This window comes from Bianquea renquensis (genome assembly GCF_014384895.1).
Classification (GTDB): domain Bacteria; phylum Bacillota; class Clostridia; order Lachnospirales; family Bianqueaceae; genus Bianquea; species Bianquea renquensis.
Window position 1 is genome coordinate 1 of the sequence record NZ_JACRSQ010000012.1, and the last position, 57,671, is coordinate 57,671.

Below are 57,671 nucleotides of genomic sequence, written 5' to 3' on the forward strand. Positions count from 1 at the left end.
CCCATTCAGATATCCTTCTACAATATTTAATTTTTCTTCTGATGTATATTTCCGATACATAAAATACCCCCAAGTAGATTTTGGTTATTTACCTTGTCTACTTAAGGGGTATCATATCAGATTCATCTATTTTGCAACGGCCCCTTTTTGTATGGCGCGGATGGGAGACAGGCGCGAAAAGTTAGAGCACGGTCGAAGAAGGAGAGGCGGAAGGGAGGAAATGCGCCAAGCAGCCACTAAAAAAAGCGAAGTGCAAGGAGGCAAAAGAAGAGAGGTACGGAAGACAGGCGCGAAAATCATAGCATGGATAAAAATGAGAGGAGGAAGGGAAGAAATGCGCCAAGCAGCCGCTAAAAAAAGCGAAGTGCAAGGAGGAAAAAGAAAAGAAGTACGGGAGACAGGCGCGAAAAGTTAGAGCACGGTCGAAGAAGGAGAGGCGGAAGGGAGGAAACGCGCCAAAAAAGCGAAGAACAAGGAGGCAAAAGATAAGAGGTACGGGAGACAGGCGCGAAAAAAGAGAGCACGGTCGAAGAAGGAGAGGCGGAAGGGGAGAAACGCGCCAAGCAGCCGCTAAAAAAGCGAAGTGCAAGGAGGCAAAAGAAAAGAGGTACGGAAGACAGGCGCGAAAATCATAGCATGGATAAAAATGAGAGGCGGAAGGGAAGAAATGCGCCAAACAGCCGCTAAAAAAAGCGAAGTGCAAGGAGGAAAAAAAAGAGGTACGGGAGACAGGCGCGAAAAGTTAGAGCACGGTCGAAGAATGAGAGGCGGAAGGGAGGAAACGTGCCAAACAGCCGCTAAAAAAAGCGAAGTGCAAGGAGGCAAAAGAAAAGAAGTACGGGAGACAGGAGCGAAAAGTTAGAGCACGGTAGAAGAATGAGAGGCGGAAGGGAGGAAACGCGCCAAGCAGCCGCTAAAAAAAGCGAAGTGCAAGGAGGCAAAAGAAAAGAGGTACGGAAGACAGGCGCGAAAAGTTAGAGCACGGTCGAAGAATGAGAGGCGGAAGGGAGGAAATGCGCCAAGCAGCCGCTAAAAAAAGCGAAGTGCAAGGAGGCAAAAGAAAAGGGGTACGGGAGACAGGAGCGAAAATCATAGCATGGATAAAAAATGAGAGGCGGAAGGGAGGAAACGCGCCAAACAGCCGCTAAAAAAAGCGAAGAACAAGGAGGCAAAAGAAAAGAGGTACGGGAGACAGGCGCGAAAAGTTAGAGCACGGTCGAAGAAGGAGAGGCGGAAGGAAGGAAATGCACCAAACAGCCGCTAAAAAAAGCGAAGTGCAAGGAGGCAAAAGAAAAGAGGTACGGGAGACAGGAGCGAAAAGTTAGAGCACGGTCGAAGAAGGAGAGGCGGAAGGGAGGAAACGTGCCAAACAGCCGCTAAAAAAGCGAAGAACAAGGCGGCAAAAGAAAAGAGGTACGGGAGACAGGCGCGAAAAGTTAGAGCGCGGTCGAAGAAGGAGAGGCGGAAGGGGAGAAACGCGCCAAACAGCCGCTAAAAAAGCGAAGAACAAGGAGGCAAAAGAAAAGAGGTACGGGAGACAGGAGCGAAAAGTTAGAGCACGGTCGAAGAAGGAGAGGCGGAAGGGGAGAAACGCGCCAAACAGCCGCTAAAAAAAGCGAAGTGCAAGGAGGCAAAAGAAAAGAGGTACGGAAGACAGGAGCGAAAAAAGAGAGCACGGTCGAAGAAGGAGAGGCGGAAGGGAGGAAATGCACCAAACAGCCGCTAAAAAAAGCGAAGAACAAGGAGGCAAAAGAAAAGAGGTACGGGAGACAGGAGCGAAAAAAGAGAGCACGGTCGAAGAAGGAGAGGCGGAAGGGGAGAAACGTGCCAAACAGCCGCTAAAAAAGCGAAGTGCAAGGAGGCAAAAGAAAAGAGGTACGGAAGACAGCCGCGAAAAGTTAGAGCACGGTCGAAGAATGAGAGGCGGAAGGGAGGAAATGCACCAAACAGCCGCTAAAAAAAGCGAAGTGCAAGGCGGCAAAAGAAAAGAAGTACGGGAGACAGCCGCGAAAAGTTAGAGCACGGTCGAAGAAGGAGAGGCGGAAGGGGAGAAACGCGCCAAACAGCCGCTAAAACAAGAACCCACTCCATCCTAAAACCATAAAAATCTATCGCCATACAGTTTTTAGCGTTAGTCTTCTATCTCCACCGCGTTTTCTTGCGCTAAAGTGATAGCGGTTGCAGGAAAGCAGAGAATGTGATAAAATGGAGCAAAAGTGGTTATAACAATGAAGGAGGAGACAATGTCCCTATTGATTAAAAATGGCATCGTCCTGGACCCAAGTGCGGACCAGGCAATCCGCCGAGACGTATATATTGACGGGGGAGTCATTCAAGACCAAATACCGGACAGCGAGCAGTCGAATTCCATTCAAGTTTTGGACGCGGCTGGATGTTGGGTCATGCCAGGTTTTATCGATTTGCATGTGCACTTGCGGGAGCCTGGATTAACACACAAAGAAACCATTGCGACTGGCAGCGCAGCGGCGGCGGCAGGCGGGTTTACCACAATCTGCGCCATGCCGAACACAGTGCCGGTAACGGATTCGGCCGAGATCGTCCGTTATATTTTGGGACAAGCTGCAAAAGCGCCGTACACCCATGTCCTGCCTGTTGGCTCCATTACCTTAGGACAGGAAGGACGGGAACTGTCCCATATGGATGAAATGGCGGCAGCGGGAGTCTGTGCTTTCAGCGAAGACGGCAAATCGGTCATGAATGCCGCACTCATGAAGCAGGCGATGGAAAAAGCGAAAGCGCTAGGGCTCCCCATTCTAGATCACTGTGAGGATATAAGCCTAGCCGGCGGCTGTGTAAATGAGGGGGAGAATGCGCAAAGGGCAGGGTTGCCGGGGATATCTCGTGACGCTGAGGAACTCATGACGGCACGAGATATCATGCTAGCGGCCAGTACAGGAGTCAAGCTCCATATCTGCCATGTCAGCACAGCAGGCAGCGTTGAGATCATTCGCGAGGCGAAGAAGCGAGGGATCCCCATCACCGCCGAGGCATGTCCCCATCATTTTACCCTCAGTGACGAGTCGATTTTGACACAAGATCCGAATTTTAAAATGAGCCCACCTCTGAGGACAAAGGGGGATGTGCAGGCGATCCTAGACGGATTGGCCGATGGAACGCTGGACTGTATTGCGACGGACCACGCCCCCCATCACGCAGAGGACAAAAATACCGACATGCAAAGCGCCGCGAACGGGATCGTCGGGTTGGAGACGGCGTTATCGCTGAGCGTTACCCGGCTCACAAGTCCTGGCATACTGACGCCCCTTGCCCTGGCGAAATGTTTGAGTTACAATCCGGCAAAAATCATTGGACTTGACCGGGGGGAGATTCGGCCGCACAAGCCAGCGGACGTGGTGATTGTCAACCCAGCGAAGCAATACGTAGTGGATAAAAATTCGTTTTATACGAAGGGACGAAATACGCCTTTTCACGGCATGACCCTGCAAGGAAAAGTGGAGGCTACGATTCTGGACGGCCGAATCGTGTATCAGAATGGGAAAGTATACAAATAAGAGAGGGATTAGGCAATGATTGATTTACTAGTAGATAAAATCCAGGCACTACAAAATCCAACGGTGGTTGGGCTCGACCCGAGGCTTTCCATGATTCCGGAACACATCCGCCAGCAGGCCTTTGAGACCTATGGACAGACGCTAAAGGGAGCGTCGGAGGCATTTTGGCTATTTAATAAAGAGATCATTGACGCAGTTTATGATCTTGTCCCCGCGGTTAAACCACAAGTTGCAATGTATGAAATGTACGGTGCGGACGGCGTAGACGTCTTCATTCGGACGATTCAATACGCCAAAGAGAAAGGGCTTGTCGTAATCGGGGATATTAAGCGGAGCGACATCGCGTCAACGGCGCAGGCATACGCAGATGGCCATATCGGAGAGGTTACAGTGGGTGAGACGGCATACGCGCCGTATCAAGAGGACTTTATCACCCTAAATCCGTATTTGGGTGTTGAATCCATTGAACCGTATTTTCCGCATTTGACAAAATATGATAAAGGATTATTTATTTTAGTCAAAACCTCCAATCCAGGCAGCGGCGAGATCCAGGATTTGCCTGCTGGGGAAGCGGGCAAACCTCTGTATGAAGTCGTAGGGGGGTTGGTGGAGAAATGGGGAGAACCTTTTCGGGGGCGATATGGATATTCTGATATCGGAGCGGTTGTCGGTGCAACGCACCCCGAGCAGGGGAGCCGGCTCCGAGAGATTTTACCGCACACCTTTTTTCTGGTACCAGGCTATGGAGCGCAGGGCGCCACAGCGCAGGATCTGGCCGGATGCTTTGACCAGAATGGCCTAGGCGCCATTGTAAATTCTTCACGGGGAATTATGGCGGCATGGCAGAAGGACAGCTATGCGAAAATGTTCACGCCGGAGGAATTTGCGCAGGCATCCAGGGCAGCGGTTCTCGATATGAAAGAAGATTTACACAAAGCGATGGAGTGATAATAGATGGAGGATGACCATGTGGAATGATGGGGTAGCCATAAAGGAACAAGTAGAGCTGGCACCAGGCATTTATCGAATGGAATTGTTCGCGCCGGAGCTGGTGGCGCAAGCAAAGCCTGGGCAGTTTGTCAATCTGTATTGCCGGGATAAAAGCCGGCTCTTGCCCCGGCCAATCAGCATCTGCGATGCGATTGTAGAGACAGGGCGGTTGGTTTTAATTTATGCTGTCGTCGGGAAGGGAACCGAAGAGCTGTCGGCCATGGGAGAGGGCGATACCATACGGGTTATGGGCCCTTTAGGCAATGGATTCCCATTAGAGGCCGCGACAGAGGCAAAGGAGATCTTTCTAGTGGGCGGGGGTTTGGGAATGCCCCCCATGCTATTTTTGGCGAAAGCCCTGTCCGATAAGCCGCTGAAAATCTTTTTAGGATTTCGCAGTCAACCCTGGATGGGGCAAGAATTTGAACCCTGGGGAGAGGTGATGGGATCCAGCGACGATGGAACCTATGGCTGTAAAGGTACGGTCATCGACGCCATGAACTTGTATTTGCAGCACGCTGATTTGGCAGCGCGCCGTGTGCTCTATGCCTGCGGTCCCATCCCGATGATGCGGGCTATACAACAATGGCAGCAGGGCCAGAATCTGGAGACCTGGTTTTCTCTGGAAGAGCGGATGGGGTGTGGGTTTGGCGCATGTGCCGGATGCCCAGCTAAGCTCCGGATGCCCGATGGCAGCGTCATACAAAAGGGAGTCTGCAAGCTGGGCCCTGTATTCCCCGGAGAGGATGTGATCTTTTCATGAGTAAAACCATGGCTGTATCGTTCTGCGGAATGGAAATGAAAAATCCAATCACCACAGCGTCCGGAACCTTCAACCCACAAGCCCACAGCCAGTTTTTTGACCTGAACCGGTTAGGAGCGGTAACGGTAAAGGGAGTGGCCAAAGAGCCATGGCCTGGCAATCCGACTCCCCGCATTGCGGAAACCTATGGCGGTATGCTGAACTCGGTGGGTTTAATGAATCCGGGAATTGACGCCTTTATAAAAGACGATCTAGAGTTTTTAAAACAGTTTGATACCAAGGTGATTGTCAACACGGCGGGGCGGACGCTGGAGGACTATGTGGAGGTATCACGGCGTCTGGCGGAAACGGAGGTGGATTTGGTTGAGCTCAATATATCCTGCCCCAATGTCAAAGAGGGCGGCGTAACCTTCGGAACGGACGCGCACATGGTGGAGAAGGTGGTGAGGGCCGTGAAGAAAAACACGCGGCAACCTCTTATAGTGAAACTCAGCCCCAACGTTACGGATATTGTGGAGATCGCCCGCGCAGCGGAATCTGCTGGCGCAGATGCGCTGTCCCTTATCAATACCCTATTAGGAATGCGGATTGATGTATATAAAAGAAAACCGGTTCTGGCACAGAAAGTCGGAGGATTTTCTGGCCCGGCGGTCAAACCAGTAGCGGTGCGGATGGTATACCAGGTCCACAAGGCTTGCTCGATTCCGATTCTGGCTATGGGCGGGATTTATACTGGGGAGGACGCGGCGGAGTTTATTATGGCGGGTGCCACCATGGTCGCCACCGGAACGGCAAATCTGATTGAACCCGATGCGCCGGTCCGCGTTCTGGATGAGTTGGAAGCGTTTATGGAAAAAACCGGCGTTCAGGATATCAACGAGATCCGTGGCATTATCGAGTGAAGTAGGGGCAATGAATCGCTTGATTTCTGGGGCGAATACTGTAAGATAGGAATGCGAAGGAGGTAGCGTATGCTGCAAGAAGGAATGAAAGCGCCTGATTTTGCTTTGCCGGATCAGGATGGAAATCAAGTCACTTTATCTCAATTCCGGGGGAAAAAGGTCGTGGTGTATTTTTATCCAAAGGATAATACGCCAGGCTGTACGCGCCAGGCATGTGCCTTTCGCGATGCGTTTGCGCAATTTCAGGCCATGGATGTAATCGTCATCGGGATTAGCAAGGATACAGAAGCGTCCCATCAGCGTTTTATCCAGAAGTTTGAACTGCCATTTCTTCTGTTGTCCGACCCCGATTTGACGGCTATCAAGGCATATGAGGTCTGGCGGGAAAAGAAAATGTATGGGAAAACGGCCTTTGGGACAGCCAGAACCACGTTTGTCATCGATGAACAAGGGATGATTGTGAAAGTCTTCGAAAAGGCAAAGCCAGATACAAACGCGGCGGAAATTTTGGAGTCTTTGAAAACGATGTAGATCAACAAGGTGCTATCGTGCCAGCGCGCAGGATAGCCCTTTCTATTTTAGAACGTAAACGGTGACCCTTTTTAGATGAGGTCTGCTGCATTTTATCTATGAAACAGCTCGAATATATTAGCGTGATTTAATTGATTCAAAAGTTGGTTCATATTTTTACACGAAAATTTTTTTAGGATTCTGGAGGCCATGACGCGGATCGTACCTTCTTCTACAAAACGCAGCCTTGCAATTTCCCGGTAGCTGTTCCCTTCGGATATTAGCTTTAATACTTCAAATTCTCCGGTAGAAAGTTTCGAGACAATCTCGACCAGGTAAAGGAGCGATTTTTGCGCCTTGCTGATATCTGCGGCCTTTCTGGTCAGCGATCTGGATATATTGAGATTCAAACTTGCGCGACCCCAATACACATCTCTGATCATATCAAATATCATATTGGATGGAGTATCTTTACATATATAGTTATCAACTTCAGATGCAAAAGCAGTAAAAATGTAGTCATCGTTAAGATGGCTGGTTAAAATGATGATTTTTATATCGGGATTTATAGATTTAATAATGGGAATAACTTCAAGACCGTCTGTTTCCGTTTCCATTTGAATATCCAGCAGTAAAACGTCAAAAATCTGAGTTTTTACCAATTGGATACACTCTGCGGGATTATGTGCTTCTCCGGCGAAGCACAGATCGGTTTCATATTCAATTTCCGCTTTAAAACTTTCACATAAAAAGATAGCGTCGTCGCAGATGGCAACAGTAATTGGTTTCATATGCTTCCTACCTTTCATGATGCGATATATGGCATTGTTCTTTTGTTAATGAATGATATACAAAGGCAGAGCAACTTTAAATTTGGAAAAGCTACCTGGCTGAGACTCCACTCTTATTTCCCCCTGCATTTGCGTGATAACTTTTTTTGCATAGTATAAACCTATTCCGGAACTATGCGGCTCAAAATTAGCAGAATAGAAAATGGAGAATATATTTTTTATTTTATCCTGGCTGATGCCAACGCCATTGTCTGTAATTTCTATAATTCCATAGTCTGTTTCATAAGTTCCTTTGAACGTGATAGACGGATCCGAATGCCCCTTTTTATGAAGCGCACTTACAGCATTTGCAATAATATTTTTGAAAACCTCTGTCAAATGATATTCATCGGCATTGACATAAGGTTCATTTTGCGGAAAAGCATAAAATGTTTGTATATTGTCTGGCATAGGAGTTGTTTCAACAGCATGCCTGATACATTCGCTGATTTTTACAGGACCTGGCGATAGGTTTGCATCAGAGAGAAAGAATACGGTTTTATTGACCATTTCCAAATGGGCCTCTGCAATGCTTTGGCACAACTGAATGTGGCCTTCTGTTTTTTTATAATCGGAATCCGCCAGACTGCGTTGCATTAATGCGGTCTGACGCTTAATTCCTAAAAAGGCATTTTTATACACATGAAAGATCATATTGCAGTTTTTTTCCAGGGTGCGTGAATTTAAAAAAATGTCATGGCGCTTCATTAGGACGTAAGAGCTTTTGCGGTTCAGCAGCAGTATTATACCTGCAAAAAGGAACAGAAACAGATATATAATTTGTGTGATCCATGTGAAGGAAGTGGAAACAATCCTTTCTTTGGGCAATAGAGCCTCATTGGTATTATAAAATAAAATTTTGCTGAACATGCCGTTTATAAAGGTAGCGAAAAAGAACAGATTAATAACGCCTATACAGATTCCGTAAAGTTTAAGCTTATTCTTTTTCAAAATTACGGATGTATGCCTGTAATTCAGGATTAGAGAGATAAAAGGAATGAGCAAATACACATACAGTATGGCATGCATCAGAAAGCTGTCCAGAAAATTTACGATTGCTGCTGACAGACGATTAGCGGGATTTGCAGTTTGATGGTAAATGAATATTTTCCAGACAATTTCCGGATGATTCCGAATTACCAGCAGTAACAGTGGGATAAGGAGAATACAGAAATAATACCATTTTGTACATTTCCACAAGCAGACATAGCTGGCTGATATAAAGAGAAACGCTGCAATGGCAATATTGCGCAGTTTTACGATTGTATTTAACGGAAGACGGGCTTGCTGAAGCCATAAGTAAAGGTCATAATCCATATTAAAAAAAATCTGATAGGTAGCGGCTTTCGAGAAATATAAAATGGATAATACCATAAGGAACGACATGATGATCAGGTGTGCCGACAAAATATAAGAAAAGCGGTCCTTATAGTTGATAAGAGGGAATATAACGGCAATTGCGATAATAAAAAGTGAAATAAATATCATGAAATTACCCCCTTCTCCATAACAACAATGTTTTTCTAAATTATAATGTACGAAAATCCCATAGTCAATAATCCGCAGAAAATTTATGGAAAGCATACAAAAAAGTAACTTCCTTACGGGAGGTTTTTTTGGTAAGATTGGAATCACAGAAAATTTAATTATTTTAAAGGAGGAGCGATTCATCATGAAACTTAAAAAGAGGATTTTAGCTATGGTACTTTTCTTATCAGTATTCCTGTCAATACCGGGCTGCGGACAGGGGAATTCTGCAGATTCCAACAGTACGGATCCGGCAGAAACGAAAGATGTGATAACCGTATGGACGTCGGAAGCGCACAGTAAAACCGTCATTGAAAAAATGATTCAGGAGTTTAACAGCGGCGCGGGTGCGAAAAAAGGGATTGAAATTCAGTATGAAGTGAAAACGGATATTTCAAAGCTGGTGGAGTTGGGGGCTGCAACAGGAGATCTGCCGGATATTTTTTCCGGCGGCAATATGAGTCAGCTGGCGGAAGATGGAATAATCATTGCCCTTGAAGATATTGAAGGCGGAGAAAAGCTTGTCGATACATATCGCGATTATTTACTGGTCAATACTCATACGTATAAGGGAAAAACCTATAAGCTTCCGTTCAGCGCAACACTTCATGGATTACTGTATAACAAGGATATGTTCAAGGCTGCCGGACTTGTAGATGAAAACGGTGAGCCAACGCCTCCGAAAACATTTGCAGAATTAAGGGAGTACGCCAATATTTTAACGGACGAATCCAAACAGGAATATGGTCTGGTCGTTCCCATTGGCTGGGGCGTCAACAGCTTCCTTGACAGCGTTGTTCCAATGGCGCGCGTGTCCACCGGATTACAGAACGGATACAATCCGAAAACGGGAGAATATGACTTCACGTCCATGAATGCGGCTGTCCAGACATTGCTGGATATCAAACATGACGGGAGCGTTGTTCCGGGCGCTGACGGTATGGACAATGACACTGCAAGAGCGCGATTTGCGGCAGGAGGAATTGGCATGAAGTTTGGATATTCCTTTGACGTCGGTGTGTTAACGGATCAGTTCCCGGCGGAAATTGATTGGGGTGTTGCGCCAATCCCGTCTGAAAATGAGAATGATGTATATAAGCAGCCGTATAACCTTGGCTTCTTTGCAGCGATTAACAGCAAGGCTGTTGAACGCGTGGGAGCGGAAAAGATATTGACGGTATATGAATTCCTGCACAGCGATGAGTTTTTAAAGGAACTGTATGAGGAAGGAATGTATATCCCCTACAAAGCAGAGATTGCCGAAAATGCAACATATACGGGGGATAAAAAGGGATGGGCGGAATTTACAGAAATGTTAAGCATATCCGATAAGAATCTGCCCACAATGCCGTATCAGACTTCACCGGATCTGAAGCTGCCGGCGGAATGCTGGGTTGAAGATATTTGGAGCGAAAAGGTTTCTTATGATCAATTTGCGGAAGAGGTTACCCAAAGGGTGAATGAAAGCGTTGCGGAGTATCAGGCCGCGTATCCGGATGAAGATTATAGTGTTTATATTACTTCTGATTACGATTCGAAGAGATAACAGGAAGCCTGATTTTGAAGGGGCTACCGCACTGACATGCGGCAGCCCCCAATGAAATAACAGAAACCTTATTCATGGCTGGAGGGCATGTAAGTTAATAAGGGGAGAGACGATATGCATGGAAAAAGAAAAAATGTTACAAAGGAATTCGGAAACTTAAATTTTTCGGAAGAAATGGCTTGTTATCTCATCCTGATCGTTCCAATTGTGGGATTTTTAGTATTCATTTTATACCCCTATTTATGGGCGGGAAAGTGGTCGTTTTTTAATTATACAGGAGTGGCTTCCCAAACCAGATTTGTTGGTTGGGAAAATTTTATAAATATTTTTACAAAAGATAAATCTTATTGGCATGCATGGCTGGTAACGCTAAAATTTACTATGTTAAAATTGCCCATTGAGATTCCGTTAGCGCTGCTATTAGCCACAATTTTACAAAAAGATTCTCTGCGTGGCAAGGGGATTTTCCGCTCTGTTTATTATTTGCCCAGTATTATCAGCGTGGCCATTGTGGGAGCTATCTTTTCCAATTTATTTGATTTCAGAGGGGTTATAAATTCTTGCCTGATGAGATTCAATATAATTCAACGTCCCATTGATTGGTTTGCTGATTATTCTACTTCTATGGCTGTGCTTCTCACAGCATCCATTTGGCTGTCATTTGGCGTAAATGTTCTATACTTTATGGCGGCTTTATCGAATGTTCCGGTAGAACTTTATGAAGCGGCAAGTGTGGAAGGCGCAGGCAGGATTCGTAAGTTTTTTTCTATTACACTGCCTATGATTGCGCCGGTTTTTCAGACCATTTTATTATTGGCAATTAATGGGACCCTGCAAACGGGTGAATTTATTATCGTACTTTCAAATGGAGCCCCTGGTGGGACGACTTTTACCGTAGGCGCGTATTTGATCAATGCGTTTGTTCCTGGATTTGCGACAGGAAGTCCCAATATAGGGTATGGCAGCGCGCTTTCCCTGGTAACCTCAGTGTTCTATTGTTTGATTGCTGTTGCCTATATGAAGGTGAGTACGCGTCTGGCCAACAACAGCTAAGGAGGATAATTGTGGAGAGAAGGAATAGAATAGTGAATTTGATTTGTTATTTGTTTCTGCTTATCATCCTGCTTGCAACATTATTTCCTCTTATATATACGATCCTTTCTTCATTTAAGACAAACATGGAGCTTTTAAGTGATCCTGGGAGAATTTTTCCGGAGCGCTTTACTGTCGATAATTATATTCGCGCCTGGAATTCAGACAGCTTACAGATTGGAAGAATGTTTATAAACAGCGTACTCTATACGCTTGGATGCGTCATGATTATGCTGATAGAAGCATCCTTATATGGCTATGTGTTTGCTCGGGGCAAATTCAGGGGTAAACGTATTTTGTTTCTGGTTTTTTCTTCCTTAATGTTTATTAATTTGGGCTCTATCACTATTTATCCATTATTGGAGGTTTTGGCTTCTGTTAAGCTAAAAAGTTCGCTTTGGGCCTTATTGGTATATAAAATTTTTGCAATCCCGATTGTGAATATTTATCTTGTGAAAAGTTATATTCAGTCGCTGCCGATTGCCCTTGATGAGGCCGCGAAGATTGATGGATGCGGGTTTGTGGGAATATTTTTCCGTATTATCCGGCCGATGCTAAAGCCGATTATGGCTACAATAGGGATGCTTTCCTTTAATAGTTCCTGGAATGAATATTTGTTTCCGGCGGTTTTTACAATGGCAAAGCCGGAGCAGCAAACCTTGATCGTGGGGATTATAGCTTTGAAAAACTCTTCTGAATCGGCGGTGAGCTGGGATTTGATGTTTGCAGGAACAACGATTTCGCTTATCCCTGTTTTGCTTGCCTTTGCATTTGCAAACCGATATTTTGTCAAGGGGATTGCTATGGGAGCATTAAAAGGATAACTCATTTGATGAAGGGGTTGATTACGATGAGAAAAAGAGTCGTATCATTAGTAGTGCTTTTGGTATTGATGTTGATCTTTGCGCTTGAGTCTTCTGTTTTCGCAATAGAGTTTTCCAGAGGAAGTGATGAAAATTCAGAAATAAAACAAAGCGCCGCCTATTTCAGAGAGGATTTTGGGAACGGCTTAGGTGATTGGTCTGTAAACTATCAGATGGCAGTGAATGCAGCTGGACAATTAGCGACTACCGTTAGCAATGGAGTATGTAAGGTTGTCAGTCCTCTGGATTTTGCGGTGAAGGATATGATATTGGAATACGATATGCAGATTTCCAGTAATGCGGCAGATAACTTTATGTTTGTTACGGATTTACGGTGCGAGGATAAAGTAGATGCTGTGCGTATTATACTGTATAAAAATGCGATAACAGTGATTTCCTCCACGGCATCTGGAACAGCCCGGCAGGTTTACAGTAAGAGTGTTGTAGATTTTGATGAGATGTACCGTGTAAGAGTGAAGTTAATCGGTAATAGTCTTTCTTATGAAATAAAAAATGCCGCTCAAGATGAGTTTGAGAAAATTTTTAAAGTGGATGGGATGACTCTTGACCAAAAGGGACAGTTTTCTTTTCTGGTATCGAATACGGACGCCTTGATTGACAATATTTTTGTAACCAATCTTGATGTTGTAACAGAACAGAATACTTACTATTCAGAAGATTTCAAAAACGGACTGGATGACTGGTCTGTAAAATATCAGATGGAAGTAAACGTAGAGGGACAATTAGCTACCACCGTGAATGAAGGTGTATGTAAGGTTGTCAGTCCGTCGGATTTTGCGGTTGAAAATATGATTTTAGAATACGATATGCAAATTTCCGCTAATGCGGCAAATAATTTTATGTTCGTGACAGATTTGCGGTGCGAGGATAAAGTAGATGCCGTCCGTATTATTCTATATAAAGATGCGATGACAGTAATTGCCTCTACTATGTCTGGACCAGCTCGCCAGGTCTGCAATGAGAGTGTTATAAATTTTGACACAGTGTATCGTGTTAGAATTAAGTTAGTGGATGATACGCTTATTTATGAGATAAGGAGTGTCGATGAAGAGGAATTTGTCACAATTTTTGAAATGAGTGGGATAATGCTAAGTCAAAAAGGGCAGTTCTCTTTTTTGGTATCCAATGCGGAGGCATTGATTGATAATGTTTCTTTAGTGAATCTTGATGACGATGAGATTCAATTTGAAAAAGCTTATTATTATATTAATACAGGAACCACCGCATCGCTGGATTTTTGGAATCGAGGGAATCATAATGTGGTATTTTCTTCCAGCAATCATAGCGTCGCAACAGTTGACAACGAAGGCAATGTTACGGCAATCGCGAAAGGAGAGGCATATATCACGGTTGCGACTATAAACGGAGATGAAAGTTCTATGTGTAAAGTAATCTCCACAAAACCGGTTACCAATGTTGTTCTGCATAAGAATACCATGCAATTAGAAGTTGGGGAATCAGAGGAATTATTGGGCTATATTGTTCCAAATGATGCTACTAATACCCTGATTTATTGGGAGGTAGAGGATCCTGAAATTATCAGTCTTACAGGAATACGCAGCAGCGCCCGCGGTGTTACGGCCCTTAAACCCGGTCAGACGAAAATAAAGGTAACCTCTGATGAGGGCGGATATGTCAGTATATGCAATGTTACTGTAACTGAAAAAACAATACCAGATTCTAAAAATGCCACGTTATATTTTGATGGATATAAGCGGGAGATTCCAGAATATATTTATGGAAATATTGAAACCACAACGCTTTATCAGGCAAGTGCAGGTATGCTGAATCAAAATCGTAATATTGAGACAGAAAAAGCAAATGAACTCTATAAAATGCAATTGAATAAGGAAACAGGTTTTCAATTCCTGCGTTCATATGTTCATTGGTATGACTGGCAGACCGGTTACCCTACCAACGTTTCAGATGAACAGCGTGGCAATCTGATTGCATATCCATTACAATACTATTTTGAAAATGCTGACGCAGTGAATATGCCTATTTGTATTGGTATTAATGTAAATCAGGATGTTGAAACGGCTTTTGAGGGAATCAAAAAAATTAAGGAGTTGTCTGATGGAAGACCATTTTGGATTGAATATGGTAATGAGCTGTATGCAATCAGTGCAGAAGAAATTGTTGCAAATGTGGACGTGTATGTAAGGAAACTACGAGAACTAAATAATTTAGTGAAAGCATACGATCCAAACATTAAAATAGGCGTACCGTTATTGGCCTTGAGCGCTGATCGTGCTATTAAAAATGATCCTAACAACTGGGTGCGCAGCGAAGACGATTGGGAATATACGCAAGGGGCGCGCGCTTTAGAGTGGAACAAGGCTTTAGCACAGAATCCTGATTGTTATGACGCTATCGTGGTACATTATTATTCCGGTATTCATAATTTTACAGATATTAAACCTAAGGATTTACTCCGAATCCATCTAAAAGATGTGTTGCTGCAAGGTTTTTCTACAGAAGCGATGTTAAAACGACAATATCCGGGAAAAGAACTCTGGGTTACCGAATATGGAGTGCTGTCCTATAATGTTCAGGTGGGAGCAGATGAAGCAGAGCGCGGGCGGCGCCAGTATTGTAAGAGTCTTGGCAATGCCATTACCTATCTTGTAACTTTTTTGGAGCAATTGAAGAATGGCGCCACCTTAACCTCAGCAGCCAGTATTATTGGCGGCAATGGTTTTGAATGCTATCAGGTTGTCGGAAACAATGCGTTGTTTTCAGAAAATGAGTTGGTAAAGCTGCCAAACGGATACTTGTATGAAAAATTTTCTCCGATCATAAATTCATCGACACATTATTATGATCTCATGCAGAAAGAAGGGACTGTTTATACCTCACAAATAGATTTAAACGGTGAACGTATTGATGTCCTGTCGCCGGATATTCTGGCATATGGTTTCGGTGATGATAGTAAGGCCAATTATATTTTGCTTATTAATCAGTATGAAAATCCAACTACAGTGACAATTGAGGGCACTGATGTAACGCCGCTTTGGGTCTATGAAGGTACTTATGGAGCATATCCTTATTGGACCAATAATCCCAACAGCAGGATGTCAGACGTCCCACAGCATATAGATGTTCCTGTGGATCTAGAGGGGATACCGCAAGAAAATATTGAGTTGCCGCCATTTTCGATTACCTGCGTAGGAGTTTCCAAAGGCATCAACGATGGGATTTCGGCGCAACTGCGTGAAAAGCTGTCGGATACAATCGTACTGAAAAGCTCTGCGAGCCAGGCACTTGGTATAAATGGAGAAATCTTCTATGTAGATAGTTTTGATTCTACGGTACAAACCGTAATGGTAGATGGTCAATTGTTTGTTCCGGCACGTGCGTTGCTTACTAACGATAACATTTTGGTGTCGTATGACAGCGTAGAACAACAAATGTCAGCTGTCAGGATCGCAGAAGACGGAAATTCATATTCCAGTGTGTTTGATATCCGGGAAAATGAAATTATGATAGACAGGTTGGAAATCTTTCCGGAGGGAGGAGGCGGCGTTATTTATGAAGGTGGAAGAACGATATCTCTGGAAACCCAACTGCCGGGTTCCGTTGAAGAGTTGTACTTACCGCTTGAAATTATTGCCCAGATTACCGGAAGATGTGTGATTAATTGCGGTGAAGGCGTCTATTTACTGAGTAAAAGCGCCATTGTGCTGAATAGTGAGGAAATACAGATATTGAGTATGGCTTTACGCAATCCAACCGGAGAGGAAGCGGGGGAAGAGACGGACTCCGGCTTGTCGGCCGGTGAAATGCCAATTGAGGACATGTCTTCCGACGATTCCTCTTCCGACAGCGCGGAAGAGGAATCGCCGCGGCCAAAGGCTGACGGAACCGTGACGGATTTTGAGGGGTATGTCAAGGAGGAAAGCGGGGTGACTTTGCCGAAGACCGGAGACAACGACAATCCAGCTCTGTGGGCGGTTGTGACCGTATCTTCCCTTATGCTGATTCTCCTGGTACTTATCCGGCGTTGAAGGAAGGACAGGAATCTGAAGTTTATGAAAAAGAAGGGGAGGGAAAGGACTGTATGGAAATAGACTGCAATTGGTGGCATAAACCATATTTGCCTGTTTATAACGAAGAGAAAAGAAATGCGCCTTATATATGCAGGCTGGCGCCCAATGAAACAGGATTTGAAGCGGAATGGTTCGATCTAGGCTCAGAGGAACAGCATATGCTGTATTGGCAGCATATTAGCTGGACGGACTGGAAAGGAATGCCTGTTTCATCTAATTTAGTGAAAGTTGGCGGGCTAAAGAAGAATGAAGACTATAGATTCTTTATTGAATCAAAAGAGGGAAGAAAGAGTCATGTACGTCTGGTGCGCACGGGCATGGTTCCCGGGGTCGTAGTGAATTATATTCATCCGCGTGAAACCCAGTATATTTATTCTGGCGCACATACCTGTTCGCCTTCGCTGCTTAAGCTTCCGAACGGCGTCCTGTTAGCATCTCATGATGTGTATCAAAAGGACGGAGGACAAAACCTTACCATCCTATATCGTTCTTATGACGGAGGCGCTCATTGGCATTTTGTGACAGAATTGTTCCCATGCTGTTGGGGAAGCCTGTTCTGGCATGATGGAAAAGTGTACTGTTTCGGCGTTTCTACGGAATATGGAGACTTGCTATTGGGATGCTCTCATGACGAGGGCGAGACCTGGACCGGCCCAATTGTCCTGGGATATGGCGCGTGCTGCGGCAGCCAGAATGGGTTCCAGAAAGCGCCGTTCCCCGTGATAACTTATGGGGAACGGTTGTGGACCATGGTGGAATTTGGTTCCTGGAGTACAGGAGAGTTTTGTTATCTGATTTTTAGCGCGGCGATAGATTCAAATTTGATGTGCCCGAAAAGCTGGATTGCCACAGAGCCATTGAAAATGAACTATAGAGAATGGGGATGTAACGAGATTTCCGACAAGCTGTCGCTTGGATATGACCCCTTGCCGATTGAAGGAAATCTGGTTGTTACTCCGGAAGGAAGCATGAAGGCGATTCTCCGCTTTACAAACAATTATGCAGTACTTTTGGGCATGGATTTCCAGGAGCCTGAACGGGCTCTCTGGTTTGAAAACCTGATTTCTTTTCCTATGGCGCATTCAAAATTTGAAATACGAAAAAATGAAGAAGGGCGCTATATTGCGCTGGGGAACTCGCTGCCGCGTCGAAATATTCTTTCTATGTATAGCTCAGATGACCTGAGACATTGGGAGTGGGAAAAAAATATACTGGATTTTTCAGGGGAAGACTATGATGGGGTATATACAGGTGTTCAATATCCATCCTTTTTTATGGAACGCAACGAGGTTTCGATATTAATACGTGCAGCGCTGAACCGTGCGGATAATTTTCATGACGCTAATTACCTGTTGTTTTGCAGGACAAAGCGGGGGAGGTCGGAGGATGAGCGACCATAAAATAAAGTGGCTTTGTGCTCCGGATCAGATTTTGTTAAAGGAACAAGACAAAAAATATGGGAATACATGCAAAGGGGAATGGATATGGCCCTGCGCTTATGTGCGCGGCTATCTGTATAAGGGATTCACGGTTCATGGGGCGCTGAAAGCAGCGTATGTGTATTATGAGTGTGACAATGCGTTCGATTTGTTTATCAATAAACGCGCAGTTGGAGTTTCTGATGCAGAGAGCAGTATCACGGATTTAGTACAGGAAGGTTATAATACTGTTCATATCCGTGTTTATCAGACCAATCGCCCGGAACAGTTCACTTCGGCAATCCGCGGAGAAATACATTTGCTATATACGGATCAAAGGGAAGAAGTGCTATATACGGATCATTCCTGGGAAGCGCTCCGTGTCGGAAATTTTTACGAACCGGATGAGCCTGAAGACTGGCTGAGCCGGGAGGATTATCCGCGGATTGAGATGGTTTGCGATAAGATCCATCCTTTTTTTCTGCGGCATTCCTTTTATTTTAAGAAGAGGTTGATAGTAAAAAAAACAGTATCATCAGCGGTCTTATATGCCAGCGCCAAAGGCTTGTATAAGGCGTTTGTCAACGGTAATTCTGTTTCGGACAATAAATTTGTACCTGGCGCAATGGAAGAGATTTACGAATATCAGGAGTACGACATCCGTCGTTTTTTGGACTATGGAGAGAATACCATCGGATTTATTACCGGAAACGGCTGGTATAACTGTAGATCCTGGGGGGAGCTCACGGCAAAAAAGAATATGATATGGTTTCGTGTAAAGCTGGCCTATACAGATGGAACTTCCGAGACTGTTTCTTCCGATGACAGCTGTTTCATTGCTTTTTCGCCTCTGGCAGATAATGATCTTCAGTTTGGGGAACGGTATGATGCTCGAAAAGAAATTCCCAATTGGTGTAAAAAAGGAAAAACAAAGGGCAGATGGTATCCGGTACAGGTATTGGAAGAAACAAATGAGAGGCTGTGCAGGCAGAATTACCCGCCTGTAAAACCGGTAGAATACTTGCATGCAGTGAAAAAAACACAGGTTTCAGAGCAGTGCTTCCTATTTGATTTTGGAGTCAATGTTTCTGGCAGAGTGCAGATAAAGATTCGAAATGGACAGAGTGGAGACCGTATTATCATCCGGTATTATGAACGCTTTTATCCCACGGAGGTATTATGCGATGGACCCTATCTGCCGGTATATTTTCCGGAGGATGCAAAAGGTGGAAAAGCCAACTGGTCCGTTCGGAATCTGGATGTTTATATCTGCAAAGACGCCAGTATACAGAAATATGAAAGCGAATTTACTTATACAGGGTTTCGTTATATTGCGGTAGAGGGCCTGAAAGAGGTTGCGGATGATACGGTACAAGCGGTAGTCATGCACCAGGACCTGGAAGAAAACGGGATTGTGATAACCTCTTATAAACCTATTATGCAACTGTGGGAGATGGCGAAACGCAGTTATCGTGGGAATATTGTGGGCGGACCCACCGATTGTCCGACACGGGAAAAAAATTTTTGGAATGGAGATATTCAGACCTATGCCCCGGCGGCTTGCTGGTATATGAATAATCATGAGTTCCTTGGAAGATGGAGCGAGCACGGAAGAAAAATTGAATATGGCGTGTATGGCTGGGAAGATGAAGAATATATTCTCCCATGGACGTTGTTTTGGTTTTATGGAGACCGCACAATATTGGAAAAAAAATATAGGAGCATTCTGCAATTGGCGGACCGCAGAAAAAAAGACGAAAGGAACGATCTCACAAGGCATGCCCATGCCCCTTATTGCGATCATTTATCACTGGTAAATGTTCCGGCCGATTTTTTCGCAGATTGCTATTACTGTTTGATGCTTCAACGAATTTCGCAAATTGCAGAAATTTTGGGAGATCAGCGTACAGCCGATGCGTATAGACAAAAAAGGATTTTATCTGCGCAGGCGTTTCATAAGAAATATTATCTGGAAGAAGGATTTGATTATTCACCTCGATGTCAGAGCGCCATAGTGCTTGCCCTTGCCTTCGGCCTGACGCCTAAGGAATGTAGAAGCAAGACTGCCAGCCAATTAAATGAATATGTAATAAAGAATGGCTATCATATTACCACCGGATATATGGCGACGCCGTTTTTGCTAGGTATTTTATGCGATTATGGATACCGCGATACGGCATGGAGGCTCATTCATCAAACGGAGTATCCTTCATGGCGGTATTTGATTCAGACTGGCGCGACCACTATGACGGAAAACTGGGAGGGGTGCGCGACAAATGATTTGTATGCCAGTATGAACCATTATGGATTTGGTTCCATTAGCAGTTGGTTTTTTGAATCACTGGGAGGGATACGCGTTTTTGACGGAACTCCAGGATTTCGTAAAATTGTGCTCAGACCTGTCATTATTCCGCAAATTGGCGCATTTGAGGCGAAGTATAAAACACAAACCGGCATTGTGCGCGTGGCATGGATTGTGCAAGGCGATTTTGTGGATATAAAGATTGAAATTCCAGAAGGAAGCAGCGCTGCTGTAACGCTGCCAAATGGAGAGACGAAGGCGTTATCAAGCGGCCGGTTTGAATTTCATAAAATGCGATATTAGGATTCATGGAAAAATCAAGGGAGGCTTACAGATGACATTAAAAGAAAAGGTAATAAATCGAAGTTACATGACGGGAACACATGTTCATTTGCTGGATGCAAGCGTTACAGAAATGCTTTCCTATCTTGGGTATGACTTTATTTGGCTGGATATGGAGCATACGCAGCTTTCCTGTGAAGACGCCTATCACCATCTTATGGCAGCAAAAGCAGGTGGAACGCCGGTTGTTGTGCGTGTGCCTGCAGATGACCTTACGATTACAAAAAAGATTTTGGAGATAGGTGTTGGCGGGATCGTATTTCCGATGGTGCGGGACTATGAACATGCAAAGGAATTGATCTCGTGGACACTTTATCCGCCATATGGAAAGCGAGGCTGTGGACCAAAAGGGGCAGTCCGGTATGGCCTGGATACCGAATCTGAGTTTTATGGCAAAGGTCATTTGGAAGTATGCAGATTTATCCAGATCGAGCAAAAGAGCGCCGTTTTAGAGGCAGAGCGGATAGCGCAGATTCCCTATCTGGATGGCTGTATACTGGGAATGCACGATCTGTCCGGTTCTATCCATCGGCTGGGAGACGTTTTTTCAGAAGAAAATTTGAAGCTGGCCAGGTCCGCGATTACAGCATTTAAGAGCCAAAACAAATCTGTTGGAGTTTCTACTACCGCCACAGACAAAAAAACACTATCCTTATATCATGGGATGGGAATCAATATGATTGCAGCAGGGGCGGATTATAGCTATATCATTGAAGCGGCAAAAGGAACATTGCGGACAATCAAAGATATACAGGGGGAAGGCAAAATCCCCCCTACCTGGAAAGGTCATAGGTAGGGGGATTCAACTATCCTATAGGGAGGTCCGCCTTGGGCGGACCTAATTTTATGGCGCGGGGAGTCGCACCGAATCCAATTTATTTTTTCTGAACGGTGGGGATCGGGCGAACTGGAGATGAAGGGAGCTTGCCCACAATACCGGTGACAATCCGCAAAACCGAGTACAGCAGCAGGATCTCCACAGGCAGCAGCGCGATGTTTTTGATGACACGGCTCGGCACAAGGGCCCAGAACCCCTTCCCCATCATGATGGATAGCCAGAAGGTATTCAGCAGAATGTTAAGAAGGAGATTTGTCAGCGTTTTGGCGACGATTGCCCGGACAAGGGTTACACGGCTGTGATAGAAGACCATGCCGTACAAGACACCGCCCAATATGGCAGTGATGGTAAAGCCTGGAAAGAAGGCACCGCTGGGCTTGATGAGATATTTGACAATATCTCCGACTCCAGCGGCGATGCCGGCAGTCACAGGTCCGAATAGCATGCCCATAGTGGCGGTGATGAGGTATCCCAGTCCCAAGCGAAGAGACTCTGAGACCTGGATGGTAAAAAAGCTGAGCACGACGCTGACGGCCAACAGCATTGCAATCAGGGTGATGGTTCTCAGCTTGCTCATCTCCCGGAAAGAATCCGGGAATTTGCGCAAAAATGTACTTCCTTTGTTCATAGCAGCGACCTCCTCATTTATACAAGATTTCCCGCGGCTGGGGCCGCTCTGGATGCGGTTGCACAAATCGACAGAGGTACTGCCTCTTCAATCCGTGTAACAGCGGGATGCGATGGTCAGACCGCAAGCGCGAACGCTTTTCGTTCCGGCAGCAACTCCCCGTCTGCCGGACACTTAACGCCTGTCCACCTACTCTGCTTTAACGAACGGATCTAGTATAGCATAGGTGGGACCACATTGCAATGGCCGGAATTTCTAAAATGGGAGGGGTGGAAGGGGGAGAAGGTGATTGTTTTTTTAAGAGAGCAGCGATAATTGAAAATTCGATTGAAACCATCCAACCGTCTGCTTCCATTACACAATGTGTTCTTATCACAACCCATTCTGTCAGTATAAGTTAACAAATTTGTAAAACAAAGATTAAAAATTCAAATTATATAGTATTAAAATAATAAAAATACTTGAAAAAAATGTAGATAATGGTAAAATATAGTTAAAAAAAGTAGAAGGCGCATAAACATGGGACACAGGACAGAATTTCCAGCTCATATACGATTGTTACCACACGAGGAGTGGCAAAGCGTCGGCGAGCACCTGGATGAGGTGGAGGCCATCGCCCGGGAGGCGGGCGGCAAAATCGGACTGCAAAATACCGCGTCCTTGGCCGCGTATCTCCATGATGCGGGGAAATATACGAAAGCCTTCAAGGATTACCTGGTCGACAGTGTTTTTGGCCGCCGTCAGGGAAAGGGGCCGATTCATTCCACCATCGGCGCAAAATATCTGTATGAGACGCGATATCAAAGCTCACGCGATCCCACGGAGAAACTGACGGCACAGCTTATTTCTCTGGTGATCTGCCAGCACCACGGTCTCTGCGACTGCCTCTCTGTGGATGGGGAGGACAAGTATACCCAGAAGATGGAGACGGACAAGGAACTCTTTTATGGTGAGGCGATGGGCCATTATACAGCGATATATCGATCGGAAGAAGAGTTAGAGCGATTGTTCCAGGCCGCCTATGGGGAAGTGGAGGCCCTCTGTCAGAAGATGCAGGACCGTGGTCTGGATGGTTATTTTACCATCGCCATGGTACAGCGCTTTCTTTTATCCGCCATTATTGACGGCGACTATTCGAGCACCTATCACTTTATGTCAAACACGGCTCCTACGCCGCCGGTGGATCCCAAAAGCTTCTGGAGACAGGGCGTGGAGCGGTTAGAGGATGTATTGCAGGAGTACGGGAAACGAGCAGATCAGAATCCCATCAACCGCTACCGGCAGAAAATTTCTGAGGAATGCAGGGCCTTCGCCAAGAGAGGAACGGGAGTCTACCAGCTGACAGTTCCCACAGGTGGCGGCAAGACAGAGAGCTCCATCCGGTTTGCCCTGGAACATGCAAAGGAGCACGGGAAAGATAAGATCATCTATGTCATCCCCTATCTGTCGATTTTGGAACAGAACGCAGATCGAATTCGCAAAATTCTGTTGTCACCGGAATGTTCGGAGCCGGAGCACTATATTTTGGAGCACCATTCCAATATAATCTGGGAAAGGGATGAGGAGGCCGACGAGGATCAGACCGAGCGTGAAAAGGCTTACCGGGCCTTGACGGAGCGATATTCCTCACCCGTGGTGTTCACCACCATGGTACAGTTCCTGGAAACTTTTTTTGGTCAGAAAAAGCAGAGCATTCGCCGGATGCAGAGTTATGCCAACGCGGTGGTGATCTTCGATGAGGTTCAATCCATACCCGTTAACAGTATTTCTTTATTCAATGGCGCTGTCAACTTTCTCAGTGAAGTTGCCAATACGACAGTTGTTCTCTGTACGGCGACACAGCCAGAACTCAGCAGAACCAGACGGCCGATTTTGCTGGCCGCCCATCCGAATATGGTGGAGAATGTGACCGACACATTCCAGCAGTTTAAACGGGTGCAAATTAAAAATTGCTGTACAGATGCGGGATACAGTGTGGAAGCGGCGGCGGACTTTATTTTGGAGGCTTCGGAACAGAAGGATTCCCTATTGGCAATTTTGAATACAAGAAAAGAGGCGGGGGATGTCTATCGCTGTATTGAAAAAAGGCTAAAGCAGCGGGGGGAGGATGCCTACGAGCTCTACCACTTGAGTAACGCCATGTGTCCAAATCATCGCCGGGAGAGGCTTCGCATGATAAAAGAACGCCTGGCGGAGAAACGACAACAACCGGATGGTAAGAAGCTGATCTGCGTCAGCACCCAGCTCATCGAAGCGGGAGTGGATATCTCATTTCAGTGTGTCGTCCGCGCCTTAGCAGGTTTGGACCGGATCGCGCAGGCAGCGGGGAGGTGTAACCGGGAGGGGGAGATCGATTGCCAGGATGTTTACGTGATCAAGTTGGCGGAGGAAAATCTATCCAATCTAAAAGATATCGCCTATGGAAAGGAGGCGACGGCTCGAATCTTCGATGAGTTTAAGCGGAATCCTGCTATGTTCGGCTATGATTTGCTATCGCCCCAGGCCATGGCGGTATTCTATCAATATTATTATCAGGGACGGGAGAAGGAGATGGATTTTGCTGTGCCCCAAAGGGGATCGCAAGCGGGATTTACAGTATACGACATTCTATCTCAAAATCAAGTAGGCCGGTCGGCCTACGAGGAATGGGAGGACTGCGATTCTGAGCTCATTCTGAGTCAGGCTTTTCAGACAGCAGCCAGAGAGTTCTATGTAATCAGACAAGATGCAATCTCCGTTATTGTCCCCTACGGGGATCAGGGGAAAGCGGTGATTGCAAATCTCAATGGAGACTGTACGCTGGAGGAGGCCAAGGGATTTTTGGCCAAAGCACAGCCCTATACAGTGGATCTATATTCCCACAGCGTCGCGACCTTACAGAGGGGAGACGCTATATACCCACTTCTCGACGGCAGTGTGTGGGTTCTGAAAGAACGATACTATGATGACCAGTTGGGGGTTGTGAGTGAAGCCGGCAAAATGGACATGTGGAGTGTGTAGAGGAGGAGAGTCATGGAATATAAAAATCAAATCGAGTTTACGGTATATGGAAAACGGGCTTTATTTAGTGATCCCATCACCCGAATCGGAGGCGAAAAGTGTTCCTATCAGATTCCGACCTATCAGGCCCTGAAGGGAATCCTGGAGAGCTGCTATTGGAAGCCAACCTTCCTCTGGTATATCGACGAGCTGCGCGTCATGCGATCCATTCAAACCCAATCCCAAGGCGTCCGTCCTGTGGAGTATACAGGTGGAAATACGCTGTCCATCTATACCTATCTGACCAACGTGGAATACCAGGTGCGAGCGCATTTCCAGTGGAATGAAAACCGACCGGAGCTAGCCCAAGATCGGAACGAAAACAAGCATTATTATATTGCAAAGCGGATGCTGGAGCGGGGCGGACGCCGGGATATTTTCTTAGGAACCCGGGAATGCCAGGGATACATTGAGCCTTGTGAATTTGGTTCAGGAAAGGGAGATTACGATACATACGGGGAGCTTGCCTTTGGCTTGATGTTCCACGGATTCGACTATCCCGATGAGACGGGAAAGCAAAAGCTAGGCGTCCGGTTCTGGAACCCTGTCATGAGGAATGGGTATATTAGTTTGATTCCTCCGGAAGCCTGCACCATACGCCGGGAGATTGCCGGCCAGAAGCCAAAGGTTTTCGGAGAAGGGAATTTCAGCGGATGGAAAGAGTTTGAGGAGGGGGGAGTTTTTTGAGCTGGATTGATAAGTTGTATGAAACCTACGAGAACTGCCAGGAGTATGTGGGCAAGGATCGGGAGGACATGCTTCTGCCCATCGCCCACACAACTAACAACGCGCAGATTCAGGTTACGCTGAATCAGGATGCGGAGATCGTCATGGCGGAGAAGGTGCCCAAGGAAAATGCGGTGACCATCATTCCCTGTACGGAAGACTCAGCGAGTCGAGGAGTTGGAATATTTCCCCATGCGTTATTTGACAAGCTGATCTACATTGCCGGCGATTACGCCGACTCGATCAGCGAGAAGGGGAGGCCATACCATGAGGCCTATGAGACGCTGTTAGATCGGTGGTGTGCGTCAGAGGACTGTCACCCGCAGGTTCAAATTATTGCACGGTATCTCAAGAAGAATTGTCTCATCCAGGACCTGGTTCGGTTTGGCTGTCTTGTGGAAAAGGAGGGGGCTATCGACCCATCTGTCAAAATTGGCGATGTGGCGCAGACGGACGCTTTCGTGCGCTTCTGTGTCAACCGAATGGGGGTCCAGGAAAACCCGAGAGTGTGGGAAAATCCCGAAGTCTGGCAGTCCTATATTCGATTTTATGAGGGCCAGCAGGAGAACAGGAGGCTCTGCTATGTGACAGGCCAGGTGATCCCCTGTACAGACAAGCATCCTAGCAAAATCCGCAATTCAGCGGACAAAGCCAAGCTGATTTCAGCCAATGATAAAAGCGGATTTACCTTTCGGGGACGGTTCGCAGATAAGCAGCAGGCGCTCAGCGTAGGATATGAGATATCGCAAAAGGCTCACAACGCGTTAAAGTGGTTGATTGCGAAGCAGGGCTATAAAAACGGGGATCAGGTGATCCTCACCTGGGAAACAAAACGTTTGAAGGCGGCCAATCCAGTGTTAGGCAGCCAACAGCTGATGACCCAATATACAGAACCTGCGGCTGAACCCAAAACCATGCAGGCCTATGCGCGGAAACTCAATGAGGCCATCGCTGGCTATAAAAATAATCTAGATCGGGCAGCGAAGGTGGTCGTCATGGGCTTAGACTCAGCCATCCCTGACAACCGGGGCCGTCTGGCTATCACCTACTACCGGGAACTGCCCGGGTCCGAATTCTATGACCGGATTCAGCGCTGGTATCGGGATTGTTGCTGGGAGCTATGGAGTTGGAAGGATGAGCAATTCATTTCCTATATGGGAAGTCCGTCCCCACATAGCATCGCGGTTGCAGCGTACGGCAAGAATGCAGACAAAAAGTTACTAACCGAGACAGTGGAACGGCTGCTCCCCTGTATTGTAGACCAGGCAAAATTGCCCTTCGATCTGGTCCAATCCGTCTACAATCGGGTTCGGACCTTGGCTTCCAGCGCAAGCAGCTCGGAGTGGATTCATCTGTTGTCAATCTGCTGCGCCTTAGGGCGCTGCTATGGAAAAGAACGGGATAAGGAGGAATGGACAGTGGAAGGAAATAGCATGGAACTCGACAAAAGCTATCTGTGCGGACGCCTGTTGGCGGTCATGGACGGCATGGAAAAATGGGCGCTAGCCAAGATGGGAGAGGACCGGCAGACCAACGCCATGCGGTATTTGGATCCGTACACAAAGAATGCGGGGAAAATCATACCGATTTTGCAGCGCAGATTGCTCCCTTACATGGAGCGAATCGGGGATAAGCATAATTGGCTGCTGGAGACCATGGGGGAGATCTGTGAGAAACTTAGCCAATACGACGGAGAGTTAAAGGCGCTGGATTATCGGTTTACTCTGGGATTCTACACACAGCAGAAACAGATCCGGGACGAGACAAAGCGCAGAAAAGCAGAGGCGGAGAAATGAAATCAAAAGGCTAACAGCGAAGGAAAAGGAGAGGATGTACAATGAGTATTCTAACCAACAAAATTGATTTTGCCGTGATTGTATCCGTAAAGAATGCCAACCCAAATGGGGACCCGCTCAACGGGAACCAGCCCCGGGAGGATTATAATTCGTATGGAGAAATATCCGACGTCTGTATAAAGCGGAAGCTGCGCAATCGGCTGCAAGACATGGGGCAGGCGATCTTTGTTCAATCCGATGACCGGCGGGACGATGGGTGCCGGAGCTTAAAAGATCGGGCGGACGCCTGCGAGGAGCTTAAAAAAGCCATCAAGGATAAGGAACAGTATGCCAAAATCGCCTGTGCCAAATGGATAGATGTGCGGAGCTTTGGGCAGGTCTTTGCCTTCAAAAAAAAGAATAGCGACAAAAAAAAGGACGGCGACAAAAAGAAGGGCAGCGACGAAGCCGGGGTCTCCATTGGGATTCGGGGCCCCGTCTCTATCCATCCGGCCAAAAGTGTTTCCCCTATTGAGATTACCAGCATCCAAATTACAAAGAGCGTGAACTTGGAAACGGAAAAAGACCCTGATGCAAAGGGCTCGGATACCATGGGTATGAAACATCGAGTTGATTTTGGTGTGTATGTCATCTATGGCAGCATTAACCGGCAACTGGCAGAAAAGACGGGATTTAGCGATGAGGACGCGGAGCTGATCCGGCAGGCCTTGCTCACCCTTTTTGAGAATGATGCATCCGCCGCCAGGCCAGATGGGAGCATGGAGGTGTACCGCCTGTACTGGTGGAGACATAATTGTGCCATGGGACAGTATTCATCGGCAAAGATTCACCGTTCTTTGGAGATAACCCTTAAAGATGAGATTGAATCCCCCTCCAAGATAGAGGATTATGAAATCCGGCTTGTGCCCTTAGATGGCATCAATCCTGAAATTTATGAGGGGCGATAGTCACAGCATGTACGAGGAGGAGGAATTTCTCAATCTTTCCGGAATCCAACATTTTGTTTTTTGTAGACGGCAGTGGGCGTTGATCCACATAGAGCAGCAGTGGAAGGAGAATGTGCGGACTGTCGAGGGCCAGCTTTTGCATGAGCGCGTGCATGATGGTTTTTCTGTGAGTTCGAGAAAAGGGTGGATTATTTCTAGAGGAATGCCCGTCTTCTCAAGGGCACTGGGTGTCAATGGCGTTTGCGATGTGGTGGAGTTTCGCCCATCGGCACAGGGAATTTCTCTCGCCGGACACGTGGGGCAGTATAGTCCGAGTCCGGTAGAATACAAGCGAGGGAAACCGAAGGAGGACGAAGCGGATGTGATGCAATTGGCAGCACAGGCCCTCTGTCTGGAGGAGATGCTGTTATGTGAGGTCCACGAGGCAGCCATTTATTATGGAGAGACGAGAAGGCGTCTGCCGGTTATGATGACAGAGGAGCTTCGCGAATCGGTCCGGAAACTATTTGCAGAAATGCATGGGTATTATGCAAGACAGTATACGCCGAAGGTGAAACCATCCCCGAAGTGCAAGTCTTGTTCCCTTGTGGATCTCTGTCTACCGCAGATGGAGAAGCGCTCGAGCGTGGAGGCCTATCTTAAACGTCACATCCGGGAGGAGACTGGGGAATGAGAACCTTATTGAATACTTTATATGTGACATCTCCGGACGCCTATTTGTCTTTGGACGGCGAAAATGTTGTCGTGCTGAAGGGAGATCAGCCAGCCGCCCGAGTTCCTCTTCATAATCTTGAGGGCATTGTGACGTTTGGATATACTGGAGCCAGTCCAGCCTTGATGGGAGCCTGTGCGCAGCGAGATATCGCCCTGAGTTTTATGGCGCAAAATGGCCATTTTTTGGCCAGGGTTTCGGGGGAAGTCCGTGGAAACATTCTCTTACGAAAGACCCAATACCGTTGGAATGAGGATGAAGGGAGAAGTGCTTTGATCGCTCGCAATTTTATACTGGGCAAAGTGTACAACGCCCGGTGGGTTTTGGAGCGGGCGACACGGGACTATGCCCTTCGCGTCAATGTGGAACGGTTAAAAGGGGTATCGCAAAATTTAGCAGCGGCTTTGCCGCACATCGCATCCTGTGAGGATCTTCAACAGCTTCGTGGCTATGAAGGGGAGGCGGCGAGCCAATATTTCGGTGTGTTCGATGAATTGATCTTGCAGCAGAAAGAGTCATTTTCATTCCGCGGGCGAAATAAACGACCTGCCTTAGATCCTGTCAATGCGCTGCTTTCATTTGTGTATACGCTGTTGGCGCATGAGGTGGCATCTGCATTGGAGACGGTGGGATTGGATCCCTATGCGGGTTTTCTGCATCGAGACCGGCCAGGACGGATATCCTTGGCGTTGGATTTGATGGAGGAACTACGTCCTGTCTTTGCAGACCGCTTTGTTCTCTCCCTCATCAATAAAAAGATGGTGGCGGTCGAGGATTTTGTGAAGAAGGAAGATGGCGCGCTGCTCTTGCAGGACGATGGGCGGAGGGCGCTCTTGGGCGCTTGGCAGGAGAGAAAGCAGGAGACCATACTCCATCCGTATTTACAGGAAAAACTTGAGTGGGGATTGGTTCCTTACGTTCAAGGGTTGCTGCTGGCGCGCTATCTTCGAGGGGATTTGGATGCATATCCGCCATTTTTGTGGAAGTAGGTGAGAGAATGCTGGTTTTGATAACATATGATGTCAATACGGAGACGGCGGATGGAAAGCGGCGGCTGCGAAAAGTCGCGAAACAATGCATGAATTATGGCCAGCGGGTTCAGAATTCTGTATTTGAATGCGTGATGGATGAGGCGAAATGTAAGGAAGTTGAAGCGATTTTGGTCAAGTTGATTGACAAAAATAAGGATAGTCTGCGCTTCTATTATCTTGGAAATCACTATAAGAGTAAGGTTCAGCATGTCGGCGCGAAACCTTCTTTTGATGTGGAAGGGCCGTTGATTGTGTAAGTGCGAATGGCAAGTGATCGCGAAATTCCCGGGGGATTCGCACCCAAAACGGGACGAAAATCTGCACAAAAGGGAGGGGAGGGAAAGGAGATTGGTGTTGAGAGTTGGTTGTGATTGTGTTTTATGCATAGTTTAGTATTGGATTATCAGATATATTTGTGATATTTTGCTGTCGTCCCCCTTGTGGGGACGTGGATTGAAATCGCGTCAGTATATCGATCATCGGACCAATAAGAGCGTCGTCCCCCTTGTGGGGACGTGGATTGAAATCAAATGATTTGCAGCAAATGACCAATACGATTGGTCGTCCCCCTTGTGGGGACGTGGATTGAAATATATCGATGAAATCCATCGACAACAATATATTGGTCGTCCCCCTTGTGGGGACGTGGATTGAAATAAAATCCTGTTCCAGAAAAGCGGTTGTTGAGGGAAGTCGTCCCCCTTGTGGGGACGTGGATTGAAATCGGCAAAAGCAGAGAAAGCTGCTTTGGGCCAGGCAGTCGTCCCCCTTGTGGGGACGTGGATTGAAATTCTTTTGGTCGTCCCCCTTGTGGGGACGTGGATTGTCGTCCCCCTTGTGGGGACGTGGATTGAAATCTGAACAGCAAAATTGAGATCGCCGCAAGAAAAGTCGTCCCCCTTGTGGGGACGTGGATTGAAATGTCCTCCCTTCTCTGGGGTGCTTAATTCGTTAATGTCGTCCCCCTTGTGGGGACGTGGATTGAAATTGCTCCTCGTTTTTTCGAGCATGTGCCGTCCTGGTCGTCCCCCTTGTGGGGACGTGGATTGAAATCCCTAGCCGTGCGATGCGATAGGTTGTCAGCTTGGTCGTCCCCCTTGTGGGGACGTGGATTGAAATTTGTGCTGTGTATTCTGCGTCAATTCCTGCGCCCGTCGTCCCCCTTGTGGGGACGTGGATTGAAATTCGCTACGGCGGAAGGTGGACAATATCGATTTATCACGTCGTCCCCCTTGTGGGGACGTGGATTGAAATATGACAAGAACTATGTAGAGATGTGTCAAGAGGTGGTCGTCCCCCTTGTGGGGACGTGGATTGAAATATGATTGACAGTCTCAATCTGACAGAGCTCAACTAGTCGTCCCCCTTGTGGGGACGTGGATTGAAATTATTCAATCATGGTTTTACAATCTGCTCTCTACGGTCGTCCCCTTTGTGGGGACGTGGATTGAAATAGACAGCCCACTGGGTGTATCGGTGTACTCTCGGGGTCGTCCCCCTTGTGGGGACGTGGATTGAAATCTTTGTACCGTATAGAAACTTCCGGGCCTGCTTATGTCGTCCCCCTTGTGGGGACGTGGATTGAAATGCAAATACACCGCAGATAAAATTGAGGATGACCGGGTCGTCCCCCTTGTGGGGACGTGGATTGAAATGCTGTATAATGGTTGGAATCAGCAAATGCGGATGATCGTCGTCCCCCTTGTGGGGACGTGGATTGAAATCATATACAAGGCGCCGACTTTGACCTTTGATAACTTGTCGTCCCCCTTGTGGGGACGTGGATTGAAATTTTGTCGTGCATCCTGCCATGAAAACCTCGCAACGCGTCGTCCCCCTTGTGGGGACGTGGATTGAAATGATCTTGTTTAGCCCTAGGTTTGTTGTTTGCTGGTCGTCCCCCTTGTGGGGACGTGGATTGAAATAAGCCATATGAATGAATGGGGCGTATTGCAGTATTGTCGTCCCCCTTGTGGGGACGTGGATTGAAATGTCCAGATAAATCTTAAACTGTTCCAGGTCTTTTGGTCGTCCCCCTTGTGGGGACGTGGATTGAAATCCTATGCAGGGGCCGGGTTCCAGATTTACCGCCCGTCGTCCCCCTTGTGGGGATGTGGATTGAAATTCTTAATCTGGCTGATGAAGTAAAGAAGGGGATGGTCGTCCCCCTTGTGGAGACATGGATTGAAATTACACCAACGATGAGGGCTATTTGATTACCCCTGGTCGTCCCCCCTTGTGGGGACGTAAATTGAAATAACCAATTTGGCGGCGTAGAGATGGCGCCTCTAATGTCATCCTCTCTGCGGGGAACATAAATCGAAATCGCGTCAAGGACCTGTCCACCGGTGAATGGATCACGTCTTTCCCTTAACAGGAAAACAAATTGCGCAATGCCTACGAACATCCTGTCTGGCATGCGATCTCCGCCTTACACTGCGATATGAGATCTACGCTAAGTTCGTTGCCAAACGGGTGTCATTGGCATTAGGTGCTCCGCACTTGCCATCCGTATTCCCGACCCTGTGGGCCTGGCTACGTCTACAGGGAATATCATCAGGGGTCTATATGCAAAAAAACAGCGCCCTCCAAACTGATGACCACCTTTGGAGCAGCGCTGTTTTACATTTACCCTATGAAAGAAACGAGTTTGAAGATGGATTCATGGACTCCAACTTATCGTGCAGGCACTGAATATACGATGGATTGGTGCCACAGCATCCGCCGATATAGCTTACAAAACTAGCAGCGGGAAGAATATCGTTGACAAAAGTATTCGCGTCGTACGCAGTCGTGACGGTTCCGTTGGCATCCGTAACCGGTTTGCCAGCATTGGGCTTGAAGAGTAGGGGGAGATCCGTCTTCTCATGAAACTCCTCCATGATAGGAATGGCGAGATCCGGGCCAAGTGAACAGTTAAGCCCAATGGCATCAATCCCCATTGGGACTAAGACATCGAGCACATCTTGGACAGACTGTCCCATCATGGTCTTACCGGCCTTTTCAAACGTCATCATACAGAATACGGGCACAGAATACTTTTTAGCAACGGCTACAGCAACAGCCATCATAGCAACATCCATAAAAGTCTGAAGCATAATGATATCCGCGCCCTCCGACATGCCGGCCCCGATCTGTTCTTCATAGATCGCGGTCGCCTCTTCCTCAGTCAGATCTCCGTAGGGCTCCAAAAGCACGGACAGCGGTCCGATGGAGAGCGCAACCTTAACGTCAGTCCCCTTTGCCGCCTCCTTTGCCAGCCTGACACCGTTGGAGACAACCTCATGTACGGTATAGGGCGAATGTTCGACAGCGCCAGCATTGGCCCCAAATGTATTCGCGAGAATGATCTTGGCTCCTGCGGCGATGTATTCATTGTGCAGCTCCGTCACAATTGCAGGATTTTCGATATTATACCGCCAGACAGGTACTTTATCCTCCGCTTTTTCCCAGAGACTGGTTCCGATGGCTCCATCAAGTAGCGTAAGCGTATGCAACATTGACCTTCCTCCTCATAAAACTAAATTTCGTATATAGTTAACTATACTCTGTACATCGATTGAAATCAAGTCAAGATTTGAAATCAAATCGAAAATATTGTGCGGTGATATGCGAATGCGATGAAACATCAAACAAAAAAGGATCACTCTCACAGCGAGATGCAATCCTTTTAACAGCGGATGGGAATTCCATCAGCCCAACGCCTGCCCCAGATCATAGACTAGATCGTCGATATGTTCTGTTCCGATGGAAAGGCGAATGGTGTTGGGCCGAATTCCGGACTCTTCCAGTTCCGCCTCTGTCATTTGGGCGTGGGTGGTCGTTGCTGGATGAATGACCAAAGATTTTACATCCGCCACATTGGCGAGAAGGGAGAAAATTTCAAGCTTGTCAATAAAGGCCTGAGCGTCCGCTGAACCGCCCTTGATCTCAAAGGTAAAGATGGAGGCCCCGCCCGTTGGAAAATATTTGGTATAGAGGGCATGATAAGGGCTATCCGGTAAGGAAGGATGGTTTACATGTTCCACCCGCGGATGGCGCTGTAAAAAATCAACGACTCGAAGCGCATTGGCAACATGGCGTTCTACGCGCAGTGACAAGGTTTCCAGGCCCTGTAGAAACAAAAAAGCGTGGAGCGGCGCAAGAGTAGCGCCCATATCTCGCAGAAGAACAGCGCGGATGCGGGTGACAAAAGCCGCAGGGCCAGCTGCCTTGGTAAAGCTGACACCATGGTAGCTCGGGCACGGCTCCGTCAACTGAGGGAATTTGCCCGATGCTTCCCAGTCAAAGTGGCCGCCATCTACGATGACGCCACCGATGGCAGTTCCGTGGCCTCCGATAAATTTTGTCGCAGAGTGAACCACAATATCCGCACCGTGCGCTAGAGGGCGCAGAAGATAGGGGGTGGCGAAGGTGTTGTCCACCACCAACGGAATTTTATGAGAATGGGCGATTTCCGCGACTTTTTCAATGTCAATGAGATTCGCGTTGGGATTTCCAATGGATTCGATAAAAATAGCTTTCGTATTTTCCTGGATGGCATCAGCCCAATCGCCTCGATCTGGATCCACAAAGGTAGCGGAGATGCCAAATTCCGGGAGGGTATGTGCCAATAGGTTATAGGTTCCGCCATAGATTGTTTTGGCGGCTACGATATGATCGCCCGCTTGGGCCAAATTTTGAAAAGCATAGGTGATAGCGGCGGCGCCAGAAGCGGTGGCAAGAGCGGCAGCACCGCCCTCTAGAGCGCAAATTCTCTCTTCAAAAACGGACTCCGTCGGATTGGTCAGGCGGCCATAGATATTCCCAGCATCGCGGAGTGCGAATCGGTCAGCGGCGTGCTCACAATTGTGGAAGACGTAAGAGGTCGTCTGATAAATAGGTACCGCCCTGGCGTCGGTGACAGGGTCCGGCTTCTCTTGTCCAGCGTGGAGCTGTAATGTCTCAAATTGATATGTATGTTTTGACATACGAATTCCTTCTTTCCATATTTTTTGATCCAGTCTAGAACTTTTTAACGCGCCAACAAATAAAGAGGAATCACATTCGACCATTTCTCCAATTGATCCGCAGCAGCAAAGGAAACTGAAATTGCATAGAACACACCGCCTTAATACTATAATTCCTATAGAAAAAGTATGTTTATACTATATACCACAAAAAACCCGTTGTCAAGAATTTTTTGGTAAGTCCAACGCGGAAATTCACGGGCAATCGAGAGGAAATTGGATCCCAGCAGAATTCCGGATTTCATCCATAACAAGGCTCACATCCAAAGACAGAGCGGAAGCCGCCTCGTATTCTTCGCGGCTAGAGTCGAAATTGAGAATATAGCGTGCAAAATCCTGTGCTTCACCGCTCATGAGGACGTCTTTCTCATCATGTCCCCATATAGGGATTTCCGTGCCATCCTTTTGCACCAAAGCGATTCCCCCCAGCTGGGAAATAGACTGAATTCGAAGGGTACCCGCATCACCTATGATCTCAGATCCGATGCGATCTTGGCCGACTTTAGAGTAACTAATGTTGATGTGTTTATCTTGATATATAAAAAGACAGTTTCCAACGCCATCGGCGCCAGTGGGAAGAAAGAGCGCATCCGCGCGAAGAGATACCGGCATCCCAAATAGATCGATCACGGGATAGACACAGTAAATGCCCAAGTCCATCAGAGCCCCCGTGGCAAAGGCAGGATTAAAAATGTTGGGGAGGCCGCCTTCCAACAGGGAGGGATATTTCGATGAGAGCTGGGAAAAGTCGATCCGCGCCGAATAAATTCGTCCCAACTTTTTAACGGCATCGTGCAGTACACGGCGTGCGGGCAGGTGCATCATCATAATCGCTTCCATGTAGATAAGTCCTCTTTCTTTGGCGATATGCTGAAGAACCCTCATTTCCCCCGGCAGGACGACAGCGGGTTTTTCGCAGATGACATGTTTTCCGTGTTCTAGGAAGAGTTTACTCTGGGAATAATGTAAAGAATTCGGACTTGCAATATAGACAGCATCGATATCCGGACAGGCTGCCATCGATGTGAGGTCGGTAAAAAGCTGTATCTCACCAGCGTATTTGGATGCAAATTGTATGGCGCCTTTCTCTGTGCGAGAATAGACAGCGGCTAGCTGTAGCTCCGGAACCATGGAAGCACCTCTGATAAAAGCATCGGTGATCCATCCGGTTCCAATGGTTGCATAGCGAATCATGTAGACCTCCATTCCGCCGCTCTGGGCGGCCGGTTGATTGATAAGCCCATTCTACCCGCTTTTTCAAGAGATGTCAAGAAAAGGGAGCGAAGGGGGTTGACAAAGATGAAGAGGCTGTCTATACTATTAGATGCAAATCATTTGCATTTGCAGTGCAAAGGAGAATGGTCATGAGAAAAAGACAATGGATACTATGCTTACTTATGAGCGCATTGATCATGCTGCCGGCATGCCGGGCGGCAGAGATTGAACAGGAGGGGCTCACGGTCGTTGCCACCTTGTTCCCTCAGTATGATTTTGCAAGACAGATCCTAGGAGACAAAGGGACAGTCAAGCTGCTGCTTCCCCCTGGCACAGAGGCCCATTCCTATGATCCTACGCCACAGGACATGGTAACGATGGAGAAAGCAAGCATATTGATTTATACAAGCGATGAGATGGAACCATGGGCAGCGAAAATCATTGCGTCGGGTAATCTACAAAATACTCGAATTGTGGACGCGAGTCAGAATATTGTTCTCATGGATGAACATGAAGAAGACCATGGGGAAGAGGGACATGCCCATGGAGAAAAAGATCCCCACTATTGGCTCGACCCCAACAATGCCATTCTCATGGTGGACACCATTGAGGACGCAGTGATCGAAGCGGACGCGAACAATGCGGCGTATTACCAGGAAAACGCGGAAGAGTTGCGAAGGCAACTGCGGCAACTCGATCAGGACTGCCGTGAACTGGCGGAGGAGCTGACGAATAAAACGATTCTGTGCGGCGGTCATTTCGCTTTCGGATACTTTGCTAAACAGTACGGATTTACGTACCGATCCCCGTACAAGGGATTTTCAGCGGATTCGGAGCCAACTCCACAAAATATTATTGAGCTGATTCAGGCGATGGAGGAGACGGGTTCCCATGCCATCTTTTATGAGGAACTCATTCAACCAAAAGTCGCGGAGGTCCTAGCAAAAGAAACGGGAGCGTCTATGTATCTGCTTCACGGGGCTCACAACATTTCCAAAGAAGAGTTGGAAAAGCAGTTGAGCTATATCTCCATCATGGAACAGAATTTGCAAAATCTGCGGGAAGGATTGACGTCATGATACTGCGGGTTGAGGATCTATTCTTTGGATACGGGCGGGATGATGTGCTGGCACATATCTCTTTCGAGGTGGCGGCAGGGGATTATGTAGGAATTATCGGTGCCAACGGGTCGGGCAAAAGCACGCTGCTCAAATGCCTGGCCGGATTGCTGACTGGATATAGGGGGCAGATCCTTTTTGATGGACAGCCTAGAATTGGATATCTACCGCAACAAAGCCCCGAACACCGCAGCCAATTCCCCATATCCGTTGAAGAAGTGACAGCCATGGGGATTCTAGCCTTGAAGCCACATCCAAGAATTTATGCAAGAGAGGATAAGAAGAGAGTTGAACAGATCCTCAAGGAATTTGGTCTTTGGACGGTTCGAAAGCGGCGAATCGGGGAGCTTTCCGGGGGACAGCAACAGCGGGTCCACTTAGCTAGAGCCCTTGTGACAAATCCTCAAATTCTAATGCTGGACGAGCCGACCAACGGCTTAGATCCATCCTTTCGTGAGGAGATGTTTTCCATCCTTGCCAGGTGGAATGCAGAGGCTAAAACGACGATACTCCTCGTCAGCCACGAACTGAACGAAGTGGCGAAATATGCCAAGACGCTGCTGATTCTTCACCGCACGCTTCAATATTTTGGACCGGCCAATCAGGCGGAGTCGGCCTTGAAGGAGGTGCGGAAGAATGAAATTTTTTGATATGTTTCAGTACGCCTTTATGAACAAGGCATTTCTCATGGGAGCGCTGATCGCCCTGTGCTGCTCTTGTCTCGGTCTATTTTTAATTCTGCGAAAATATTCTATGATCGGCGACGGTTTAGGGCATGTGAGCTTTGCTTCAGTGGCAGTCGCTCTGCTGGTTGGTGCATCGGATTTGATCATTTCAATTCCCATGGTTACAATCGCCTCCTTCCTCATCTATCGATTTAGCCAAAAAAAGATGATGCACGGGGATGCGGCAATCGGACTCATCTCAGCCACCTTTATGGCGCTGGGGGTTTTCATTGCTAGCCAGGCGGAAGGGTTTAATGCCGATATCCTAAGCTATTTATTCGGAAGCATTCTTGCGATCAGCGATGCGGATGTATACATTGCGCTGATTCTAGCGCCTTTGGTCCTGGCCCTCATCCTTTTTTTCTACCACACCCTCGTGTTTATTACCTATGATGAGGATTTTTCAAGGGTGCTCCACGTCCGGGTCAACGTGTACAACTATTTGCTTTTAGCGCTTACATCGGTTACAGTCGTTTTGGGAATCCGCGTCGTAGGCTCGCTGCTGATCTCAAGTTTGATTATCTTTCCTGCGGTGACGGCCTTGCAGATATCAAAAGGATTTCGATCTTCCCTCATTCTCTCATCTTTCATCTCCGTCAGCTGTGTCATCATTGGCATCACGCTAGCATTCTTCTTAAATTGGCCAGCAGGGGCTACCATCGTATTGCTGAATGGCATTGCATTTTTATGTTCCCTGATTTTGAAACGGCTGCTGCGGAGATAGGGGTTACATGGCGCTGACGCGCTGGAAAGGAGGTTCGTATGGAATATCGATCGCTGTTTCGGGAGCACGGGATGAAATGCACGCCCTCCCGACTGCGGGTGTACCAGGTTTTGGAAAACAATGTTTCGCCGCTGGGAGCGCAGGAAATCTATGAAATCATCAATCAGGAGGATCATGTGGCGGATTTGTCCACGGTATACCGGATATTGAACGCCTTTGTCCAACAGGAAATGGTGATCAGGACGGTGATAGACGGGGATGACAGAGCCTTGTACGAAGTCAAGCGCCATGAACATAAACATCATTTTGTTTGCCTGCGCTGCAAGGAGGTCTTCCCCCTTGCGGGGTGCCCTTTGGAACGGTATGAGCAGAATTTAGGGCAGGAGGAAGGATTTGTGGTGGAAGGTCATAGATTGGAGATTTATGGATATTGCCCGAACTGCAAAGAGAAAAAAGAGGGGGAGGAATCCAAGTGATCCGGATCACACAGCTAAAAATGCCCATTGCGGAGGAAACACAAGGGTTAGAAACGGCGATTTGCAAGCGGCTTGATATTCAGCCAACACAGATGCGCAGCTGGAAAATATACCGGCGTTCTTTGGACGCCCGTCGCGGAAGGGAATTGGCCTATGTCTATACGGTGGACGTTCAAGTAGAAAAGGAATCCAAGGTCTGGGGAGCGATTCGAAAGAAGCAGGGTCTGGAGAGGCTTGTCAGTGAATATTTATACCATCTGCCCCAGCCCTCGAAGGAACAGAGTAAAATCCTCTCCTATCGCCCTGTCGTTGTGGGATTTGGACCGGCAGGGATCTTCTGTTCACTAGTACTGGCCAGGGCTGGCATCCCGCCCATAGTCGTAGAACGCGGAAAGCCGGTGGAGGACCGGGCAAAAGATGTGGAAGTGTTTTGGACGGAGCGAGTTTTGCAGCCAGAATCGAATGTGCAGTTTGGTGAGGGGGGCGCAGGGACCTTTTCAGATGGCAAGCTCAATACCCTTGTGAAAGATAAAAACCGCCGCGGGCGATTTGTATTGGAGGAGATGGTCAAAGCCGGTGCGCCGGAGGAGATCCTATATGTCAATAAACCCCACGTTGGGACGGACCGATTGCGGAACATGGTGCGGAATCTTCGGGAAGAAATCATCAGCCTGGGGGGTGATATCCGGTTTCAAACGCGCCTTACAGATTTTCAAACTGGGGAACAAGGGGAGATTCGGAAGGTTCTCTTGGAATCCACCTCAGGGGAGCGGGAATGGGTCGAAACGCGGGCCCTTATGCTGGGGATCGGTCACAGCGCGCGGGATACCTTTGCACTGTTGGAGAAGTGCGGCGTTGCTCTGGAGCCAAAGGCTTTTGCTATGGGTCTTCGGATCGAACATCTGCAGGAGGCGGTTAACAGGGCGCAGTACCGTGAACACGTTGGATCCCCGTTTCTAGGGGCGGCGGATTATAAGCTGGCCTACCATACAGCTAGCGGGCGGGGAGCGTATACCTTTTGTATGTGTCCTGGGGGCGTAGTTGTCGCGTCGGCCTCGGAACAGGAGGGCGTTGTGACCAATGGGATGAGTTGCTATGCCCGGGATGGCGTCAATGCCAACAGTGCTCTTCTGGTCACAGTAACTCCGGATGACTATCAATCGTATGGCGCAGGCCCCCTGTGTGGCGTAGCCTTTCAGCGGGACCTAGAGCATAAGGCGTTCTTGCTTGGTGGCGGCGATTGGAGTGCCCCTGTCCAGCGGGTGGGAGATTATTTGGAAAAACGGCCATCCGATGGTTGGGGGCGGGTGGAGCCGAGTTTTACTGGCGGCCGAAAACCGGCCAATCTTTGGGAGATTCTTCCGGAGTTTATGGCGAGAACGCTGGAGGAGGGGATTCGCGCCTTTGATGGAATGTTGACCGGATTCGCAGACCCGGATGCCATACTGACTGGCGTGGAGTCTAGAAGTTCGTCCCCTGTGCGGATCTTGCGAGAGGATCGGACATTGCAGAGCAGTGTTCCAGGGCTCTATCCTATGGGAGAGGGCGCCGGTTACGCAGGTGGTATCATGTCCGCGGCCATGGACGGGATAAAGGCGGCGGAGGCATTGCTGGCGGGTCAGATCCAACGCTAAATTTGATAAATGGTGATGATTTTTGTGCGATGAGGCCTGGATAATAGTCCAGGCCTTGTTTTGTCGTCGGCCCTATAGACTCAATTGCGGTCCACCCTCTTTTTCTGACTCTATCGTCGATGGATTTTGTGGTTTGGGTTGTCAAGGGGAAGCAGCGAAATCCAAAAATCAGCTGCAAAAAGGGAAGCTATCGCAAAAAGAAAAGCGGCAGAAAGGAAAATAAGTCTTCCGCCGCCGCTAAAAAAGAGAAGGGGAAGCTGTGAAATCCAAAAATCAGCCGCAAAAAGGGAAGCTATCGTCAAAAGAAAGCGGTAGAAAGGAAGAAAAGTCTCCCACCGCCACTAAAAAAGAGAAGGGGAAGCTGTGAAATCCAAAAATCAACGGCAAAAAGGGGAAGCTATCGTCAAAAGAAAAGCGGCAGAAAGGAAGAAAAGTTTCCCGCCGCCGCTAAAAAAGAGAAACGGAAGTCGTGAAATCCAAAAATCAGCTGCAAAAAGGGGAAGCTATCGCAAAAAGAAAAGCGGCAGAAAGGAAAATAAGTCTCCCGTCGCCGCTAAAAAAAGAGAAGGGGGAGCCGTGAAATTAAAAATCAGCCGCAAAAAGGGAAGCTATCGTCAAAAGAAAAGCGGCAGAAAGGAAGAAAAGTCTCCCGCTGCCGCTAAAAAAGAGAAACGGAAGCCGTGAAATCCAAAAATCAGCCGCAAAAAGGGGAAGCTATCGTCAAAAGAAAGCGGCAGAAAAGAAAAAAGTCTTCCGCCGCCACTAAAAAAGAGAAGGGGAAGCTGTGAAATCCAAAAATCAGCTGCAAAAAGGGGAAGCTATCGCAAAAAGAAAAGCGGCAGAAAAGAAAAAAGGTCTTCCGCCGCCGCTAAAAAAGAGAAACGGAATCCGTGAAATCCAAAAATCAACGGCAATAAGGGGAAGCTATCGTCAAAAGAAAAGCGGCAGAAAAGAAAAAAGTCTTCCGCCGCCGCTAAAGCCCATAAGGAAACATCACAAAACTTATGACTCACGCCAGGTAAACGGAAAAACAAAAAATGCTATGCAAAAGGTCCGCCGATCGCATAGCATTTTTTGTTCAGCGTTCCGGCGGAACGCACAGCCATTGCCAACGCAATGATCTCAGGTGTTTGGGGACATGTCACCAACAACATGCGCAATCTTACGGTAAATTGCATTGTTTGCCGGTAGTTGGGTACAACAGAATTATTGTGCTCCGAGAACGATTATAACAGAAAATAACCGTGTATTGATGATGTCAAACCACAAATTCTATTCTTCTGTCCTAATTAGATTGCTTACATACGGACGTGCGCCGGAAAGCACCTCATCATAAAAATTCTGCTTCCAGTCAATGTAGGCAACGCTGTCCTCTAATTCTTTGATGGAAGCAAGCAACGCGTTACGCTTTTTGGACAGCAATTCTTTACGCTGCATGATCGAGGACTCCCCCTGCAAACAAAGTTCCAAGTATTCCTTCATTTCCAGAATACTCATGCCGCATTTTTTTAGGCATGTGAGGTCTTTGATCCATTTCACATCCTTATCGTCGAAAACTCGACGGTTATTCCCATCTCTTTTGACATTGGGAATCAGTCCCTCATTGCAATAGTATTTTAAGGTCTGGTAGGTCATATCAAGTTCCCGGCAGACCTGCATCATCGTATACATCGTGATTGCCTCCTGTGTTGTTCACAAAAAATTCATAGATAAATTGGGGAATCTGTATTGACCGGTAGTAACTACCGTAAACTATAATCGATTATAACAATCGGTTCAAACAAACGCATTATAGCATAGAAACAGAGAAATTGCAAGAGTAGGGAGTGATAATTGCAGATGAAAGTATTGCTTGTAAATGGCAGTTCCCGAAAGAACGGCTGTACAAATGCAGCACTGCGCGAGGTAGAGCGTGCCTTAAAGGAAGAAAGGATTGAACCGGAACAACTCTATATCGGAAATGAGGCGTTGCCGGATTGTATTGCCTGTCGTAAATGCAAGGAGATTGGACGCTGCATATTCCATGATAGTGTAAATGAATTTGTGGACAAGGCGAAAACCGCCGACGGTTTTGTATTCGGCTCTCCGGTCTATTTTGCTCATCCGAGCGGCAGGCTCCTGACATTTATGGACAGAGCTTTTTATGCAGGCGGGGCGGCATTTCAATTTAAGCCTGCGGCAGCAGTTTTATCCGCAAGGCGGGCAGGAACCACGGCATCCTTTGATGTGATCAACAAGTATTTTACGATCTGCTCCATGCCGGTTGTTTCTTCTACCTACTGGAACCATGTTTACGGCGCACAGCCGGAGGATGTGGCAGAGGATAAGGAGGGGCTTATGACAATGTATAATATCGGGAAAAACATGGCGTGGTTGCTGAAATGTATTGCCTTTGGAAAAGAAAACGGGCTGGTCCATCCGAATAATGAAAAGGTCTTAACGAATTTTACGAGATAAGGAGGTTCTTATGAATATGGATACAGAAAAAAGGGTTCACAAATTATTTGGCGGAGCTTCGTCCTCTTTGAATAAGACGGATCCAGAATTTGCAGGGATCATTGCAAATTTCTCTCAGGGCGAAGTAATAGAAGCCAACAAACTGACAGAAAAGGAACAAATGCTCTGTATTTTGTCCGCATTGCTCGGTTGTCAGGGAATGGGGGAATTTCAAAATATGCTCCACGCAGCGCTTAACATGGGCATAGATCCTATTGTAATAAAAGAGGTTATCTATCAGGCGACGGCCTATCTTGGAATTGGGCGTACCTATGATTTCCTTATGGCAGCAAATCAGATTATGGAGCAGCATGAGATCAAGTTGCCGCTTGCAACCCAGGCGACAACAAATGAAAAGACCAGATTTGTAGATGGACTTGCCAAGCAGGTGGAATTGTTCGGAGAGAACATGGCGAAGCGGCAGACCGATGGCCCTGTTCTTCGCCGGAACATCAACCGATGGCTGGCAGATAACTGCTTTGGTGATTACTATACCCGAAACGGCCTGAACGATCAGGAACGGGAAATGATTACATTCTGCTTCATTCTTGCACAGGGCGGCTGTGAAAACCAGCTTCGCGGACATACAGCAGGAAATTTTGGGGTGGGTAACGATAAAGAAAAGCTGTACAGCATTGTAGAACAATGTATGCCTTATATCGGTTATCCCCGAAGCCTGAACGCCATGAACATTATAGATGAAGTATCAAGGGCGTGGGAAAATCAATAATCTGTCGCAATCCACTATACAAAAAGCGAGAACACAAAAAGTTTGTAAAATTTCTCTCAAAATCTATTGACCGATAGTTACAGCCGTAAATTATAATCGGTTAAAACAAGCGATTCCAACAAACGCATGGAAGATTGAAATAACAGGAGGCATTTTGCGATGAACAACTTTACATTTTCTTATCCCACAAGAGTTTATTTTGGAGAAGGAAGCGCGGCACAGGCTTTTTCCGCAGAGCTTGGCAAAGTTGGCGAAACCGTAATGCTTGCTTTTGGCGGCGGCTCTGTAAAAAAGAATGGTGTTTATGATGAGATGAAAGCCTTGCTGGAACAGGCGGGCAAAAAAGTGGTAGATTTCTCCGGAATTATGTCAAATCCCACTTATATCAAAGTACAGGAAGGCGCGGAACTGGCCCGTGAATATCATGTGGACTTCATTCTGGCGGTAGGCGGCGGCAGTGTTATCGACTGCTGCAAGGTGGTTTCTGCGCAGGCCATGCTGGATGAAGATATTTGGAACATGGAGTATGGCAAAGGGAAATTCCCCGCAGCCGGGATTCCGATGGGCGCGGTTGTGACGGCTTCCGGCACCGGCGCGGAAATGAACGCAGGTGCAGTCATTACTTATGAGGAGAAGAAGTGGAAAGGGCCAATTTTTGGAACCGCCGCTTCCTTTGCCGTTCTTGATCCGACGTATACGATGTCGGTGCCGTCTATGCAGGTACTTTCCGGGGCCTTTGATACCTTGAGCCACGCGATGGAAACATATCTCGGCGCTTCCGATGAAGAGAATGTATCGGATGATGTGGCGCTGGCCATCATGCGCAATACCGTGGTCAATATGCGACGCCTACTGAAAGACATCCATGATATGCAGGCTCGGAGCAACCTGATGTGGGATTCTGCTATGGCAGAAAACGGAATTTTGAAATGTGGCCGCCTGACTGATTTTCAGGTGCACCAGATGGAACACCAGCTTGGAGCCTATACGGACTGCAATCATGGGCAGGGCCTTGCCGTAATCCATCCCGCCTATTACCGTCACATTGTGAAGGACGCGCCGGAGAAATTTATCCGGTTTGCAAAGGTGGTATTCGGTGTAGATACCGCAGAGGCCGGTGTGGAGGCTCTGGAAGATTTCATCAGAGAGTGCGGACTGCCCACGAAAATGAGCCAGTTGAAATCCACAGTGGAGATCACACCGGAGGTACTGCGTCAAGTGGCGGATACCTGCAACATTATCAAATGCAATCCTCGTGAGCTTGACCGGGAGGAAATATATCAGATTCTGTTGGAATGTATGTAAGGAGGGGCGGCTATGAAGCGTAAAAAAGGATGGATTGCGGGGATTGTGGTAATCGCAGTCATTGCCATTCTCTTTGGGGGTTATAACCTTTATCGCTATCCTGCCATGTTTCGGAGCTTACCGGATCACTCTCTGAACGATTCGCAGGTGGAAGAATTACGAGAGGAAATTTTTTCGCAGTCTGACGTGAAAGTGTTAGTTGCCTATTTTTCTTATTCAGGCACTACAAGGAATGTGGCGACTGCCTTGCGTGAAAAAACCGGTGGCGATTTGTTTGAGATTACCCCGCAGGACGGCTATTCCAATGTGTATATGGAATCGAACAGCGAGATCAGGAGGAATGAGCGTCCAGCCTTGACAGATACTGTGGAAAACATGGAGGACTACGACATTGTGTTCGTGGGCTATCCCGTGTGGTGGCACGCAACGCCGGCTCCCATCAATACATTTCTGGAAAGTTATGATCTGACCGGAAAGCTCATTATTCCGTTTTGTACCAGCGGAGGAAGCGATATTGACGAAACAATGCCCACATTTCTTCATTCCTGTGACGGCCTGGCGGTATACGGAGAAAGACGGATTAGTGGAACGAGCCAGATTGATGGGTGGCTTTCAGAGTTAGGATTGATTGGAGGATAAGTATAGGTGCTCTGGATGGAAAATTACAGGGGCTGGATGGCCTCCGATTGGTATATACAGTAAAAGGTAAATAGCGGGAGGCAGAAATGAGAAACGGCACATATCTTTTCCTCTGTATGTTGTTCCTCATGCTGGTGTTAGGCGGGTGCGCCGGTACTCGTCATAATTTCCAGACAACGGAAATGCAGGCAGATGGTATTGTGGGTGAAGAGGGAACGGGAATCTTTTCCCAGTCGGAAACAGAGGATACTTCGGCAGCAACACCTCTTACTCACGAATATGAAACACAGGAGCTTTATGCAAGGAGGGATGAAAACCGGATATACGGTGTGGTTTATATTCCACAAGATGCCGGTGAGAAAATGCCGACAGTGATCTTCTCTCACGGTTTTGGGGGGAATTATCAGGTCGGAACGCAATATGCCGAAGCACTTGCCGCAAAAGGATATGTGGTGTATTGCTTTGATTTCTGCGGTGGTAGTCCGGGCAGCAGAAGTGATGGCTCCACTCTGGAAATGTCTGTTTTTACGGAACAGGCAGATTTAGAGGCAGTTATTGAGATGATGAAGGAGCAGCCTTTTGTGGATAGCAGAAATATTTTTCTCATGGGAACCAGTATGGGAGGCGCGGTATCGGCAATCACAGCGGCAGCCCATGAAGATGAGATTCAAGGCGCAATCCTTTTGTATCCGGCGTTCATACTGGTAGATGACGCAAAAGAGCAGTTTGACAGTACAGCGGATATTCCCGACACTTACTATCTCATGTGGATGACGGTTGGCCGTATCTTTGCGGAGGACTTGCTGGAGTATGATATTTATGGAGCAATTTCGGCTTATAAAAAGGATGTGCTGCTGATCCACGGGGATGCCGACGGTATTGTTCCCCTCTCCTATTCGGAGAAAGCAGCCTGGGTTTACGATTCGGCCCGGTTGGAAGTGCTTCCGGGGGCCGGACATGGCTTTTCAGGCGGGGATGCCAGAAAGGCAATCGACTGGATATTGGAATATTTGAATACGCACAAAGAGTGATCTCGAGAAAGGATGGCACACAATGATATTCAGAAAAAGCCTTTTACTTCTTACTTTCCTGTTGGCTCTCAGTTTTGTACTGGCAGCTTGCGGAAACAATACCCCTTCCGCAGAAACATCCTCTGCGGCTGATGAAGCCGAAACTGTGGCGGAGGCTTCGCAAACAGAGGAATCCACAGAAGAACCAGAAACAACGGAACCGGAAACCGTAGAGACAGATGCAAATGGCGGAAATGTTTTGATTGCATATTTTTCTCATACAGGAAATACCGAGGAAGTAGCGCAGATGATTGCGGAATACACGGGTGGTACTTTAGCTGAGATTCAGCGGGCAGAAGAATATGGGGATTTGCAGGAGGAAGCCGAAGCGGAAATTCTGGATGGCGTACACCCGGAGATTACCGTGTCTGTGGATAGTATCGAGGGATATGACACAATCTTCGTGGGCAAACGACCTGAATGATATTGAGCCTTGGATTCAGAGGATTGGAAGGGCGCTTGACATGTCTGAAAACAGCAGCTATGAGAGCGTAGAGGGTACTCAAATCAAAATGATTACCGAAAATACAGAGGTTGACCTTGCGATTTTCTACGACGATATTTACGAACAGACCATTGTAGAGGTGATTCCCTTGGGCCATGCGGAGACAGGAGCCGAGACAATGGCAAACGAAGCAGGAACGGTACGATTGGAATTAGTGACTTTCTATCTCCCGAAACAGTGTATCAGGAGCCGAGAGTGATGTTGTGGATAGGGTGAACGGTCTTAATTTGACTGCCGAGTGAAAATGGAAGGAATGTTTCTGATGAAGAAAAAGTTAATATATAAAATCGTCATTGATATGATAATGACAGTGCTATTGCTGTTTTTAATGGCGCGGCAGATCACCGGGGATTCTGCCCATGAATGGCTTGGAGCAGGTATGCTGCTTCTGTGGATCGCCCATCACATTTTGAACCGGGGCTGGTACAGCCATCTTTTCAAAGGGAAATATACGCCTATGCGCATTTTTCAGACCGTGACAAATTTTGCTGTGCTGCTTTCCATGTTCGGTTTAATGGTGAGTGGGATCATTCTTTCCAGAGAGGTTTTCGCTTTCCTGCCGATTTCCGGCGGTATCGCTCTGGCAAGGCCGTTACATGTGCTTTCCGCATTTTGGGGATTTGTGCTGATGGCCCTGCATCTCGGTCAGCACTGGAATATGATTCTTGGCATGGTGCGTAAAGCTGCCGGGCCGGTTTCTTCTAAACCGCTGCGAATCCTTCTCCATATTGCTGCGGCCTCAGTTGCCGGATATGGTCTGTATGCTTTCCTGAAAAATCAATTTCTGTCCTATATGTTCTTGACATCCTCCTTTGTATTTTTTGATTTTGAAAGACCTGTCCTGCTCTTTTTTACAGAGTATATCGCTATCATGGGCCTGTTTATTTTTCTGGCACAGTATACTTCCAGGGGCATTCAAAGGCTGGCCGGAAGTAGGAAAAGACTTGTGGAGAAAAAGAAATAAATTCTGCCCTTATTTGCGCTGTTGCTTTCCGGGTGTAGCGCACGTGACATAGAGCGTTTGTTGGTGAGTGTAGATAACAAAACCTGGTTTTGAGCCAGACGGCTTTTTTACATATTTCCGCAGAGCATAGTCCACCGGGACGTTGCTTCCGGCGGATGCCTTCGAATGTGCGGCGGCAAGAGCCGCAGCCTCCAGAATGCTCGCCATGGTATAGTCTTTTTCAAATTCCAGCCCAGCGCAAAAAAGAATTGTATGGGAGCCGGGTATATCTTTTACATGGAACCAATAATCGTAAGGCGAAGAAGTCCGAAAGGTGAGCATATCATTTTGAATATTATTTTTTCCGATCAGCACGCGCAATCCCTCAGACGTGTGAAATTCCAACGGCTTGGAAGTGCTGAGATTCTTCTTTGATTTCCTAGTTTTGCGGATGTATCCAGTCTCATGCAGCTCAAGCCGGATATCCTCAAGATCCTTCTCACAGTCCGCAAGGGCGAGAGCGCTCAAAATACTATCCAGATAGGAAATTTCCTCATAGGTTTGCGCCAACTGCTCTGTCAAAGCGGCTTCCGTTCGCTTTTGTTTATTATAGCGATTGAAGTAGCGCTGTGCATTTTGAGAGGGGCTGAGATTGGAATCCAGAGGGATCGTTACAGAAGAAGCCTCCTCCTCATAAAAGTTGGCGACGGAGACGCTGGTCATTCCCTTTTTGAGTTGATAGATGTTGGCGGTTAGCAATTCGCCGAAAATGCGGTCTTGATCTCGATCCTTAGTGTCCGCCATCTGCTGCTCCTGGAGCCCGGCTTTTTTGCGCGCCCGCTCCAGGTTCGTCTGGATGAGCTTGTGGAGATCCTGAGATTTTTGCAGGATTTTGTTTTGGACGTCCTGTTTGGCATAGAAAATATCAAGCAGTGTGGACAACGTATCGTATTCCTGAAAGGAGACTGCCTCCATAGAAAAATAAGGAAGGACCGAGAATTCACAGGGGACATCACTCTCGCGATAGATTCGATACGAAAAGGCCTGGTCCAGCACAGAAGCAAACAACTGATGAAAGGCCGTGTAGACCGATTGTTTGGCGGCAGCTGGCAGTTCTGCCAAGAGTGCCTTATCGGATACACCAGCCCTGAAACAGATTTCGCGGGCGGAAAAAGGACAGAGGCCATTTAGGGATTGGTAGAAGGATTTGCCGAGAACCGTCCCATTTTGTTCCAAAAGACAAAAAAGTGAGTCCTCGTCGTGGAGGAGCAGCGGATTGGCCTTGTCGTTGTGGTGAGAGTGGGTGTAGGGGAGACCTGGGAGGACGGTGCGGAATTTGCTCATCTGTTCCGTCACATGGCGCATAGCATCGATGATACGGCCATTTTCATCCGTCAAGATTAGATTGCTGTGCTTTCCCATAATCTCCAGAATGATCTTCTTCGTGCAGAGATCTCCCATTTCATTGAGCACTTCCACGGAGATTTCAATGATTCGGTCAAAATCAATCTGGGCGATATCCGCAATTTTTCCACCGGAAAAGTGCTTGCGAAATAGCATACAGAACATAGGTGGGGATAGCGGAGTTTCCGGCTTTTTTTCAGTAATGTGTAATCGAGGATGGGCGGCCTGGCAAGTTAAAAGTAGACGATAATTCTGTCCAAGGCTTCGTATGCTTAAAACAGCCTCGTCCGTTTCCGGCTGATAAATCTTATCGATGCGACCGCCTAAAAGCCGTTGGCGAAGTTCGCAGCAAATAGCAAAGGTGGTAATTCCATCAAACGCCATACAAGTACCTCCTATAAAGAATGACGAGAAATCGATTTATGTTTACTGAGGGTCCGCGCAACGGTTTGTTCGCTTCGCTCACTGCGCGGCCGGCGCGTATAATCGCTAACGCGATTATTATACCATGGCCTCCGGCCATGATATCGCTCCGCAGGGTTGCACACGTCCGCGCAACGGTTTGTTCGCTTCGCTCACTGCGCGGCCGGCGCATATAATCGCTAACGCGATTATTATACCATAGTTTCACATCTGAGGATATAGTTTTTTATGAGGTTTTATGTTTGACATTTTCAAGGAAAAAAGGTACAATCAGGCCATCCACACGGAGGTGAGGACTGCCATGAAGAGCCAACAGATACACTATCTTAAGATCGAATTTCTTGACGATTTTCCTGTGTATCACTTTTCCTATACACAGAAGTATACATCGAGCATCAAGATGCACTATCACAACGGCCTTGAAATCGGACTCTGTATGGAAGGAACGGGCGTTTTCTTTATCGGAGATCAGGTCTGCCCTTTTACAAAGGGGGACATTTCCATCATTATGCCGGGATGGCCACACATCGCGCAGAGCCCTAATGAGAGGCCAAGCCAGTGGAACTATATAACGATTGACACCGATCGATTCCCAATTCAATTGCGAAATCCGCACAATGAAATCCTATCGGATCACGACTTGACAGAACTGGTCCGGCTCGTTTTTTCTGAGCTACATGAACAGAAAGAAGGTTACAGGGAGGCGGTGCTTTCCTTGCTGCAAGTGCTTTTTATCAGATTGAACCGCCAGGAGAACATGAAGGAGTTTCGGCTGGAAGGAAACGGAAATTTGGAGATGATACTGCCGGCGCTCAACTATTTATCACAGAATTATCGGGAGGATGTGAGCGTCTGCCAAATGGCGAAGGCCTGTAACCTTAGCGAATCTCACTTCCGCAGGGTGTTTAAAAGGGTGACAAAAGACTTGCCTCTAACGTACCTGGTGAAAATACGTCTCAAGATGGCGGCTGTCCTGTTAGAGTCAAGTGAGAGGCCCATTGCACATATCGCTCAGGAGGTGGGCTTTAAATCCCTATCTTCTTTCAACCGCCAGTTTCAGAAACAGTACCAGATGACGCCAAGGCAGTGGAGGAATTTTCACAAACCCTTTGGTTAAAATTCTTGCATTTTGGCGCTTCCTACTTTATAATAGAGAAAGAGCGCAGCAGCGCAAAAGGAAGCAGGGGGTAATGGAAATGGCGAGGAGTATGACCGGGTTTGGAAGAGGGGAGTTTGCGCTAGAGGGAAAGCGGTTTACCGTGGAGATCAAAACTGTCAATCATCGTTATTTCGAACCGAATATACGGATCAGCCGCAAGATCAGCTCCCTGGAACCGTCTGTGCGCGACATGCTGAAGCGATGGATCTCTCGAGGCAAGGTCGATGTGTATATCAATTACGAGGATGACGGGGCTCTCACAGGAAGCGTTCTGGTAAATGAAGCGCTTCTGGGAGAGTACGTGGAGGCGCTTCGAAAGGCGGGAAGCCCCCTGGGACTTGCAGACGACCTGTCTCTAAGCCATATCCTGTCCTTTCCGGAAGTGTTAAAGGCACACGCGGTGATCGAGGATGAGGCGTATATCGAGTCGCTATTAATGCAAGCGCTGACGGAGGCGCTGAACAATTTGACCGCCATGCGGGAGAAGGAGGGCGGCGCCATTCGCCGGGACCTGCTGGACAAGCTGGACGCTATGTCGCAGCTTGTGGAGGAGATCAAGCAGCGCGCTCCAATGGTGGTGCGAAATTATCGGGATAAACTGCGGGCGCGGGTGGAGGAGCTTTTGGATGAGACAAAGCTCCCCTCATTGGATCCGGGCAGACTGGAAACGGAGGTCACGCTGTTCGCGGACCGGTGTTGTATCGATGAAGAGCTGACAAGGCTGTCCAGTCATATCCAGCAGTTTAGGCAGGCTTTGGACTTGAAGGAAGCGTCGGGGCGAAAGCTTGACTTTCTGACACAGGAGTTGAACCGCGAGGCCAACACCATCGCGTCCAAGTCCAATGATCTGGAGATCACCCGGGCAGCGCTGGGTATGAAGAATGAAATTGAAAAGATTCGGGAGCAGATACAGAACCTAGAATAAATGGAGGCAGTATATGCAGATCAAGTTAATTAACATAGGATTTGGGAGCATTGTCAATGCAAACCGGTTGATTGCCATTGTCAGCTCAGAATCAGCGCCGATCAAGCGCAAGATTCAGGAGGCAAGGGAATCCGGCATGCTTGTAGACGCCACCTATGGGCGAAAGACAAGGGCCGTCCTGATTGCGGACAGCGGCCATGTGATTTTATCCGCGATTCAGCCGGAAACTGTGGCAAACCGCCTCAACGCCAAGGAACTGGACACGCCGGAGGACGACGAGGAGATACAGGAGGCTGAGCAGGGATGAGGCAAGGAACATTGGCCATCGTGTCTGGCTTCTCAGGGGTTGGCAAGGGAACCGTTGTCAAGGATCTTGTGAAACGATATCCCTACGCCCTCTCAATTTCTGCTACGACGCGGCAGCCCCGCGAGGGAGAGCAGCACGGGAGAGAATATTATTTTATCCAACGGGAAGAATTTGAAGAGATGATTCGGCGTGGCGAGCTATTTGAGTGGGCAAGATATGTGGACAACTACTACGGAACACCCAAGTCCTTCGCCATGGAGGCATTGGCAGAGGGGCGGGATGTTATCCTGGAGATTGAGGTTCAGGGGGCGCTGAAAATCAAAGCGATGGTTCCCGAGGCCCTCATGATTTTTGTTGTACCGCCAAGCATGCAGGTGTTGAAGGAGCGTCTTGTGGGCCGTGGGACGGAGAGCCAGGAGGCCATCGCGAAGCGTCTGCGCCGTACAGTGGAGGAGCTCCCGTTTGTTCAGCAGTATGAGTACGTGGTGATCAATCATACGGTGGAATCTTGCGCCGACGAGATTCACGCGATCGTCTCTGCCAGCCATGCAAAATTAGAGCGAAATCTTGATCATTTAGAGAATCTACGGCTCCAGGGGATGGAGATGGATGCGAAGTAGAGTCCTTCGTTGTCCTACAGGAAAGTACGCGGAGCGAACTTTTTTACCCAATGAAAGTCCGCCGTAAGGCGGACCTAAACTTGAAGAACCGGAGGTTCTTCTAAAGTTCGCGGAGCGAACTTTTTTACCCATCACAATTTAGGGCTAGCTTTTTCTCGCAGAATCTGGTATCATAAAAAAGATGAATGGCGGCCTCGCCGCGCAATCTGAGTTAGGAGTGAAATGCATGCTGCACCCATCATATCAAGAATTGATTGATCATATTAATGAAGTCAACAGAGAAAAGAATATACCGGAGATTAACAGTCGATACAGCGTCGTGATCGCGGCGGCGAAGAGGGCGAGAAGCCTGATTGACGGCGATTACCCCACGGTGCCAGTGAAAGGAAGCCGGCGGGTTTTGTCCATCGCGGTCGAGGAGATGAAGGAAGAAAAAATCGGCATTCTCACAAAGGAAGCGGCCAAAGAGACGGCCACGGTGGGGTACGATGATATGTCCGTTGTGGATTTTAGCGCTGATATCGAGGAAGAAGAATAGCGTATGGCGCGGCAGTTCGCCCAAGTTATTGTCAATCTGCATCACCAGAAGGTCGATCAAATCTATACGTACCGAGTGCCGGAAGGACTCCAGTCCACTTTGGAAGAGGGCATGATGGCGGAGGTGCCTTTTGGCCCGCGCAATCATATGATCGAAGGTTTTGTCATCGGGCTTTCGTCTGATTGCGCCGTTCCGGAGGAGAAGTTGAAATCCGTCCGGCGAATTCTGCGGCAGGAGCCGGTTTTTACAAAAAATAATCTGGCACTTGCCCAGAGGATGAAGGAGGAGCTGGGCGCACCCTTATCCTCCTGTCTGGAACTGTTTGTTCCCCGTTTACTGATGCAGGAAGAGAAACTCGTGGACATGGTGGAAGTGTTGCCGGGCGCGGGAAAAATGGGCGCAGCCAAACCAGGCCTTCGGCAGCAAGGGTTTTTGGACGCGCTGGCGGCGTTGCCGGGCGGTAAAGGCAAGCTCAAGGAGATCCGCAAGGCCTCGCCCATTACAGGTGCGTCGTTGGATTCCCTGCAGGTGCAAGGACGAATTCGTATATGGAAAGAGCCGGAGGGGGACCCGCCGGCTACTTTGCTTTATGAAGAGGGAGAGCTGGAGCGGCCCAGGGAGCTAAATGAAGAGCAGCAAAAGGCGGTGGACGCCATCGCCGCTTCCATTCAGAAGGGGCAAAAGGAGACCTTTCTACTCCACGGCGTGACGGGCAGTGGCAAGACGGAGGTTTACATGCAGGCGATCGACCATGCCATGCGGGCTGATAAGCAAGCGATTTTGTTGGTTCCCGAGATCAGTTTGACGCCGCAGTTGGTGCAAGTCTTTCGCAGGCGATTTGGCAGGCGCGCAGGCGTCACCCACAGCCGGATGACGGATCAGGAGCGAGCATGGCAGTGGAAGCTGGCAAAGGAAAACCGCATCCAAGTTATGATCGGTCCGCGCTCAGCTCTATTTACTCCCTTCTCTAAGCTGGGCCTTATCGTGTTAGACGAAGAACATGAGACAACCTACAAGTCAGAGCAGACGCCCCGGTATCACGCCCGGGACATTGCAAGCGCCATGGCGGAACAGGCGGGGTGTCCTCTCGTTCTCGGGTCCGCGACCCCTGCTGTGGAGACCTATTACCGCGCCCAGCAGGGGGAGTATACACTGTTGCAGTTAACCAAGCGGGCGGTGGAGAAGGCCAGAATGCCGAAGATCACCACGGTGGATATGCGCCAGGAGATGGCCGAGGGCAATATGTCTATTTTTTGCAGGCGCTTGCAGCAGGGAATTAGAGAGCGGCTGGCAAGGGGCGAGCAGGTGATTTTATTCCTCAACCGAAAGGGGCACTCGACCTTTGTCAACTGTAGAAGCTGCGGGTTTGTTCTCAAATGTCCCCGATGCTATTTGCCGTACACGTGGCACAAGGATACGAGGCGGCTGATCTGCCATCACTGTGGAAAAGAGGCCGAGATGGTGGCATCCTGCCCCCAATGCGGTTCCTCGTATATCAAATACTTTGGAGCTGGGACCCAGAGAGTGGAGGAGGAAGTACAGCGGCTGTTTCCCCAGGCCAGAATATTGCGTATGGATATGAATACCACTGGCCGCAAGGGCGCGTACGAAGCGGCATATCATACTTTCCAAAATCGGGACGCCGATATCCTGGTAGGGACGCAGATGATCGCCAAAGGCTTGGATTTCCCCTATGTAACCCTTGTTGGCGTAGTGGCGGCCGATATGACCTTGTATTCCAGCGACTATCACAGTACAGAACGGACCTTTCAGCTCTTGACACAGGTTGCCGGGCGCGCTGGCAGAGCCGGTCTGGAGGGAGAGGTACTGCTACAGACCTACTCGCCAGACCATTATTGCATCGAGGATGTAGTCAAACAAGACTACAAGGCCTTCTACGCCAATGAAATCACCGCCAGAAAGCTTCTCAATTGCCCTCCCTTCACACATATTCTGCAATTTTTGCTGACATCTCTTCAAGAAGACCAGCTGATTCAGTGCGCCAGGGATTTTTATCAACTGTTGGAGCGGTACGGGAAAAGACGAGGCTTCCAGCTCTTAGGGCCATCCCCGGCTTCCACAGCTAGAATCAACAATGTGTTTCGATGGAAGATTCTAGTCAAACACCCGGATGCCGCCAGGTTGACGGCTTACGGCCACTATTGTCAGGAACAATACCAAAAGAAGAACGCCAAAATAGGAATTCAGATGGATCTGGATCCAGTGACAATGTTTTAGAGTATAGAAAGGATGTGTTCAGAATGGCGCTTCGCAATATACGAAAAGAGCAGGATGAAATTTTAAGAAAACCTTCGCGAAAGGTAGAATTATTTGACGACCGGCTGCAAACACTGATTGATGATATGTTTGAGACCATGTACGACGCCCAGGGATGCGGTCTGGCCGCTGTGCAGGTCGGCATACTGAAGCAGGTGATCGTCATCGATACGGAGCAGCCAGGGGAAAAGCTGGTGCTGATCAACCCAGAGATCGTGGAGACATCTGGGATTCAGAGGACAGCCGAGGGGTGTCTGAGTATACCTGGAAAATCGGGAATTGTAAATCGGCCTATGGTTGTGAAAGTTCGAGCGCTGGACCGCGAGGGCAAGCCCTTTGAGAAGGTAGGCCGCGGGTTATTGGCAAAAGCCTTCTGCCATGAAATCGATCATTTGAGCGGTGTCCTCTTTGTGGATAAAGTGGAAGAATGGGTAGAAGAATAGAAACGAGGTGGAGCGATGCGCATCGTATTTATGGGGACTCCAGAATTTGCCGCTTGTATCTTGCGGGAGGTAGCCCGATTGGAACATGAGATCGTCGGCGTCTACACACAGCCGGACAAACCGCAGGGGCGAAAGGCGATTTTGACGCCACCTCCTGTGAAACAATTGGCAATGGAATTGGGACTGCCAGTCTACCAGCCGAGACGGGTGAAGACATCGGCTGCCGTGGAGCAGCTGCGGGACCTCCGTCCAGACTTGATATTGGTCGCCGCCTACGGCCAGATTCTATCCCAGGCGATTTTGGACATCCCGGCTTTTGGGTGCGTGTGCATCCACGCGTCCCTATTGCCTAAGTATCGGGGGGCCGCCCCAATTCAGTGGGCGATTGCCAACGGGGAGGCTGTAACCGGTGTGACGGCCATGCAGATGGACGCTGGCATCGATACAGGCGACATGATCCTGAAACAGGAAGTTCCCATTGGGGAAGAGGAGACAGCGGGAACACTGTATGATGCACTGGCAGCGGCCGGGGCAAAGGTGACGGGGGAGATTTTGGCAATTCTCTCTCGGGGGGAGTGTCT

At 48.0% G+C, this 57,671-nt stretch carries 50 protein-coding genes, 1 CRISPR repeat array and 1 riboswitch (1 of these 52 running past the window's edge); of the genes, 42 read left to right on the forward strand and 8 right to left on the reverse strand.

Annotation, left to right across the window (positions count from 1 at the left end; all coding sequences use genetic code 11):
• From H8730_RS09105 to bcp, 6 genes are all read left to right on the forward strand, one after another.
• Window positions 1-415 (forward strand): hypothetical protein (locus H8730_RS09105; protein ID WP_249289746.1); only part of this gene is annotated, 415 nt, incomplete at its 5' end.
• 1,828 nt (window positions 416-2,243) lie between these two features.
• The gene (locus tag H8730_RS09110) at window positions 2,244-3,533 is read left to right on the forward strand and encodes a dihydroorotase (protein WP_177715681.1); all 1,290 of its coding nucleotides are present in this window, start codon (window positions 2,244-2,246) and stop codon (window positions 3,531-3,533) included.
• 15 nt (window positions 3,534-3,548) lie between these two features.
• On the forward strand, window positions 3,549-4,481 hold the full coding sequence (gene pyrF, locus H8730_RS09115) for an orotidine-5'-phosphate decarboxylase (RefSeq protein ID WP_177715683.1): 933 nt from the start codon (window positions 3,549-3,551) through the stop codon (window positions 4,479-4,481).
• A 19-nt stretch (window positions 4,482-4,500) separates the two neighbouring features.
• Entirely contained in the window at window positions 4,501-5,286 is a 786-nt protein-coding gene (locus tag H8730_RS09120) for a dihydroorotate dehydrogenase electron transfer subunit (RefSeq protein WP_249289747.1), read from the forward strand.
• Complete coding sequence (locus tag H8730_RS09125; RefSeq protein ID WP_177715687.1) at window positions 5,283-6,188, forward strand: dihydroorotate dehydrogenase; 906 nt, start codon at window positions 5,283-5,285, stop codon at window positions 6,186-6,188. The genes H8730_RS09120 and H8730_RS09125 overlap by 4 nt, the downstream gene beginning before the upstream one ends.
• A gap of 69 nt (window positions 6,189-6,257) precedes the next feature.
• Complete coding sequence (gene bcp / locus H8730_RS09130; RefSeq protein WP_177715689.1) at window positions 6,258-6,719, forward strand: thioredoxin-dependent thiol peroxidase; 462 nt, start codon at window positions 6,258-6,260, stop codon at window positions 6,717-6,719.
• Between the two features lie 92 nt (window positions 6,720-6,811).
• On the opposite strand, the gene H8730_RS09135 is transcribed toward bcp, so the two are convergent.
• Window positions 6,812-7,489 carry a response regulator transcription factor gene (locus H8730_RS09135; protein WP_177715691.1) on the reverse strand — a complete coding sequence of 226 codons (678 nt, stop codon included), beginning with the start codon at window positions 7,487-7,489 and terminating at the stop codon, window positions 6,812-6,814.
• Window positions 7,490-7,534: 45 nt separating this feature from the next.
• A complete protein-coding gene (locus H8730_RS09140) occupies window positions 7,535-9,016 on the reverse strand; it encodes a sensor histidine kinase (RefSeq protein ID WP_177715693.1) in 1,482 nt (493 codons plus the stop codon).
• Window positions 9,017-9,200: 184 nt separating this feature from the next.
• Between H8730_RS09140 and H8730_RS09145 the strand changes: the two genes are divergently transcribed.
• The 7 genes from H8730_RS09145 to H8730_RS09175 all read left to right on the forward strand — a co-directional run bounded on the left by H8730_RS09145 (window position 9,201) and on the right by H8730_RS09175 (window position 21,484).
• The gene (locus H8730_RS09145; protein ID WP_177715695.1) at window positions 9,201-10,601 is read left to right on the forward strand and encodes an ABC transporter substrate-binding protein; all 1,401 of its coding nucleotides are present in this window, start codon (window positions 9,201-9,203) and stop codon (window positions 10,599-10,601) included.
• Between the two features lie 114 nt (window positions 10,602-10,715).
• Window positions 10,716-11,654 carry a carbohydrate ABC transporter permease gene (locus H8730_RS09150; protein ID WP_177715698.1) on the forward strand — a complete coding sequence of 313 codons (939 nt, stop codon included), beginning with the start codon at window positions 10,716-10,718 and terminating at the stop codon, window positions 11,652-11,654.
• Between the two features lie 11 nt (window positions 11,655-11,665).
• Window positions 11,666-12,517, forward strand: coding sequence for an ABC transporter permease subunit (locus tag H8730_RS09155; RefSeq protein ID WP_177715700.1), 852 nt, complete (start codon window positions 11,666-11,668; stop codon window positions 12,515-12,517).
• Between the two features lie 26 nt (window positions 12,518-12,543).
• Window positions 12,544-16,584 carry an Ig-like domain-containing protein gene (locus H8730_RS09160; RefSeq protein WP_177715702.1) on the forward strand — a complete coding sequence of 1,347 codons (4,041 nt, stop codon included), beginning with the start codon at window positions 12,544-12,546 and terminating at the stop codon, window positions 16,582-16,584.
• A 53-nt stretch (window positions 16,585-16,637) separates the two neighbouring features.
• Window positions 16,638-18,026 carry a sialidase family protein gene (locus H8730_RS09165; RefSeq protein WP_177715704.1) on the forward strand — a complete coding sequence of 463 codons (1,389 nt, stop codon included), beginning with the start codon at window positions 16,638-16,640 and terminating at the stop codon, window positions 18,024-18,026.
• The gene (locus tag H8730_RS09170) at window positions 18,013-20,649 is read left to right on the forward strand and encodes a family 78 glycoside hydrolase catalytic domain (RefSeq protein ID WP_177715706.1); all 2,637 of its coding nucleotides are present in this window, start codon (window positions 18,013-18,015) and stop codon (window positions 20,647-20,649) included. The genes H8730_RS09165 and H8730_RS09170 overlap by 14 nt, the downstream gene beginning before the upstream one ends.
• Window positions 20,650-20,680: 31 nt before the next feature.
• Window positions 20,681-21,484 carry an HpcH/HpaI aldolase family protein gene (locus H8730_RS09175; protein WP_177715708.1) on the forward strand — a complete coding sequence of 268 codons (804 nt, stop codon included), beginning with the start codon at window positions 20,681-20,683 and terminating at the stop codon, window positions 21,482-21,484.
• Between the two features lie 79 nt (window positions 21,485-21,563).
• On the opposite strand, the gene H8730_RS09180 is transcribed toward H8730_RS09175, so the two are convergent.
• A complete protein-coding gene (locus H8730_RS09180; protein ID WP_177715710.1) occupies window positions 21,564-22,154 on the reverse strand; it encodes a folate family ECF transporter S component in 591 nt (196 codons plus the stop codon).
• A 98-nt stretch (window positions 22,155-22,252) separates the two neighbouring features.
• A riboswitch (THF riboswitch) is annotated at window positions 22,253-22,353 on the reverse strand.
• 320 nt (window positions 22,354-22,673) lie between these two features.
• On the opposite strand from H8730_RS09180, the gene cas3 reads away from it, so the two are divergent.
• The 7 genes from cas3 to cas2 are packed head-to-tail and all read left to right on the forward strand — an operon-like array spanning window position 22,674 to window position 30,662.
• Complete coding sequence (gene cas3 / locus H8730_RS09185) at window positions 22,674-25,154, forward strand: CRISPR-associated helicase Cas3' (protein WP_177715712.1); 2,481 nt, start codon at window positions 22,674-22,676, stop codon at window positions 25,152-25,154.
• Window positions 25,155-25,166: 12 nt separating this feature from the next.
• Window positions 25,167-25,880: a type I-C CRISPR-associated protein Cas5c gene (gene cas5c, locus H8730_RS09190; RefSeq protein ID WP_177715714.1), complete on the forward strand. Its 714-nt coding sequence runs from the start codon at window positions 25,167-25,169 to the stop codon at window positions 25,878-25,880.
• Window positions 25,877-27,715 carry a type I-C CRISPR-associated protein Cas8c/Csd1 gene (gene cas8c / locus H8730_RS09195; protein ID WP_177715716.1) on the forward strand — a complete coding sequence of 613 codons (1,839 nt, stop codon included), beginning with the start codon at window positions 25,877-25,879 and terminating at the stop codon, window positions 27,713-27,715. The genes cas5c and cas8c overlap by 4 nt, the downstream gene beginning before the upstream one ends.
• A gap of 41 nt (window positions 27,716-27,756) precedes the next feature.
• Window positions 27,757-28,662, forward strand: coding sequence for a type I-C CRISPR-associated protein Cas7/Csd2 (gene cas7c, locus H8730_RS09200; RefSeq protein ID WP_177715718.1), 906 nt, complete (start codon window positions 27,757-27,759; stop codon window positions 28,660-28,662).
• A gap of 7 nt (window positions 28,663-28,669) precedes the next feature.
• Window positions 28,670-29,335 carry a CRISPR-associated protein Cas4 gene (gene cas4, locus H8730_RS09205; protein ID WP_177715720.1) on the forward strand — a complete coding sequence of 222 codons (666 nt, stop codon included), beginning with the start codon at window positions 28,670-28,672 and terminating at the stop codon, window positions 29,333-29,335.
• Window positions 29,332-30,363, forward strand: a complete 1,032-nt coding sequence (gene cas1c / locus H8730_RS09210; RefSeq protein ID WP_177715722.1) for a type I-C CRISPR-associated endonuclease Cas1c — start codon at window positions 29,332-29,334, stop codon at window positions 30,361-30,363. Before cas4 ends, cas1c begins: the two co-directional genes overlap by 4 nt.
• A gap of 8 nt (window positions 30,364-30,371) precedes the next feature.
• Window positions 30,372-30,662, forward strand: coding sequence for a CRISPR-associated endonuclease Cas2 (cas2, locus tag H8730_RS09215; protein WP_177715724.1), 291 nt, complete (start codon window positions 30,372-30,374; stop codon window positions 30,660-30,662).
• A gap of 171 nt (window positions 30,663-30,833) precedes the next feature.
• Window positions 30,834-32,596: a CRISPR direct-repeat array (repeat unit 32 nt; unit sequence GTCGTCCCCCTTGTGGGGACGTGGATTGAAAT).
• Between the two features lie 442 nt (window positions 32,597-33,038).
• On the opposite strand, the gene H8730_RS09220 is transcribed toward cas2, so the two are convergent.
• The 3 genes from H8730_RS09220 to H8730_RS09230 form a co-directional block, all read right to left on the reverse strand.
• The gene (locus tag H8730_RS09220; protein WP_177715679.1) at window positions 33,039-33,905 is read right to left on the reverse strand and encodes a homocysteine S-methyltransferase family protein; all 867 of its coding nucleotides are present in this window, start codon (window positions 33,903-33,905) and stop codon (window positions 33,039-33,041) included.
• Between the two features lie 192 nt (window positions 33,906-34,097).
• Window positions 34,098-35,375 (reverse strand): O-acetylhomoserine aminocarboxypropyltransferase/cysteine synthase family protein, encoded by a 1,278-nt coding sequence (locus H8730_RS09225; protein ID WP_177715677.1) that lies wholly within the window; start codon window positions 35,373-35,375, stop codon window positions 34,098-34,100.
• A 234-nt stretch (window positions 35,376-35,609) separates the two neighbouring features.
• A complete protein-coding gene (locus H8730_RS09230; RefSeq protein ID WP_177715675.1) occupies window positions 35,610-36,608 on the reverse strand; it encodes a Gfo/Idh/MocA family protein in 999 nt (332 codons plus the stop codon).
• A 170-nt stretch (window positions 36,609-36,778) separates the two neighbouring features.
• Here H8730_RS09230 and H8730_RS09235 point away from each other — a divergent pair, with 170 nt between their 5' ends.
• From H8730_RS09235 to H8730_RS09260, 6 genes are all read left to right on the forward strand, one after another.
• Window positions 36,779-37,708: a metal ABC transporter solute-binding protein, Zn/Mn family gene (locus H8730_RS09235; RefSeq protein ID WP_249289748.1), complete on the forward strand. Its 930-nt coding sequence runs from the start codon at window positions 36,779-36,781 to the stop codon at window positions 37,706-37,708.
• Window positions 37,705-38,397, forward strand: a complete 693-nt coding sequence (locus H8730_RS09240; protein WP_177715665.1) for a metal ABC transporter ATP-binding protein — start codon at window positions 37,705-37,707, stop codon at window positions 38,395-38,397. Before H8730_RS09235 ends, H8730_RS09240 begins: the two co-directional genes overlap by 4 nt.
• Window positions 38,384-39,196 (forward strand): metal ABC transporter permease, encoded by an 813-nt coding sequence (locus H8730_RS09245; RefSeq protein ID WP_177715663.1) that lies wholly within the window; start codon window positions 38,384-38,386, stop codon window positions 39,194-39,196. The genes H8730_RS09240 and H8730_RS09245 overlap by 14 nt, the downstream gene beginning before the upstream one ends.
• Window positions 39,197-39,234: 38 nt before the next feature.
• Window positions 39,235-39,672, forward strand: a complete 438-nt coding sequence (locus tag H8730_RS09250) for a Fur family transcriptional regulator (RefSeq protein ID WP_177715661.1) — start codon at window positions 39,235-39,237, stop codon at window positions 39,670-39,672.
• A complete protein-coding gene (locus H8730_RS09255) occupies window positions 39,669-41,306 on the forward strand; it encodes an FAD-dependent protein (protein ID WP_177715659.1) in 1,638 nt (545 codons plus the stop codon). The genes H8730_RS09250 and H8730_RS09255 overlap by 4 nt, the downstream gene beginning before the upstream one ends.
• 784 nt (window positions 41,307-42,090) lie before the next feature.
• Window positions 42,091-42,426, forward strand: coding sequence for a hypothetical protein (locus H8730_RS09260; RefSeq protein WP_249289749.1), 336 nt, complete (start codon window positions 42,091-42,093; stop codon window positions 42,424-42,426).
• A gap of 152 nt (window positions 42,427-42,578) precedes the next feature.
• On the opposite strand, the gene H8730_RS09265 is transcribed toward H8730_RS09260, so the two are convergent.
• Window positions 42,579-42,977, reverse strand: a complete 399-nt coding sequence (locus H8730_RS09265) for a MerR family transcriptional regulator (RefSeq protein ID WP_177718484.1) — start codon at window positions 42,975-42,977, stop codon at window positions 42,579-42,581.
• A gap of 168 nt (window positions 42,978-43,145) precedes the next feature.
• Between H8730_RS09265 and H8730_RS09270 the strand changes: the two genes are divergently transcribed.
• From H8730_RS09270 to H8730_RS09305, 8 genes are all read left to right on the forward strand, one after another.
• Window positions 43,146-43,763, forward strand: a complete 618-nt coding sequence (locus tag H8730_RS09270; protein WP_177718482.1) for a flavodoxin family protein — start codon at window positions 43,146-43,148, stop codon at window positions 43,761-43,763.
• Window positions 43,764-43,773: 10 nt separating this feature from the next.
• Window positions 43,774-44,532, forward strand: a complete 759-nt coding sequence (locus H8730_RS09275; RefSeq protein ID WP_177718480.1) for a carboxymuconolactone decarboxylase family protein — start codon at window positions 43,774-43,776, stop codon at window positions 44,530-44,532.
• Window positions 44,533-44,691: 159 nt separating this feature from the next.
• Window positions 44,692-45,837 (forward strand): iron-containing alcohol dehydrogenase, encoded by a 1,146-nt coding sequence (locus tag H8730_RS09280; protein WP_177718478.1) that lies wholly within the window; start codon window positions 44,692-44,694, stop codon window positions 45,835-45,837.
• 12 nt (window positions 45,838-45,849) lie between these two features.
• The gene (locus H8730_RS09285; protein WP_177718476.1) at window positions 45,850-46,476 is read left to right on the forward strand and encodes a flavodoxin; all 627 of its coding nucleotides are present in this window, start codon (window positions 45,850-45,852) and stop codon (window positions 46,474-46,476) included.
• A gap of 86 nt (window positions 46,477-46,562) precedes the next feature.
• Window positions 46,563-47,507, forward strand: a complete 945-nt coding sequence (locus H8730_RS09290) for an alpha/beta hydrolase family protein (protein WP_177718474.1) — start codon at window positions 46,563-46,565, stop codon at window positions 47,505-47,507.
• Window positions 47,508-47,529: 22 nt separating this feature from the next.
• On the forward strand, window positions 47,530-47,970 hold the full coding sequence (locus H8730_RS09295; RefSeq protein ID WP_177718472.1) for a flavodoxin: 441 nt from the start codon (window positions 47,530-47,532) through the stop codon (window positions 47,968-47,970).
• A gap of 40 nt (window positions 47,971-48,010) precedes the next feature.
• Window positions 48,011-48,250 carry a hypothetical protein gene (locus H8730_RS09300; RefSeq protein WP_177718470.1) on the forward strand — a complete coding sequence of 80 codons (240 nt, stop codon included), beginning with the start codon at window positions 48,011-48,013 and terminating at the stop codon, window positions 48,248-48,250.
• A 63-nt stretch (window positions 48,251-48,313) separates the two neighbouring features.
• A complete protein-coding gene (locus H8730_RS09305; RefSeq protein ID WP_177718468.1) occupies window positions 48,314-49,015 on the forward strand; it encodes a DUF4405 domain-containing protein in 702 nt (233 codons plus the stop codon).
• Window positions 49,016-49,024: 9 nt separating this feature from the next.
• On the opposite strand, the gene H8730_RS09310 is transcribed toward H8730_RS09305, so the two are convergent.
• A complete protein-coding gene (locus H8730_RS09310) occupies window positions 49,025-50,782 on the reverse strand; it encodes an Rqc2 family fibronectin-binding protein (protein WP_177718466.1) in 1,758 nt (585 codons plus the stop codon).
• A 340-nt stretch (window positions 50,783-51,122) separates the two neighbouring features.
• Between H8730_RS09310 and H8730_RS09315 the strand changes: the two genes are divergently transcribed.
• The 8 genes from H8730_RS09315 to fmt all read left to right on the forward strand — a co-directional run.
• The gene (locus H8730_RS09315; protein ID WP_249289750.1) at window positions 51,123-51,938 is read left to right on the forward strand and encodes a helix-turn-helix domain-containing protein; all 816 of its coding nucleotides are present in this window, start codon (window positions 51,123-51,125) and stop codon (window positions 51,936-51,938) included.
• 79 nt (window positions 51,939-52,017) lie between these two features.
• Window positions 52,018-52,905, forward strand: a complete 888-nt coding sequence (locus tag H8730_RS09320; RefSeq protein ID WP_177718462.1) for a YicC/YloC family endoribonuclease — start codon at window positions 52,018-52,020, stop codon at window positions 52,903-52,905.
• Window positions 52,906-52,918: 13 nt separating this feature from the next.
• Window positions 52,919-53,212: an extracellular matrix/biofilm regulator RemA gene (remA, locus tag H8730_RS09325; RefSeq protein ID WP_177718460.1), complete on the forward strand. Its 294-nt coding sequence runs from the start codon at window positions 52,919-52,921 to the stop codon at window positions 53,210-53,212.
• Window positions 53,209-53,832 (forward strand): guanylate kinase, encoded by a 624-nt coding sequence (gene gmk / locus H8730_RS09330; protein WP_177718458.1) that lies wholly within the window; start codon window positions 53,209-53,211, stop codon window positions 53,830-53,832. The genes remA and gmk overlap by 4 nt, the downstream gene beginning before the upstream one ends.
• A gap of 226 nt (window positions 53,833-54,058) precedes the next feature.
• Window positions 54,059-54,370, forward strand: coding sequence for a DNA-directed RNA polymerase subunit omega (gene rpoZ, locus H8730_RS09335; protein ID WP_177716538.1), 312 nt, complete (start codon window positions 54,059-54,061; stop codon window positions 54,368-54,370).
• Window positions 54,371-54,373: 3 nt separating this feature from the next.
• Window positions 54,374-56,608, forward strand: coding sequence for a replication restart helicase PriA (gene priA, locus H8730_RS09340; protein WP_177716536.1), 2,235 nt, complete (start codon window positions 54,374-54,376; stop codon window positions 56,606-56,608).
• A gap of 23 nt (window positions 56,609-56,631) precedes the next feature.
• A complete protein-coding gene (gene def, locus H8730_RS09345) occupies window positions 56,632-57,090 on the forward strand; it encodes a peptide deformylase (protein WP_177716534.1) in 459 nt (152 codons plus the stop codon).
• Between the two features lie 15 nt (window positions 57,091-57,105).
• Window positions 57,106-57,671: the 5' portion of a methionyl-tRNA formyltransferase gene (gene fmt, locus H8730_RS09350; RefSeq protein ID WP_177716533.1), read on the forward strand. 370 nt of this gene lie beyond the right edge of the window; only the first 566 of its 936 coding nucleotides appear in the window; its start codon is at window positions 57,106-57,108; the stop codon falls past the right edge of the window.

Excerpts from the sequence above, each read along its gene's own strand:
- H8730_RS09110 (WP_177715681.1), top strand. The coding sequence starts at position 2,244 with ATGTCCCTATTGATTAAAAATGGCATCGTCCTGGACCCAAGTGCGGAC.
- pyrF (WP_177715683.1), top strand. The coding sequence starts at position 3,549 with ATGATTGATTTACTAGTAGATAAAATCCAGGCACTACAAAATCCAACG.
- H8730_RS09120 (WP_249289747.1), top strand. The coding sequence starts at position 4,501 with ATGTGGAATGATGGGGTAGCCATAAAGGAACAAGTAGAGCTGGCACCA.
- H8730_RS09125 (WP_177715687.1), top strand. The coding sequence starts at position 5,283 with ATGAGTAAAACCATGGCTGTATCGTTCTGCGGAATGGAAATGAAAAAT.
- bcp (WP_177715689.1), top strand. The coding sequence starts at position 6,258 with ATGCTGCAAGAAGGAATGAAAGCGCCTGATTTTGCTTTGCCGGATCAG.
- H8730_RS09135 (WP_177715691.1), bottom strand. The coding sequence starts at position 7,489 with ATGAAACCAATTACTGTTGCCATCTGCGACGACGCTATCTTTTTATGT.
- H8730_RS09140 (WP_177715693.1), bottom strand. The coding sequence starts at position 9,016 with ATGATATTTATTTCACTTTTTATTATCGCAATTGCCGTTATATTCCCT.
- H8730_RS09145 (WP_177715695.1), top strand. The coding sequence starts at position 9,201 with ATGAAACTTAAAAAGAGGATTTTAGCTATGGTACTTTTCTTATCAGTA.
- H8730_RS09150 (WP_177715698.1), top strand. The coding sequence starts at position 10,716 with ATGCATGGAAAAAGAAAAAATGTTACAAAGGAATTCGGAAACTTAAAT.
- H8730_RS09160 (WP_177715702.1), top strand. The coding sequence starts at position 12,544 with ATGAGAAAAAGAGTCGTATCATTAGTAGTGCTTTTGGTATTGATGTTG.
- H8730_RS09165 (WP_177715704.1), top strand. The coding sequence starts at position 16,638 with ATGGAAATAGACTGCAATTGGTGGCATAAACCATATTTGCCTGTTTAT.
- H8730_RS09170 (WP_177715706.1), top strand. The coding sequence starts at position 18,013 with ATGAGCGACCATAAAATAAAGTGGCTTTGTGCTCCGGATCAGATTTTG.
- H8730_RS09175 (WP_177715708.1), top strand. The coding sequence starts at position 20,681 with ATGACATTAAAAGAAAAGGTAATAAATCGAAGTTACATGACGGGAACA.
- H8730_RS09180 (WP_177715710.1), bottom strand. The coding sequence starts at position 22,154 with ATGAACAAAGGAAGTACATTTTTGCGCAAATTCCCGGATTCTTTCCGG.
- cas3 (WP_177715712.1), top strand. The coding sequence starts at position 22,674 with ATGGGACACAGGACAGAATTTCCAGCTCATATACGATTGTTACCACAC.
- cas5c (WP_177715714.1), top strand. The coding sequence starts at position 25,167 with ATGGAATATAAAAATCAAATCGAGTTTACGGTATATGGAAAACGGGCT.
- cas7c (WP_177715718.1), top strand. The coding sequence starts at position 27,757 with ATGAGTATTCTAACCAACAAAATTGATTTTGCCGTGATTGTATCCGTA.
- cas4 (WP_177715720.1), top strand. The coding sequence starts at position 28,670 with ATGTACGAGGAGGAGGAATTTCTCAATCTTTCCGGAATCCAACATTTT.
- cas1c (WP_177715722.1), top strand. The coding sequence starts at position 29,332 with ATGAGAACCTTATTGAATACTTTATATGTGACATCTCCGGACGCCTAT.
- cas2 (WP_177715724.1), top strand. The coding sequence starts at position 30,372 with ATGCTGGTTTTGATAACATATGATGTCAATACGGAGACGGCGGATGGA.
- H8730_RS09220 (WP_177715679.1), bottom strand. The coding sequence starts at position 33,905 with ATGTTGCATACGCTTACGCTACTTGATGGAGCCATCGGAACCAGTCTC.
- H8730_RS09225 (WP_177715677.1), bottom strand. The coding sequence starts at position 35,375 with ATGTCAAAACATACATATCAATTTGAGACATTACAGCTCCACGCTGGA.
- H8730_RS09230 (WP_177715675.1), bottom strand. The coding sequence starts at position 36,608 with ATGATTCGCTATGCAACCATTGGAACCGGATGGATCACCGATGCTTTT.
- H8730_RS09235 (WP_249289748.1), top strand. The coding sequence starts at position 36,779 with ATGAGAAAAAGACAATGGATACTATGCTTACTTATGAGCGCATTGATC.
- H8730_RS09240 (WP_177715665.1), top strand. The coding sequence starts at position 37,705 with ATGATACTGCGGGTTGAGGATCTATTCTTTGGATACGGGCGGGATGAT.
- H8730_RS09245 (WP_177715663.1), top strand. The coding sequence starts at position 38,384 with ATGAAATTTTTTGATATGTTTCAGTACGCCTTTATGAACAAGGCATTT.
- H8730_RS09250 (WP_177715661.1), top strand. The coding sequence starts at position 39,235 with ATGGAATATCGATCGCTGTTTCGGGAGCACGGGATGAAATGCACGCCC.
- H8730_RS09265 (WP_177718484.1), bottom strand. The coding sequence starts at position 42,977 with ATGTATACGATGATGCAGGTCTGCCGGGAACTTGATATGACCTACCAG.
- H8730_RS09270 (WP_177718482.1), top strand. The coding sequence starts at position 43,146 with ATGAAAGTATTGCTTGTAAATGGCAGTTCCCGAAAGAACGGCTGTACA.
- H8730_RS09275 (WP_177718480.1), top strand. The coding sequence starts at position 43,774 with ATGAATATGGATACAGAAAAAAGGGTTCACAAATTATTTGGCGGAGCT.
- H8730_RS09280 (WP_177718478.1), top strand. The coding sequence starts at position 44,692 with ATGAACAACTTTACATTTTCTTATCCCACAAGAGTTTATTTTGGAGAA.
- H8730_RS09285 (WP_177718476.1), top strand. The coding sequence starts at position 45,850 with ATGAAGCGTAAAAAAGGATGGATTGCGGGGATTGTGGTAATCGCAGTC.
- H8730_RS09290 (WP_177718474.1), top strand. The coding sequence starts at position 46,563 with ATGAGAAACGGCACATATCTTTTCCTCTGTATGTTGTTCCTCATGCTG.
- H8730_RS09295 (WP_177718472.1), top strand. The coding sequence starts at position 47,530 with ATGATATTCAGAAAAAGCCTTTTACTTCTTACTTTCCTGTTGGCTCTC.
- H8730_RS09300 (WP_177718470.1), top strand. The coding sequence starts at position 48,011 with ATGTCTGAAAACAGCAGCTATGAGAGCGTAGAGGGTACTCAAATCAAA.
- H8730_RS09305 (WP_177718468.1), top strand. The coding sequence starts at position 48,314 with ATGAAGAAAAAGTTAATATATAAAATCGTCATTGATATGATAATGACA.
- H8730_RS09310 (WP_177718466.1), bottom strand. The coding sequence starts at position 50,782 with ATGGCGTTTGATGGAATTACCACCTTTGCTATTTGCTGCGAACTTCGC.
- H8730_RS09315 (WP_249289750.1), top strand. The coding sequence starts at position 51,123 with ATGAAGAGCCAACAGATACACTATCTTAAGATCGAATTTCTTGACGAT.
- H8730_RS09320 (WP_177718462.1), top strand. The coding sequence starts at position 52,018 with ATGGCGAGGAGTATGACCGGGTTTGGAAGAGGGGAGTTTGCGCTAGAG.
- remA (WP_177718460.1), top strand. The coding sequence starts at position 52,919 with ATGCAGATCAAGTTAATTAACATAGGATTTGGGAGCATTGTCAATGCA.
- gmk (WP_177718458.1), top strand. The coding sequence starts at position 53,209 with ATGAGGCAAGGAACATTGGCCATCGTGTCTGGCTTCTCAGGGGTTGGC.
- rpoZ (WP_177716538.1), top strand. The coding sequence starts at position 54,059 with ATGCTGCACCCATCATATCAAGAATTGATTGATCATATTAATGAAGTC.
- priA (WP_177716536.1), top strand. The coding sequence starts at position 54,374 with ATGGCGCGGCAGTTCGCCCAAGTTATTGTCAATCTGCATCACCAGAAG.
- def (WP_177716534.1), top strand. The coding sequence starts at position 56,632 with ATGGCGCTTCGCAATATACGAAAAGAGCAGGATGAAATTTTAAGAAAA.